Origin of the sequence: Micromonospora sp. L5 (assembly GCF_000177655.2) — a bacterium.
Lineage (GTDB): Bacteria > Actinomycetota > Actinomycetes > Mycobacteriales > Micromonosporaceae > Micromonospora > Micromonospora aurantiaca.
The window spans coordinates 6,726,070-6,783,740 of record NC_014815.1 but is presented as its reverse complement, the minus strand read 5'-3'; the positions used below and the strand labels follow the sequence as shown (position 1 = coordinate 6,783,740).

39 protein-coding genes, 3 rRNA genes and 1 pseudogene (1 of these 43 running past the window's edge) are annotated in these 57,671 nt (G+C 72.2%); 23 read left to right on the top strand and 20 right to left on the bottom strand.

Annotated features, from left to right (window positions below):
* Nucleotides 1–150: the 5' portion of a RidA family protein gene (locus ML5_RS30265; RefSeq protein ID WP_013477432.1), read on the bottom strand. The gene continues 261 nt to the left of window position 1, outside the view; 150 of the gene's 411 nt are visible here — the first part of the coding sequence; the start codon lies at nucleotides 148–150; its stop codon lies beyond the left edge, outside the window.
* Nucleotides 151–228: 78 nt separating this feature from the next.
* Between ML5_RS30265 and ML5_RS30260 the strand changes: the two genes are divergently transcribed.
* On the top strand, nucleotides 229–603 hold the full coding sequence (locus ML5_RS30260) for a helix-turn-helix domain-containing protein (protein ID WP_013477431.1): 375 nt from the start codon (nucleotides 229–231) through the stop codon (nucleotides 601–603).
* Nucleotides 604–644: 41 nt separating this feature from the next.
* Here ML5_RS30260 and ML5_RS30255 read toward each other — a convergent pair whose 3' ends face one another.
* The 5 genes from ML5_RS30255 to ML5_RS30235 form a co-directional block, all read right to left on the bottom strand.
* Nucleotides 645–1,280 carry an excalibur calcium-binding domain-containing protein gene (locus tag ML5_RS30255; protein ID WP_013477430.1) on the bottom strand — a complete coding sequence of 212 codons (636 nt, stop codon included), beginning with the start codon at nucleotides 1,278–1,280 and terminating at the stop codon, nucleotides 645–647.
* Nucleotides 1,281–1,528: 248 nt separating this feature from the next.
* Nucleotides 1,529–2,521, bottom strand: a complete 993-nt coding sequence (locus ML5_RS30250; protein WP_369752330.1) for a P1 family peptidase — start codon at nucleotides 2,519–2,521, stop codon at nucleotides 1,529–1,531.
* A 47-nt stretch (nucleotides 2,522–2,568) separates the two neighbouring features.
* Nucleotides 2,569–2,910: a DUF1330 domain-containing protein gene (locus ML5_RS30245; protein ID WP_013289101.1), complete on the bottom strand. Its 342-nt coding sequence runs from the start codon at nucleotides 2,908–2,910 to the stop codon at nucleotides 2,569–2,571.
* Between the two features lie 48 nt (nucleotides 2,911–2,958).
* Nucleotides 2,959–3,489 carry a hypothetical protein gene (locus tag ML5_RS30240; protein WP_013289100.1) on the bottom strand — a complete coding sequence of 177 codons (531 nt, stop codon included), beginning with the start codon at nucleotides 3,487–3,489 and terminating at the stop codon, nucleotides 2,959–2,961.
* Nucleotides 3,490–3,561: 72 nt separating this feature from the next.
* On the bottom strand, nucleotides 3,562–4,203 hold the full coding sequence (locus ML5_RS30235) for a class I SAM-dependent methyltransferase (protein WP_013477428.1): 642 nt from the start codon (nucleotides 4,201–4,203) through the stop codon (nucleotides 3,562–3,564).
* A 130-nt stretch (nucleotides 4,204–4,333) separates the two neighbouring features.
* Here ML5_RS30235 and ML5_RS30230 point away from each other — a divergent pair, with 130 nt between their 5' ends.
* On the top strand, nucleotides 4,334–7,807 hold the full coding sequence (locus ML5_RS30230) for an NACHT domain-containing NTPase (RefSeq protein WP_013289098.1): 3,474 nt from the start codon (nucleotides 4,334–4,336) through the stop codon (nucleotides 7,805–7,807).
* 41 nt (nucleotides 7,808–7,848) lie between these two features.
* On the top strand, nucleotides 7,849–8,769 hold the full coding sequence (locus tag ML5_RS30225; RefSeq protein WP_013477427.1) for an alpha/beta fold hydrolase: 921 nt from the start codon (nucleotides 7,849–7,851) through the stop codon (nucleotides 8,767–8,769).
* Here the strand turns inward: ML5_RS30225 and fxsT are convergent.
* The 7 genes from fxsT to ML5_RS30195 all read right to left on the bottom strand — a co-directional run bounded on the left by fxsT (nucleotide 8,747) and on the right by ML5_RS30195 (nucleotide 21,877).
* A complete protein-coding gene (fxsT, locus tag ML5_RS30220) occupies nucleotides 8,747–12,682 on the bottom strand; it encodes an FxSxx-COOH system tetratricopeptide repeat protein (RefSeq protein ID WP_013477426.1) in 3,936 nt (1,311 codons plus the stop codon). The genes ML5_RS30225 and fxsT overlap by 23 nt on opposite strands.
* Nucleotides 12,679–13,869 (bottom strand): TIR-like protein FxsC, encoded by a 1,191-nt coding sequence (locus tag ML5_RS30215; protein ID WP_013289095.1) that lies wholly within the window; start codon nucleotides 13,867–13,869, stop codon nucleotides 12,679–12,681. Before ML5_RS30215 ends, fxsT begins: the two co-directional genes overlap by 4 nt.
* Nucleotides 13,870–13,996: 127 nt before the next feature.
* The gene (locus ML5_RS30210) at nucleotides 13,997–14,809 is read right to left on the bottom strand and encodes an aminoglycoside N(3)-acetyltransferase (protein ID WP_236619333.1); all 813 of its coding nucleotides are present in this window, start codon (nucleotides 14,807–14,809) and stop codon (nucleotides 13,997–13,999) included.
* Nucleotides 14,797–17,103, bottom strand: a complete 2,307-nt coding sequence (locus ML5_RS30205; RefSeq protein WP_013477425.1) for an FxsB family cyclophane-forming radical SAM/SPASM peptide maturase — start codon at nucleotides 17,101–17,103, stop codon at nucleotides 14,797–14,799. Before ML5_RS30205 ends, ML5_RS30210 begins: the two co-directional genes overlap by 13 nt.
* A 6-nt stretch (nucleotides 17,104–17,109) precedes the next feature.
* Entirely contained in the window at nucleotides 17,110–17,283 is a 174-nt protein-coding gene (locus tag ML5_RS32500) for a hypothetical protein (RefSeq protein ID WP_013289092.1), read from the bottom strand.
* A gap of 276 nt (nucleotides 17,284–17,559) precedes the next feature.
* On the bottom strand, nucleotides 17,560–19,821 hold the full coding sequence (locus tag ML5_RS30200) for a hypothetical protein (RefSeq protein WP_013289091.1): 2,262 nt from the start codon (nucleotides 19,819–19,821) through the stop codon (nucleotides 17,560–17,562).
* Nucleotides 19,822–19,831: 10 nt separating this feature from the next.
* Nucleotides 19,832–21,877 carry a hypothetical protein gene (locus ML5_RS30195; protein WP_222947193.1) on the bottom strand — a complete coding sequence of 682 codons (2,046 nt, stop codon included), beginning with the start codon at nucleotides 21,875–21,877 and terminating at the stop codon, nucleotides 19,832–19,834.
* A gap of 311 nt (nucleotides 21,878–22,188) precedes the next feature.
* Here ML5_RS30195 and ML5_RS30190 point away from each other — a divergent pair, with 311 nt between their 5' ends.
* Together ML5_RS30190 and ML5_RS30185 are read left to right on the top strand one after the other, a co-directional pair.
* A complete protein-coding gene (locus tag ML5_RS30190) occupies nucleotides 22,189–23,730 on the top strand; it encodes a non-reducing end alpha-L-arabinofuranosidase family hydrolase (RefSeq protein ID WP_013477423.1) in 1,542 nt (513 codons plus the stop codon).
* A gap of 183 nt (nucleotides 23,731–23,913) precedes the next feature.
* Nucleotides 23,914–24,207 (top strand): DUF4287 domain-containing protein, encoded by a 294-nt coding sequence (locus ML5_RS30185; protein WP_013289088.1) that lies wholly within the window; start codon nucleotides 23,914–23,916, stop codon nucleotides 24,205–24,207.
* A gap of 145 nt (nucleotides 24,208–24,352) precedes the next feature.
* Here the strand turns inward: ML5_RS30185 and ML5_RS30180 are convergent, their stop codons facing one another.
* The 4 genes from ML5_RS30180 to ML5_RS30165 all read right to left on the bottom strand — a co-directional run bounded on the left by ML5_RS30180 (nucleotide 24,353) and on the right by ML5_RS30165 (nucleotide 28,707).
* Nucleotides 24,353–24,874 carry an alpha/beta hydrolase gene (locus ML5_RS30180; RefSeq protein ID WP_013477422.1) on the bottom strand — a complete coding sequence of 174 codons (522 nt, stop codon included), beginning with the start codon at nucleotides 24,872–24,874 and terminating at the stop codon, nucleotides 24,353–24,355.
* A gap of 70 nt (nucleotides 24,875–24,944) precedes the next feature.
* Nucleotides 24,945–26,663 carry an arginine--tRNA ligase gene (argS, locus tag ML5_RS30175; RefSeq protein ID WP_013477421.1) on the bottom strand — a complete coding sequence of 573 codons (1,719 nt, stop codon included), beginning with the start codon at nucleotides 26,661–26,663 and terminating at the stop codon, nucleotides 24,945–24,947.
* A 271-nt stretch (nucleotides 26,664–26,934) separates the two neighbouring features.
* The gene (trpS, locus tag ML5_RS30170; protein WP_013477420.1) at nucleotides 26,935–27,993 is read right to left on the bottom strand and encodes a tryptophan--tRNA ligase; all 1,059 of its coding nucleotides are present in this window, start codon (nucleotides 27,991–27,993) and stop codon (nucleotides 26,935–26,937) included.
* Nucleotides 27,994–28,263: 270 nt separating this feature from the next.
* Entirely contained in the window at nucleotides 28,264–28,707 is a 444-nt protein-coding gene (locus ML5_RS30165; RefSeq protein WP_013477419.1) for a PRC-barrel domain-containing protein, read from the bottom strand.
* Nucleotides 28,708–28,828: 121 nt separating this feature from the next.
* Between ML5_RS30165 and ML5_RS30160 the strand changes: the two genes are divergently transcribed.
* The 4 genes from ML5_RS30160 to rrf all read left to right on the top strand — a co-directional run bounded on the left by ML5_RS30160 (nucleotide 28,829) and on the right by rrf (nucleotide 35,006).
* Nucleotides 28,829–29,110: an SCO4848 family membrane protein gene (locus tag ML5_RS30160; RefSeq protein WP_013289083.1), complete on the top strand. Its 282-nt coding sequence runs from the start codon at nucleotides 28,829–28,831 to the stop codon at nucleotides 29,108–29,110.
* A gap of 704 nt (nucleotides 29,111–29,814) precedes the next feature.
* Nucleotides 29,815–31,329: ribosomal RNA gene (locus ML5_RS30155) — 16S ribosomal RNA — on the top strand.
* A 375-nt stretch (nucleotides 31,330–31,704) separates the two neighbouring features.
* A 23S ribosomal RNA gene (locus ML5_RS30150) occupies nucleotides 31,705–34,814 on the top strand.
* A 75-nt stretch (nucleotides 34,815–34,889) separates the two neighbouring features.
* Nucleotides 34,890–35,006 (top strand): 5S ribosomal RNA (gene rrf, locus ML5_RS30145).
* The 16S, 23S and 5S rRNA genes sit together here, the layout of an rRNA operon.
* A gap of 94 nt (nucleotides 35,007–35,100) precedes the next feature.
* On the opposite strand, the gene ML5_RS32640 is transcribed toward rrf, so the two are convergent.
* Nucleotides 35,101–36,804, bottom strand: a complete 1,704-nt coding sequence (locus ML5_RS32640; protein WP_049800129.1) for a hypothetical protein — start codon at nucleotides 36,802–36,804, stop codon at nucleotides 35,101–35,103.
* 3 nt (nucleotides 36,805–36,807) lie between these two features.
* Between ML5_RS32640 and ML5_RS33360 the strand changes: the two are divergent.
* Together ML5_RS33360 and ML5_RS30130 are read left to right on the top strand one after the other, a co-directional pair.
* A pseudogene (locus tag ML5_RS33360) lies at nucleotides 36,808–37,338 on the top strand (Replicase polyprotein 1ab); the annotation flags it as partial.
* Nucleotides 37,339–37,844: 506 nt separating this feature from the next.
* Nucleotides 37,845–38,915 (top strand): HAD-IIA family hydrolase, encoded by a 1,071-nt coding sequence (locus tag ML5_RS30130; RefSeq protein ID WP_013477417.1) that lies wholly within the window; start codon nucleotides 37,845–37,847, stop codon nucleotides 38,913–38,915.
* Nucleotides 38,916–38,928: 13 nt separating this feature from the next.
* On the opposite strand, the gene ML5_RS30125 is transcribed toward ML5_RS30130, so the two are convergent.
* Nucleotides 38,929–39,264 carry an SCP2 sterol-binding domain-containing protein gene (locus ML5_RS30125; protein WP_013477416.1) on the bottom strand — a complete coding sequence of 112 codons (336 nt, stop codon included), beginning with the start codon at nucleotides 39,262–39,264 and terminating at the stop codon, nucleotides 38,929–38,931.
* 111 nt (nucleotides 39,265–39,375) lie between these two features.
* Here ML5_RS30125 and ML5_RS30120 point away from each other — a divergent pair, with 111 nt between their 5' ends.
* From ML5_RS30120 to ML5_RS30100, 5 genes are all read left to right on the top strand, one after another.
* On the top strand, nucleotides 39,376–39,957 hold the full coding sequence (locus tag ML5_RS30120; RefSeq protein ID WP_013477415.1) for a phasin family protein: 582 nt from the start codon (nucleotides 39,376–39,378) through the stop codon (nucleotides 39,955–39,957).
* Entirely contained in the window at nucleotides 39,954–40,181 is a 228-nt protein-coding gene (locus ML5_RS30115; protein WP_013477414.1) for a hypothetical protein, read from the top strand. The genes ML5_RS30120 and ML5_RS30115 overlap by 4 nt, the downstream gene beginning before the upstream one ends.
* Before the next feature lie 21 nt (nucleotides 40,182–40,202).
* Nucleotides 40,203–41,051 (top strand): TlyA family RNA methyltransferase, encoded by an 849-nt coding sequence (locus ML5_RS30110; RefSeq protein WP_013477413.1) that lies wholly within the window; start codon nucleotides 40,203–40,205, stop codon nucleotides 41,049–41,051.
* On the top strand, nucleotides 41,048–41,932 hold the full coding sequence (locus ML5_RS30105) for an NAD kinase (protein ID WP_013285580.1): 885 nt from the start codon (nucleotides 41,048–41,050) through the stop codon (nucleotides 41,930–41,932). Before ML5_RS30110 ends, ML5_RS30105 begins: the two co-directional genes overlap by 4 nt.
* A gap of 468 nt (nucleotides 41,933–42,400) precedes the next feature.
* Nucleotides 42,401–46,129 (top strand): S8 family serine peptidase, encoded by a 3,729-nt coding sequence (locus ML5_RS30100; protein ID WP_013477412.1) that lies wholly within the window; start codon nucleotides 42,401–42,403, stop codon nucleotides 46,127–46,129.
* A gap of 46 nt (nucleotides 46,130–46,175) precedes the next feature.
* Here ML5_RS30100 and ML5_RS30095 read toward each other — a convergent pair whose 3' ends face one another.
* Nucleotides 46,176–47,150: a helix-turn-helix domain-containing protein gene (locus ML5_RS30095; RefSeq protein WP_013285582.1), complete on the bottom strand. Its 975-nt coding sequence runs from the start codon at nucleotides 47,148–47,150 to the stop codon at nucleotides 46,176–46,178.
* A 79-nt stretch (nucleotides 47,151–47,229) separates the two neighbouring features.
* On the opposite strand from ML5_RS30095, the gene recN reads away from it, so the two are divergent.
* The 7 genes from recN to ML5_RS30060 all read left to right on the top strand — a co-directional run bounded on the left by recN (nucleotide 47,230) and on the right by ML5_RS30060 (nucleotide 57,556).
* On the top strand, nucleotides 47,230–48,987 hold the full coding sequence (gene recN, locus ML5_RS30090; RefSeq protein WP_013285583.1) for a DNA repair protein RecN: 1,758 nt from the start codon (nucleotides 47,230–47,232) through the stop codon (nucleotides 48,985–48,987).
* A 118-nt stretch (nucleotides 48,988–49,105) separates the two neighbouring features.
* Nucleotides 49,106–50,284 (top strand): putative cytokinetic ring protein SteA, encoded by a 1,179-nt coding sequence (steA, locus tag ML5_RS30085; protein WP_013477411.1) that lies wholly within the window; start codon nucleotides 49,106–49,108, stop codon nucleotides 50,282–50,284.
* 27 nt (nucleotides 50,285–50,311) lie between these two features.
* Nucleotides 50,312–51,253 carry a copper transporter gene (locus tag ML5_RS30080; protein ID WP_013285585.1) on the top strand — a complete coding sequence of 314 codons (942 nt, stop codon included), beginning with the start codon at nucleotides 50,312–50,314 and terminating at the stop codon, nucleotides 51,251–51,253.
* A gap of 61 nt (nucleotides 51,254–51,314) precedes the next feature.
* Nucleotides 51,315–52,178 (top strand): hypothetical protein, encoded by an 864-nt coding sequence (locus ML5_RS30075; protein WP_013477410.1) that lies wholly within the window; start codon nucleotides 51,315–51,317, stop codon nucleotides 52,176–52,178.
* A gap of 1 nt (nucleotide 52,179) precedes the next feature.
* The gene (murJ, locus tag ML5_RS30070; RefSeq protein ID WP_013477409.1) at nucleotides 52,180–53,877 is read left to right on the top strand and encodes a murein biosynthesis integral membrane protein MurJ; all 1,698 of its coding nucleotides are present in this window, start codon (nucleotides 52,180–52,182) and stop codon (nucleotides 53,875–53,877) included.
* Nucleotides 53,874–55,007, top strand: a complete 1,134-nt coding sequence (locus ML5_RS30065; RefSeq protein WP_013477408.1) for a glycosyltransferase family 4 protein — start codon at nucleotides 53,874–53,876, stop codon at nucleotides 55,005–55,007. Before murJ ends, ML5_RS30065 begins: the two co-directional genes overlap by 4 nt.
* The gene (locus ML5_RS30060) at nucleotides 55,007–57,556 is read left to right on the top strand and encodes a hypothetical protein (RefSeq protein ID WP_013477407.1); all 2,550 of its coding nucleotides are present in this window, start codon (nucleotides 55,007–55,009) and stop codon (nucleotides 57,554–57,556) included. Before ML5_RS30065 ends, ML5_RS30060 begins: the two co-directional genes overlap by 1 nt.
* Nucleotides 57,557–57,671 lie beyond the last annotated feature (115 nt).

Genomic DNA, 57,671 nt, shown 5'->3' with positions numbered 1-57,671 from the left:
GGCCAGGTCTCCGGTGGCGACGGGTGAGCCGTCGTCCAGTCGTGCCACCTGGCCGCTGACGTGGATGTGGCGCGACCCGGTGGCGACTGCCACGTGGTGGTACGGCGTGTTCGGCTGAAGACCGGCAGGGCTGAGACGGGTGACTGACATGTGGGCTCCTCCACTGGGCAACTGAGGTTTACCATTGATACCTAGTTGACGGAGGACACTTCAAGGAGACCTGGTTTCATGAGCGATACCGCCACCCCCGGTGCCGAGCTGCGCATCGACGCACCGCACCGCGAGCTGCTCGATCAGGTGCTGGACAAGTGGTCGCTGAGCGTCCTGAACGAGCTGTGCGAGCGTCCGTGCCGCTTCAACGAGCTGCGCCGCGCGATCCCGGCGGTGACGCAGAAGTCGCTGACGGCGACCCTGCGACGACTGGAACGCAACGGCATCGTGGAACGGCACGTCGTGGCGACGCGCCCGGTCGCTGTCGAGTATCGGATCACCCCGCTGGGCAAGACGCTGCGTGCGCCGGTCGACGTGCTGCTCGAATGGGCCGACGCCCACATGGCGCAGATCGAGGACGCCCGACGGGCATTCGACGACGAGGTGGAGTGACCACCGGGGCGGCACCGCACGGTCCGCCCCGGCGTCGCGTGTCACTCGCAGACAGTGCCGTCGTTGTCCCGGTCGATGTACCAGTAGTACTCAGGATCCTTGCCCTGCCTGTACGGGCCGTACCCGTTTGCGTTCGCCTCCTTGCAGGTGCCGAAGCGCGGGTCGTTGCCGCCGCCGCCCGAACTGCCGCCGCCGGTGCTTCCGCCGCCGGAGTCGCCGTTGCCGCCACCCGGCTCACAGGCCTCGCCGTCGAGGTCACGATCCAGCCCGGTCCGGTACCCCGGCTGGCCGCGCAGCAGCGGCGCCTTGCCGGCTGCGCGTACGGCATCGCAGTTCTTGTAGTAGACGGCGGGCTTCGTGGTCTTGCGTGGGGTCGGCTTCGACGCGGGCTTCGCGGTGGTCGGCGCGGCCGTGGTGGGTGACGGCGACGGCTCGGGCGACACGGTGCTGACCTCGGGCGCGGGGGCCGTGGTGGTGGGTGCCGCCACGGTCGGCACCTCCTGGGCGACAGCCTTCTCCGGTGCCTTGTCCGGTTCGGTGGCGGGGCCGGCGGCGATGCCGATGCCGAGCAGCCCGCCGCAGCAGGTGAGGACCGCGACGCCGCTGACGAGGAGCAGCTTGATCGCCGCGGGCTGGCGGCTCCACCACGACGGCCGTGGCGGTGGCGCGAACGGCATGCCGGGCTGATGGGGCGGTGGAGGCGGCGGGCCCTGCCCGTGCCACGGGTTCGGGGGAGGGATTTCGGTCACAGCGGGCAGTGTGGAGCGATGTGTCCGCACGGGAGTGTCGCTGAGCCGACAGACCGGCCCTTACCGGCGCGATAAGCGACGAAGTGGTGGGCAGCTGCCGGAATACCGGCATCGATGCTGCGGATGATCGGACTCGGCCCCTCGCCGAACGGCCGACGGCGAGGGGGCGCAGTGGATCAGGCGTACGGCCGGGGCGTGAGCCGTCCCGCCGCCGCCAGCCGCTCGACGACGGCCCGGTGGGGAACCGCGTGACTCGTACGACCGCCCACACCGGTGGTGGTGACGGCGGTGAACAGCGAGTTGAGCAGCGCCTCCTCCACCGCGTCCAGCACGGCGGCGAAGACCGGATCGATCGCGCCGTCCGGGATCGGCGGCTGGTCCGACGTGGTGAACGCGATCGCGTAGTCGCCGCTCGTGGTGCTGAAGGACGCACCCACCCGGGCCATCGCGAACACCGCCCGGCGGGCGAGCCGCCGGAGCTGGCGCGCGTCCAGCGGTACGTCGGTCGCCACCACGATCATGCACGAGTTGCCGGGTGGTTCGGTCCGGTCGGCGGCCGGGACCAGCTCGTCGACCGGTAGCGGCACGCCGAGTGCGGTGAGGACGCCGCCGAAGTTGGACTGGACCAGCGCGCCGACCGTCCGCGTGCCGCCGTCGGTCCAGACCGTGCGGGACGAGGTGCCGATGCCCGCCTTGTAACCCAGGGCGGTGGTGCCCGCGCCGGCCCCGACACAGCCCTCGGCGGGAAGCCCGTCGGTCGCCCCCGCGACGGCCGCCAGGACGTGTTCCTCGGTGATCGGGCGGCGGCGGATGTCCGACAGGTGCCCGTCGTTCGTCTCACCGACCAGCGGGTTGAACGACAGCCCGTCCGGCCGGCGCTCCATCAGGTGCCCGAGCAGCGCGTCCGCCGCCCGGAACACCGACAGCGTGGCGGTCAGCACGACCGGGGACTCCAGTACGCCGAGCTCGTCCACCTGGGTCGAGCCGACGAGCTTTCCGTGGCCGTTGCCGGTGTACACCGCCGCGGGCAGCGTCCACCGTCCGGGGCCGAGCCCGCTCGGCACGATCGCTGTCACGCCGGTGTGCAGGTCGGCGCCGTCGTCGACGGTGGTGTGACCCACCAGGACGCCGGGGACATCGGTGATCGCGTTGTGCGGCCCGGTGGGCAGCGACCCGACGACGATCCCCAGGTCGCGGGCGCGCCGGCCAGGCCGGCTCAGGAGGCCGCCGCCCGGATCGCCTGCACGATGCCGGTCGGGGAGTAGTCGTCGGGGACGCCCTCGACCAGGATGATGTCGCCCTCGATGTGCCGCGAGCGCAGCGGCGCGATCTCCTGGTAGGCGGGCGAGTCCCACCACGCCCGCGCCTCGGCGATGCCCGGGAAGCCGAGCATCACGACGGCTCCGGGCCAGTTGCCCTCCTTCACCTCGTGCGGCGTGGCGTGCACGAGGAAGCGGCCGCCGTGCGGGGCGAGGGTGCCGGGGAGCCGCTCGATGTATTCGGCGATGTCCGGGTGAGGGGCGGCGTCCTGGAGGTGAGCGATGGCGTACGCGGGCATGGTGTCCTTCCGGCCGTCGAACTCCGAACGCCGATCCTGACACAGCGGTCAGCACGCTTTCTCGCCCATTTCGGTGAACTCGTCGAGCGGGACCGTTCGCAGCACCTCCCCGCTGTCGTCGAAGTCGGTGACCAGGACCGAACCCGGCCGCAGCTCGGCCAGTTCGGCGATCCGGAAGTCCACGCCCTCGGTGCGGAAGCTGTTGTCGTGGGTGGCGCCGGAGACCCGGAACGCCGCCTGCCCGTCGGCCACCGGCCCGGGCGGGAAACCCTCAAGGGGTACGAGGGCAGGCGCTGCGGCGTCGCGAGGCACGTCGTACTTCCGCCTCGGCCAGTACGGCCGCTCCGGTGTGGGCGCACCGGGCGAGGCGGACTCCGCCACGGAGGTGAGCACCACGAGGTCGGGCGGCCGGTCCGCGCACCAGGCGAGCGCCGCGTGCGGCCGGCCGTGGGCGTCCACTGTGAGGCCGGTGACGCCCTTCACCTCCGGCGTACAGGAGGTCAGTCCGGCCAGCACGATCAGGGCGGCGGCCGGTGCCGCGACGGCCCGGCGTGTCCTCGTACCCCTTCGTGCGGCCATGCTCCGACGGTGACAGTGCCGTGTCACCCCGCGATCCGCGTTCGGTTGCGGCCTGGTGACGATGGTGCGCGCTCAGGCCCCGGAAGCCACGGCCGCGACGGCGGCGTGCGGGCGGTGGGCGTCGTTCAGGCGCGTCAGACGCTCGACCTCCGCGAACCCCGCCTGCCGCAGCCGGGCGGAGAACTCGTCCACCGGCCAGCGGTACGCGGTGGCGACCTTGTGCTCGAAGGCACCCACCTCGTCACCGACGAAGATGCCGGCCACGAGCGGTCCACCCGGCACGATCGCGCGACGGAACTCCGCCAGCACGCCGTCGAGGTCCGGTGGCGGGAGGTGGATCAGTGAGTACCAGGCGAGGATGCCGGCGACGGAGTGGTCGGGGACGGCGAGGTCGTCCAGTGATCCGAGCCGGTATGCGCAGTCCGGATGCGTCGCCCGCGCGTGCGCGACGAACTCGGGAACCATGTCGATCCCGGTGGCGTCGACGCCCAGCGAACGGAGATGGTCGGTGATGTGACCGGGCCCGCATCCCAGGTCGAGCACCGGGCCGGTCCGGACGGTCAGGTGACGGCCGATGAGGGCGAGGTCGTCCGCGTGGACGTGGCCGGTGGTGCCGAACAGTTCGATGTAGAGCGGCGCGACCGCCCCGTACGCCTGCCGTACCCGTGTGTGGTCCACCCGTCGATCATAGAGGTCGGTACGCCTTGGCCGCATTTACCAGATGAATGAGATGAATGAATGGAAAAGTCGTCGCAAAGCCGCCGCCCGGTGAGGAATCGATAGCTTTCCGTCACTGAAGTTTCTATCCTTGAAGAATCCGATCGCCAGCAGCGGAAGGGGCGGCATGCCGCGCCGTTCGAGCCTCAGCTATCGAGATGCGTTACGACTGCTGGCCCCGGGCAGCGCGCGCATCACCGAGACCGACAAGGTCGTCAGCGCGGGGATCCTGGGCGCTGGGGCCCTCTCCCACGGTACGGCGCTCGCGCTGCTCGGCCCGAAGAACGCGCTCATGCAGCTCGTCCGGGACGCCACCGGAAACCAGGCCGGGCGCATCCGGGCAACCGGCGGAAAATCGTATTACGAGCTGCTGGAGGCCAGCCATACCGTGCTGGCCCTCTCCGCGTTCTTCGACGGTTTCCGCGACGAGGTCGGGCCGGGTTTCGACAGGCTGGAACTGACCGACGAGGAGAAGGTCGGCATGGTGCCGGCCGAGCGGCGGCACCACACGCTTCCGCAGGAGATCGACGGCGGCTACTTCCCGCTGCCCTCCTCCGTGCACGGCATGGACGACACCCGGCGGGACGTCGAGGCCGCGTACGTCAAGCTCTACGACGCCACCATCGCCTTCTGCGAGGGTCTCGCCGCCTGGCCGTCGGTGCGACGCGGGCTCGACCTCACGTCGATGCGCTCCCGCGTGGTGGGCCGGGCCATGTGGCACTACGAGGACCGCTTCGACCGGCTCGCCGCGGACCTCCCCGAGTTCGGGTTCCGGATGATCCGGCAGGCGATCGAGCACAACCTGATCGACAACCGGAAGCTCACCACCGAGGTCTCGGCCCGGCTGGACGCGCTGGCGCAGCTCTACCGCAACCTGGACGAGCTGTCCGGTCCGGTGGCCGCCGACCGGCCCGACCTGCTCCGCGAGTCGCTCGACCGGCTCACCGGGTCGCTGGCGGCGGTGTTCCGGCAGCCGCTGCTGCGGATCAAGGACGTCGACTTCCACCTGCGGCTGCCGAACGTGGACAGCGGGTTCATCAGCCCCGACTTCCGGGCCGCCGAGTACGGCAAGCACACGTCACCGGAGCGGGAGCACTGGTGGGAGGACCAGCCGCGCCGGGGTGACCTCGTCGGGTTCCTCTCCGAGTATCTGACCGACCCGGCGAGCCTGCACCGTCCGCTGCTGCTCCTCGGCCAGCCGGGCGCCGGCAAGACGCTGCTGACCCGGGTGATCGCGGCCCGGCTGCCGGCGAGCCGGTTCACCGCGATAGTGGTGCCGCTGCGCCGGATGTCCGGGGACACGTCGCCGACCGAGCAGATCGAGGCCGCGATCGAGCAGGTGATGGACGAGCGCATCCGCTGGGCGGACCTGCGCCGGGCCACCCAGCACACCACCGTCGTGGTGATCTTCGACGGGTTCGACGAACTCGTCCAGGTCACCGGCACGGCCCACTCCCAGTACATCGACCGGGTGGCCGAGTTCCAGGAGACCCAGTGGGACCTGGGCTACTCGGTCATCCCGATCATCACGTCGCGGATCCTGGTGATGGACCGCGCCAGCGTGCCGCAGGGCACAGTGCTGGTCCGGCTGGAGGACCTGACCGACGCCCAGGTGACGGCCTGGCTGACCGCCGTTAACGCGGCAAACGAGGACCGGCCCGGCTACCGCCGGCTGTCCGCCCGGGAGCTGCTGTCCCACGGCGAGCTGGCCCGTCAGCCGTTGCTGCTCACGCTGCTGGCGATCTACTACAACGAGCACTGGGCGGACCGCCGTCCCGGCGCCGCCATCTCCCGATCCGACCTGTTCACCGGCCTGCTCACCGCGTTCATCAGGCGGCAGGTGAGCGAGAAGGCGCCGACCGCCCTCGCGAACCACGAGCGGGAGGCCCGCGAACACCAGCTCCGGCGCGACCTGGCGATCACCGCGTTCGCCATGTTCAACCGCAACCGGGAACTGGTGAACCGGGCCGCGCTCCGTCTCGACCTGGACTGCTTCGGCTCCGGGCCCGGAGACGGCTCGCGCTTCGAACTCGGCGACGTGCTCGGCCCGGAACAACTGGTCACCGCCGCGTTCTTCGTGGTGTACGGCCCGGACGACGTGCAGGGCGAGGACGCCCGGCGCACGTACGAGTTCCTGCACACCACGATCGGCGACTTCCTGATCGCCGAGTACGTCATCGGGGCGCTGCGGAGCCTGGCCGTGCTGCGCCGGCACACCCGCAGCCCGGCCGGCTTCGGCTACCAGCTGGACACCGGCCAGTTCCGGGCGCTGCTCTCCCACCAGCCGCTGGTGAAGCGCGAGGCGGTGGTGGGCTTCGCCCGCGAGCTCGCCTCCCGCCACCCGGAGGAGCTGGACGGGATCGTGGAGACCATCGCCGGCCTGCTGGCCGAGGCCCGGCAGCGGACCAACCTGGCCGGCGTGGACGGCTACCGGCCCGCGCCGTACGACCCGGTGCGGCTGCTCGCCGCGTACACCGCCAACCTGGTCGCCCTCGCCGCGCTGGTGTCACCGGACGGCGTACGCCACACCGATCTGATGGACGAGGCGACCTGGGTGTCCACGGTCCGGCTGTGGCGGGCGGGGCTGGACGAGAAGGGCCAGCTCGCGATGATCAGCTGGCTCGGCCGGGACGCCGACGGCCGGATCATCGCCGAGCGGCGGCGCGAAGGCCGGGGCGAGACGGTGAACGTGGCGGCCGAGGAGGCGCGGCTGCTCGGCGACATCACCACCTACGGCCAGTTGCAGGCGGGCGCGCGGACGTGGCGCGGCCAGCAGCCGGACAGCTTCGAGGCCGGCCGGTTCCACGCCGACCTGGTGTCGCTGGCCACCCGCCGCTGGCCGGTGCCGTCCCTGCACCAGCTCATCCTGTACGACGAGCGCAGCTACCGGCGGCTGTGGGCGCGTGCCGTCGAGTCACCGGAGGCGGTGTCCAGCACGAGCGCCACTGTCCTGCTGGAATGCCTCGCCGAGGACGGCGCGCAGTTGCCCCGCGAGGTGGTGTGCGGGCTGACCCGGGTGGCGTTGAGCCGCCTGCCCGACTCGCCGACCGCGCCGCCCGAGCTGATCATCTCGTGCCCGTACCTGATCGACGAGTTCCCGGAACTGGTCGACTCGCTCGGTACGACCGACGACCACGCGGTGCTGCACGCGCTCATCCTGCGGCACGGGCTCCACCGGCTGCCGCAGCGGTACGTGCCCCGGGTCCGCCGGGTGCTCGCCGACATCGAGGACCGGCTCGCGGAGCTGCCGCTGGAGGACGGCGTGGTGTCGGCCGAGATGGCCGAGCAGTTCGCCGCCGCCCGGGTCGACAACCGCACCGCGCTGTGGCTGCTGATGGCGTTGAGCGAGTACGCCGAACTGGCCTGGCCGAAGATCCCGCCGAAGACGATGCACGCCCTGCTCGCGCACCGGCTGCCGGACGAGTTCCTCGACGAGGCGAGCCTGTGCCGGCTGCTCCTGGACTACCTGCGGGCCTACGACCGGGTGCCGGCCGAGGTCTCGCTGGCATCAGCCCTCGACACGCTGCGCGTCCTCGCAGCATCCGACCAGTCCGATCACACCGGGCGGACCGGCCAGATCCCGGCCGCCGGGGCGGTCTGACCACGCCACCCGTACCGCCACCACCCGTCCGGAGGCCCCGATTGGCACACTCGCCCAGGCACCGAGAGCACATCGTCCGGACGGGAAGGAGGAACCTGGCGGTCGACATCGCCGGGGCGGAACGCGGCTGGCCCGTGTTCCTGATGCACGGCACACCCGGCAGCCGCAACGGTCCACGACCACGGTCCATCGTGCTGCACCGGCTCGGCGTACGGCTGATCTCGTACGACCGGCCGGGTTACGGCGGCTCCAGCCGGCTGCCCGGCCGCCGCGTCGCGGACGCCGCGGCGGACGTCGCGGCCATCGCCGACGACCTGGGCCTGGACGGCTTCTCGGTGGTGGGGCGCTCCGGCGGCGGCCCGCACGCCCTGGCCTGCGCCGCGCTGCTGCCGGACCGGGTACGGCGGACCGCCGTCCTGGTCGGTCTCGCCCCGGCCGGCGCGGCAGGGCTGGACTGGTTCGGCGGCATGACCGACGCCAACGTCCGGGACTACGGCGCCGCCGAGCACGACGTGCCGGTGCTCGCCGAGCAGTTGCGGCTGCGGGCCGAGCGGACCATGGACGACCCGGGCTCGCTGCTGGCGCTGCTGGTCGAGCAGATGACCGAGGCCGACCGCCGGGTGGTGGCCGGCGTGCCGATCCGCCGGCAGCTCACCGACGCCTACGCCGAGGCGCTGCGCCAGGGGCCGCACGGCTGGATCGACGACGTGCTGGCGTTACGCGCCGACTGGGGGATCACGCTGGCGGACATCCGGATGCCGGTCCGGCTGTGGCACGGCGCCGACGACAACTTCGCCCCGGCCAGCCACACCCGCTGGCTGGCCGAGCAGATCCCCGGCGCGCAGTTGCACGTGCAGCCGCGCAGCGCGCACTTCGGCGCGGTGGAGGTGCTGCCGGAGATCCTCGCGTGGCTGGCCGACCCGGTGGAGCGGACCGCTGTCAGATCGGATGCGGGTCGATGATGCGCCGCTGCAGCCGGCTCTCCCGGACGGCCTCGACCGCCGGGTGGTTCTCGCCCAGCCGGTAGGTCAGCTCGCGGGTGACGGCCTCCAGTTCCGCCCGCCGGCCGCTCTCCACCCGCTCCTGCATCACCACCAGGTTCGCCCGGCAGCGCAACGTGTTCGTGTGGTCGCGGCCGAGGGTCCGGACCAGCCCGTCGTGGGCGCGCCGCAGCAGGCTCAGCGCCTCCAGGTCCGCCGCCTCCCGGCCTTCCGGCGGGTCGGGCTGTTCGGCGATGCAGATGCCCTGGTTCATCCAGCCGGAGAGCGGGTACGGGTGCCCGCTGCCCAGCACGCCGGCGAGCGCGTCGGCGGACCGGCCGGCGAGCTGCCGCGCCTCGGCGAAGTCTCCGGCGCGGCGGGCCACCATGGCGAGGTTGACCATGCAGACCAGGGTCAGCGGGTGCGCCGGGCCGAGGTTGCGCTGGTAGATGCGGTGCACCTCGGTGAGTTCCCGGCTGGCGCGCTGGAACAGGTCGACCGTGAGCAGGTTGATCGACAGGCTCAGCCGGCAGGTCAGCGTCTCCGGGTTGTCCGGCCCGAACCGCTCGTTCAGCAGCTCGTACGCGGCTTCGAGGAGCTTGCCCGCCTCGACCGCGTGCCCGGCCGCGCGCAGCGACACCGCCAGGTTCGTCTGCGTCCGCAGGGTGATGAGGTGTTCGGGCCCGGCCGTGTGCAGCAGGTCCCGGTGGACGCTGCGCAGGCGGGTGACCGACTGCTCGAAGTCGCCCGCGTCGCGCATGTCGATGCCGACGTACGCGGAGGAGGCGAGCGTGTCCGGGTGGTTCTCCCCGAGGATCGCGCGGCGCCCGGCCAGCACCATCTCGTCGTTCTTGCGGGCCTCCCGGAAGTCGCCCATCAGGCGCTGGGTGCTGGCGAGGTTGTTGAGCGCGGCGAGGGTACGCGGGTGCTCCTCGGTGAAGTTCCGCTTCCACGCGTTGAACGTGATCTCGTCCAGGCGCAGCGCCTCGTTGTACATGCCCATGCCGCGCAGGTCGCGGGCGAGCCCGCCGGCGGTCATCAGCGTGTGCGGGTGGTCCTCGCCGAGCAGGTCCCGCTGGGCGGCGAGCACCTCCTCGTCCAGCGCCCGCGACTCGGTGAACTGCCCGAGGAAGGCGAGGATGTTGGCGAGGTTGAACTGGAGGTGCAGCAACTGCCGGCGCAGGTCGTCGCGCGCCCGCGCGTCGTCCTCCTCCGCGAGCATCTGCTCCCAGGTCTGCGCGACCTCCTGCCCGAGCCGCCGGCCGGTCTCCAGGTCGCCGCGCAACTGGAGGTAGCGGACCCGGTCGATCATCAGCGCCCGCACCTCCACCTTGCGGCTCAGCGGCGCCTTCGACGCCTCCAGGTGCGGCCAGATGACCCGGAACCGGGGCCAGCCGTCGGGGTCGTCGACCTCGCCCTCGGGCCGGGCCGCGGCGAGCACGAGGTGGACCTGCTGGCGCGCCTCGTCGAGTTGCGCCTCCGTCATCCGGGACCGGACGGCGTGCTGGAGCAGGCGGTGCATGAGCACCAGGCCGCCCCGGCCCCGCTCGCCGCCGGACGGGTTCTCGGCCCGCAGGTCGACGCGGACCAGCGCGAGCCGGTTGGCCTGCTGCACCAGTTGCTGGCGGACCAGCCGCTCCTTCGCCTGCGGGTGGAACGGCACCAGCGCCTCGGCGAACTCGTCGCTGTAGACCAGGTCGGCGGAGATCTCGGGCGCGAACACCGAGCAGAGTTGCAGCACCCGGTAGGCGGCCGGGTTGCGGGTCCGCAGGTGGTTGAGCGACAGCTCCCAGGTGGCCTCCACGGAGACGTTGCTGTTCGGCTCCATCACCGCGCCCGGTCCGAACCTGGCGATCTCGTTGAGGTAGCTGTCGACCGAGTGGCCGGTGTCGGCGAGCCAGGCCGCGGCGGCGGTGACAGCGATCGGCAGGTCGCCGAGCAGGGCGGCGATCCGGTCGGCCTGGTCGACGCGCATGGTCGGCACCCGCTCGGTGAGGTGCTGGATGCTCTCCGCGCGCTTGAACACGTCGACCTGAACGGTGGTGGCCCGCTCGACCCACTGCAGGTTCCGGGACGTGATCAGGACGTGGCCCTTGCCGTCCGGCACGTACGGCAGGACGCCCTCGACCTCGTCCGCGTTGTCCATGATCAGCAGCCAGCGGAGGTCGGTGCGGCGCAGCGCCTGGAGCACCAGCCGGGCGTTCTCCCGGTTCGAGTCCGACGACGGTACGCCCAGGTAGGGCGCGAGGTCACCGATGGCCGACTCGATGAACGGCACCTGGTCGGCGTCGATCCACCACACCATGTCGTACGCGGCGCGGTAGCGGTGGGCGTACTCCAGCGCGAGCTGGCTCTTGCCGATGCCGCCCATGCCCTGCAACGCCACCGGCCCGGTGCCGGAGAGCACCACCTTCGGGCTGCTGCGCAGCAGCGTCCGCAGCTCGCGCAGGTCGGCCTCCCGGCCGGTGAAGCGCTTGTTGCGGCCCGGCACCTCGAACACCGTGTTGTCGCGGCCGGGGAACCGGGGACCGGTCGGCAGTTCCAGGTCGGCCGGCACGCCCTCGCGGCCGACCAGGCGCAGGATCCGCGCGGCGGCGGTACGCGCCTCCAGCCCGGCGACCGAGACGGTGTGCGCCGCGGGCACGTTCGCCAGGCGCCGCACGTCGGCCACGTAGACGACGAGCGGCGCCTGGTCGGGCGAGCGGTCCGGCGCGGCGAGCACCGCCTCCTCGGTGGCGTTCGCCTCGGAGACGATGATCAGCTCCCGGGCCGTCCGGGGCGTCTCGTCCTCGGCGAACCACGGGTCGGTCACCCGGACGTCGGCCGAGACCAGCAGGTGACCGATCCACTCCGCCCACACCCGGTCGTACGGGGCGTGCCGGAGCAGGATCTCGTTCTCCACCGAGTTGGAGGTACGGGTGAACCGGGCGTTGACCCGCTCGCGTACCGCGCTGCTCATCGGCGGCAGCGACTCCACCTCGCCCCGGGTGATCTCCCGGGCCAGCACCTCGTACGCGGACAGCAGCGACCCGTTGACGCCGGGCTGGTCGGCGAACGTGGCGAGCAGTTCCTCGTACGCGTAGAACGCCTGGTAGGGCACCTGCATCCGGGCCCAGTACCGGTCCCGGTCGGCCTCGCTCATCCCGCTCGGCAGACCGCTGAAGCGCTGCCGCGCCACGGCCCGCCCGGTGTCCGCCTTGACCTTCTCCGCCGGGTCGATCCGCATCGGCACGGGCAGCACCCGGATCCGCCGCGACCCGTAGCGGTGCTCGACCAGCCGCGCCACCTTGGCCGCGCCGGTGATGCCCTGCTCGCTGAGGGTGAAGCAGGTGACCAGCACGTCCGGCAGCTGGATGGTGCAGATGTCGGCCACGTCGGAGAAACCGGTGCGGCTGTCGATCAGCACGTAGTCGTAGTTGCGCTTCATGTCGGCGCGCAGCGCGTCGAAGAAGTAGCCGCCGCCCTGCCGCTCGTAGAACTCGTCCCAGTTCATCCCGGCGAGCGCGCCGGCGTAGTCGTTGTTCTGCTGGCCCGCGCCGAGGAAGTCCAGCGTCCCGTCACCGGGGAAGTTCGACCAGTTCAGCGAGAACGAGTACTTGTGCACGCGGGCGTACTGCTCGTGCCAGCGGTCGTCGCCCTTGTCCTGCTTGGTGGTGGTCGCCCACTCGTACTCCCGGATCAGGTCGATCACCCCGCCGGTGCTCTCCAGCGCGTCCCGGTCGATGAACGGCGCGAAGAAGCGCGACAGGCCGGGGGACTCCAGGTCCCAGTCGACTGCGAGCACCCGCTTGCCGTTGGCGGCGAGGATCCAGGCGACGTTCGCCAGCGCCATCGTCCGGCCGGTGCCGCCCTTGTAGGAGTAGAAGGTGACGACCTGTCCCTCGCGTCGGGTCATGTGTCCACTCCCTCGTCGGGCGGCGGGTTCTCCCAGAGCCGGGGTTTGCTGATCGGCCGTCCCGGCGGCGGGTAGGCCGGTCTCGCCTCCAGGTAGCGGCGGCGCATCCGGTCGACCAGGCCGTGGATCCCGGCCCGCCAGTCGTCGTAAGTGGTGATCGCCAGTGGGCGTGCCGCGGCCGGGAAGATCTCGATGGCCCGGTCGAGCAGCACCGCCGCGTGGGAGCGGCGACCGGGTGCCGAGTCCTCGATGATCACCACGACGCCCACCCAGCGGTGTAGCGAGGCGACGGCCGCGCGGACGGCCTCCGCACCGTCCGGCGTCTCGACCACCCGAGGATCGATCATGAGTACGCCCGGGCAGCCCCGGAACAGCCCGGCGTCCGGTACGAAGTCGCGGACGTCGATCGGCATCCGCAGCCGCTGCACCGCGTCGGTCACGTCGTCGACCACCGGCGGCCGGTCGCGGAACGGGCGCCACCGGCCGGCGTGCGTGTCGGACCGCCCGTTGAGCCGTCCCGGGTCGGCCGGTTCCTCGGGCGCGATCACCACCGCCCGGAACGGCACCTCGCTGGTCGGGGACGACGGCAGATCGGTCGGGCCGGTCGGCGGCTCGGCCGGTTGCAGCGGCGTCTGCTCGGCGGTGTCGACGATGTGCTGGGCGAGCCGGCCCAGCACCTCCTTGTAGGCGTGCTGGAACTTCTGGAGCCGGCAGAGCGCGCTCATGCCGTTCGCCGCGTACGCATCGACGTCGGCGGCCATCGCCACCGCCCGGGCCTGGTCCGGCGCGTGCACCGCGGCGGGCGACGGGATCCACAGGACCGGCAGGATGTTGTCGCCGTCGGCCGGCCGGCCGGCCCGGATCAGCCGTTGCCGGAACCACTCCCGTTCCCGGCGCGAGTCGTCCCGGTTGAGGTAGTCCGGCGAGTACAACGGCACGAACACCTCGGCCTCGGCCAGCGCGGTGCGTTTTCGTTCCGTCCGGTCCTCCGGCGGCCGCACCATGAAGTCGGCGAAGCCCTGCCGGCGTAACCGGTCGCCGGGCCGGCCGTCGATCGCCAGGTTGAGATCGTGGTAGAAGCGGCGGACCCAGTGGTCGCCCGGGGTGCGGTCGTTGTGTGTCGGCGGGGGGACGTAGCTGAGGAAGAAATATGGCGGGCCCGGCAGCGCGGGCCGCTCAGAGGTCACGACGACACGACCGTTCCACGGGAAGTGCGCCTGACCCCCAACCGGTAATGATCACGCGCTGCTCCCCAGTCGACACGATACGGCGTCTATCGATCAGGGTAGAGAGGTTGCGCTCGGGTTACCAGGCTCACCGTCCGATGTGGGCGTCCATCCAGGCGACCGCGACGCGTACCGCACCGGATATCGGCAGCAGCCGGGCCGGTGCGTCCCCTACCGTCCCGTGCCGGGTGAACGCCGCCCGGTCGAGTTCCGCGCCGATCGCGGGAAAAGGGCCCGCATCCAGGTGCGGAGCCTCGAATTCCAGCCGTTCCCGGCGGCCGTCGCGCAGCACGTAGCAGCGGTACGGACGACGCGGCGCCGGGCGGCGTGACCGGTACTCGGCGAGGTGCAGCGCGGTGCATGTCGCATAGCCGACACCGAGCAGCAGCGTCCGGGCGCCGGCCGCCTCCAGGGCGGCGAGCGGGGACCGCTCCCCGAGGTGGGAGTCCAGGTCGTGGACGCGCATCAGCTCCTCCGCCCGCGGCCCCCACGCGCTGAACGACGTCTGCGGGTGCCGGCTGCGGACCGCGCCGGGCAGCCGCCGTACGTGCTCGGCGAACGCGCCGACCCCGAACGACGGCGTGACGGCCGGGTCGAAGCCGGGCATCCGGTCCTCGTACGCCAGGCGTTCCTCGTCGGTCAGCCCGGCGGTCGCGGCGCGGTACGCGGCGCTGCTCACCGAGTTGTCAGGGGTCTGCGCCGGGACCACGACGGTGCCGGACGGACCGACGGCGGCCCGCAGCGCCGCAGCCAGGGTGCCCGACCCGCCGTCCACCGGCCCGAGCGCCCGCAGGGAGCAGTGCACGAGCACCACGTCACCGGGGCCGAGCCCGAGCGCGCGCAGGTCGGCGGCGAGCGTGCCGGCCCGGTACGCGGTCCGGGCGGCGGTCACGACGGCCACCCGGACATCGAACGCGCGACCTGCCGGACCAGCCGTGAGCCCGCCGGCGTGAGCGCGTCCGCCCGTTGCAGCGCGCCGATCGCCTCGGCCGTCCAGTCGCGGTACCGGCGGTAGACCGCCTGCGCGCCGTCGACCTGACGGTCGGCCCGGATCCGCCAGATGTCGGCCACCGCCGCGTGCGCGTAGATGCCGTGCAGGACGGCCTCGGCGGGCCGCGGGTCGGGCCGCCAGCCCACTGTGATGTCGATCGGCCGCGTGCCGTCGACCAGGTCGCAGATGTCCAGCAGCGCGTTCATCTTGCTGTGCTGGAACTCGTGCACGAGCAGCACCGCGAGCGATCCGGCGTCGGTCTCCGTGGCCGCGACACCGCCGAACGCCTGCCGCGCGGTCGACGCCTCGCTGACACCCGCGCCGCTGCGCCGCAGCGGCACCACGGCCCGCAGCCCGGCGCGCAACTCCTCGGCATGGCCCGGCACCTCGTCCCGGATCACCTGCCACGCCGCCGCGAACGTCTCGGCCCAGCGCGCGGCGCCCGCGTCGTCGAGCCGGTCACCGGCGGGCAGCCGGTGGCAGTCGCGGTGCGGGTCGCCGTCCTCCAGCAGGACGCTCACGTCCGGCGCGGCGAGTACGCGGGTCGGCCACCACCGGGGCGCGTCCCCGGGCGTTCCGGGACGGATCGCCACTGTCACGTCCCCGGCGGCCACCCGTAGCGAACCCGGGCCGGTCTCGACCCGTGCGGCGCCGTCTCCCACCTCGGGCAGCAGCACGGTGCCCACTGTCGGCAGGTGCAGGCGGCCGGACCGCACCGGCACGTCGAGGCGTACCGGGGTGCCGGCGTCGAGCGCGGCGGCGACGGCGAGCGCGCTCAGGTAGTCAGGCCCCTGCCGGGCGCCGGTGCCGCTGCCGGCGAGGCAGTCGACAGCCCACGCCCGCACGTACGGGTGGGCCGCGATCCGGGCGACGGACTCCGGCGCGCTGCGGTCGAGGGCGGTCAGCGCCTCCCAGCCGTCGGCTCCGGCCCCGCCGGCCGGCAGGCGGTCGGCCACTTCGGCGAGCAGCGCGCGGACGATGGCGATCTGTGCCTCCACGAGCCGGCCGATGGCGACCCGGTCGCCGGTCAGTGCCGCGAGGCGGTCGATGAAGTCGTCGGGCAGGCCGGCGTCGAGCCGGACGGGTGCTGGTGGGTTCTCGTTCACGTGCACGATCAGCTCTTTCAGATCGGCGCAGTAGACACTCGGATGATCGAAGTGCCCGGCGCCGTACCGGTGGGCGAAGAGTCCGCCGCCGCACTGGTCGACCACCGGGCACCGCCGGCACTCGTCGCTGAGCCCGGCCCGGCCGGAGCGGCGGCGGGCCAGAAGCGGGCTGGCCGCCACGTCGTCGGCCGCGTGCGAGAAGACGGTCATGCCGGTGGCCGGCGCGCCGTCGTACGCGGTCTTGAGCGAGTCCGCCTGCTCCCACTCGCCGTCCGTCTCGACGACCGCCAGGTCGACCGGGTCGAGACCGAGCCACTCGGTGCCGCTGGGTCCGCCCGCGGCGGTGGACAGCAGCGAGTCGAAGAGGCGGACGGAGACCGGTCGGCCGTCCGCCAGCCAGCGGTCGTAGACGGCGCGCAGCCAGCCCGCGTACGCGGTGCCGCCGCCGGCCGGCCGCCACGGCGGGTCGTCCCAGGTGGCGTGCGGGAGCAGGAAGTCGATCCGCGGTGGCTCCTGGGTGAGCAGCGATTCGTACACCGCGATCGGGTCGTTGCGCACGTCCACCGTGCACAGCAGGCCCGAGTAGATCCGCCGATACGCCGGGCGGCGCAGCAGGCCGATGGCGCGGAGCACCTGGTCGTAGCTGCCGGCGCCGGACCGGAAGCGCCGGTGCCTGTCGTTGGCGGCACGGTCGCCGTCGAGCGAGACGCCGACCGCGACATCGTGTTCGGCGAGCAGGTCGCAGAGCCGCTCGGAGAGCAGTACGCCGTTTGTCTGCATGCCGAGCCGGAGCCGGGTGACCGGGTCGATGACCCGCCGGAGGTCCGCGAGCACCTCGCCGAGCCGCTCGGCGCCGAGCAGCAGTGGTTCCCCGCCGTGCAGGATCACCGTGACGTCCGGCAGGTCGTGGGCCGCGGCGTGTTCGGCGATCCGCCCGGCCGCGGTCCGGAGCACCTCCGGCGTCATCCGTACCGGGCGGCGCCGCCAGCTCTGGTCGGCGTGTTCGTAGACGTAGCAGTGGTCGCACGCCAGGTCACACCTGGCGTGCACCTTGAGGACGAACTCGGTGAGCGCCGCGCGGGCGGGCCCCGGGGCCATCGCGGATCAGATGAACGACGAGAACTTCGCCGCCGGGATCCGGGTCTGATCGAGGTGAGCCGCCATCACCCGGCGCACGATGGGGGAGATGTCCGCGGCGGAGAGCCGGTCGAGCGGCTCCGCGCGGACCCTGCCCAGCGAGACCGGGGGCTCATCCTGGCGCAAGGGTGCGGTTGTCATGAGTCTTCCTTAGGTTCGTGCACACGCCAGGCGGGGAACAACAAGCAACGGCTCAAAATAAAGGCTCTGTGAGCCGGGCGCTATCGACCCACCGGTGGGAAGCAGTGCATTTTGGACGGTTGCGCGACCGGCGGCTGCTGTGCCGTCGAGGGAGCGACCTGGGGGATCAATATTATGCCCCTTTTTGCCCATCCGACATGATTCCAAAGTCCATACTTTTACAGAAATCGTCCACCTCGACGCGTGCTCGAGGTGGACGACCACTGTCTCCGGCGCTCAGACGGCCGGGCCGCTCCCGGACGGCGTGCCGAGGCGGATGTCGACGTCGGCCGGTTCGGTCATCTGGTCGTACGCCTTGGTCCGGAGCCGGTTGGTCTGCACCTCGCCGTCGAGCAGCGCGGCCCGCAGCGCCTCCGCGTCGCTGATCTCCTTGGCGGTCACCGCGTCGGCCGCTGTCGTGGCGCCCTGCACCACCTCCAGGTGGGTGCCGTCGGTGGGCATCAACTCGGTCCACTTCGCCAGGCAGTACACCCGCTCCGGCACGTCCTGGCACTCGGTGGTCAGCTCGGGCATCTCGTCGCCGGTGCCGAGGTGGCCGGTCCGGTACGTCGTCAGCTCGTCCACGAACGCCGCCAGCTCGTGCTCCACCTGGGGCGCCAGGCTGGTCGCCACCACCTTGCCGAAGATCCACCGCAGCGCGGTCAGCTCCATGCCGGCCCGCACCGGCAGGTAGAGCTTCGCCCAGCTCGCGTTGACGAAGTCGCCGGGGTCGCGCTCCGGGGCGCGGGCGTCGCCGCCGGACCACCAGCCGGGGTACGCCACGAACGACGCGCGCTCCCAGTCGAAGACGCGGTGCCAGAAGTCGATCTCCCACGCCTCGTCCCGCACGCTGGCCGGGAAGTGCGTCTCCACGATCTGCGAGACCATCTCGTTGACCGGCGAGAAGCCGGCCCGCAGCCGCGCCTCGAACTCGTCCCCGGCCGTCTCCGCCGCGGCAAGCGCCTCGTCGCGCCGGTCCTGCCACTCCTGGAGATCGGTCAGGTAGCCCGCGACGAGCGCGTTGTACGCCGCGTCGTCGGCGGTCTGGTCCACCACCGTCGGGGTACGCCGGAATCCGGCGGCGAGCTGCACGTCGGCACCCGGACCCGCCAGCCAGCTCCGGGCGCCGACGTGCACGCGTACGCGCAGCACGGGCCGGCCGTCCGCCTCGGTGACCACCGGCACGCCCACCACCCGGGCGGCGATCGCGTCCGGCGGACGGCGGGTGATCAGCGTGAGGTTCTGCCGGATCGTGTCGATGTCGCCGTCCCACTCCCAGCCGGCGTCGAACGCGACGTCGACGTCGTAGTCGGCGCTCATGTCGCCGGTGAATCCCCACTTGTCGAGCGTGACCACGGGGGAGTACACGACGCGCGTCTCCACCGCGGCGGGCGCGCCACGCGGCGGGCGCTCCGGCTTCACCGGCGCCGGGGGCAGCGCGGCGACCGCGTTGTCGCGGATCCGCTGCCGTCCGCCGATGATCTTCTGGGCGAAGGCGAACGCCGGATCCTTGATCGTGGGGGCCCAGCAGACCCGTGCCCCGTACCGCTCGTGGGCCAGCTCCAGCCGTTGCAGCACCTTGAAGTAGTGCAGCGTGATCGGCGTGGCCCGGTTCGGGTTGCGGACGGTGCGCTTCGAGGAGGACTCGGTACCGGTCTCGCTGACCAGCTTGAAATCGGTCCTGTGCTGGGTGCGGTAGCGCGCCGCGACCTTCGAGGTGGCGGTCCGGCTGTCCTTCACGGCGCGGCGGCTCGTCTCCTGGCTCGCCGCGGTGACGCTGCTGGCGAAGCCGATCGTGTGGCTGGCGTTGAAGGTGCCCCAGACGCCGGTCGGGCTGGTGTACTGGCCGGTGTGGCTCGCGTTGAGCCCCCAGGTGTCGGTGAGCGACTTCTGCCGCTCGAAGCCCTCCTGGAGTTCGGTGGTGAGCGCGCTGGTCAGCTCGACGTCGGTCTGCTGTTCCGACTCGTTCTGCTCCTCCAGGGTCAGCTCGCGCTTGGTGTAGGTGCGCTGCTCCAGCACCGCCTCCTCGCCGGGGGCGAGCGCCAGCGCGTAGACGTGCTCGCCGAGCGCGAAGCCCACCGGCCGGATCCGGGTGCGGTCGAGGAACGCGATGCCCACGTCGGACTGGAGCAGGCCGGCGAGGAACTCCGCCTGCTGGTCGCCGAGGAGCGTCTGGCGTCGCGCCGGCGGCTCCCGGTACGACATGCCCGAGTCGGCGCCGGGCAGCGCCTCGGTGGCGGCGTCCATCTCGTTGGCCTTCCACAGGTCGTAGAGGCCGAGTTCCTTGAGCAGGTGCGGCAGCCGGTCGCCGTCGAGCCCGCCGTAGCGGATCGCCTCGATCAGCGCCTGCTTGACGTAGAACGGCAGGATGGGCGTCTCGCCACCGCCGAAGGTGAGCCGGACCGGTACGAAGTAGTTGGAGTAGACGTACCGGTCGGAATGCGCGGTGCTGAAACCAAGCGTCGCCGGATCGGCGTCGGCGACGACGACTCTGCCCATCGGTGCTCCTCTACAGCGGCAGTTCGAACAGGGATTGCAGCCCTCGGTACGTCATCTCGTGCGAGGTGACGAAGAATCCGGGGAACAACTGGCTGAGGGCGGCCTGACGGAGGACCGTCTCGCGTACGGCGTGCGTGGTCAGCTCTTCGAGGCCGGCGACGACCTCCGCCGGGACGCCGCCCTTCGCGGCTCGCTGGTACGCCTCCGCGATCGCCTCCCAGCGACCGTCGAACGTCTCCCCGAGGTCGTCGGCGACGGTTCCCCAGGTCTTCTCGAAGCGCTCCAGCTTCGTCGAGGACGTCCAGTCGACGTTCGTGACGCGGGCCGCCTCGGGGTCGACGAGCAGCAGGTCGGAGCGGAGGTCACCGACCGTGGTGGACGCCTTCCACCGGAACCGTTCGGCGAGGTGGGTGGCGAGCGCCTTCTCCGTGCCGGTCGCGGCCGGGTTGCCGGTGAACCCGACGAGCCGTAGCAGCAGATCCCGGTCCGGGTGGCCGAGCAGCATCTGCGCGACCGTCTGGCGCAGCACCGCCTCGGAGCCGCGCAGCGCGGGCGCCAGCTCCGGGTGGGCCGCGCGGACCGCCTCGACCACTGTCGCCAGCGACTTCTCCGCGAACGGCTCCAGGCCTGGTGACCGGCCGACGAGCTGCGTGACCTCGGCCGCCATCCGCCGGTGCACCTGCTGGCCGAGCCGCCACGGTTGCGCCTGCCCGGCCTTGCGCAGCGCGCGGAACTCCTCGTACGCGACGGTCTGGAGCGCCCTGTTGAACGCGGTGGTCAGCCGCTGCTCCAGTTGCCGGGCGATGGCGGCGCGCACGGCGGCGGCCCGGATGTCCCGGGGTGTCTTCGGCGGTTTCAGCTCGCGCAGGTCCTCGACCCGCTTGATGATCTCGTCGAGCGCCTCGGTCAGCTCGGCGCGGGTCGCGGCGCGGCCGGCCGACGAAACCGTCTCCGACATGCTCGCCATCAGCACGGGCCGGCCGTCGAGGCTCACCAGCGCGCCGAGCCGGGTGCCCGCACCGGCGCCTGCGAACGCCTCGGCGTGCGCCGCCTGGTTGAACACGGTCAGTGTGAGTTCGGCGTCGACGAGCAGCGCCCGGCCCTGCCGGAACAGCGCGTCGAGCACCTTCGGGGGGAAGAGCGTCCGCAGCATCGCGAGGCCCACCTGAGGCGTGGCGACGATCGCCGCCCGGCCGATCGCCACCAGCAGCGCGGCCGTCTGCGCGGTCAGCAGGCGCGCCTCCCGGGCGCCCGCGAGCAGCAGCGGTACATACCGGACGGCGGCGCGCACCGCGACGCCGCCGAGCAGCCGGGCGAGATGCACCAGACCGGTGAGCACCTGGTAGAGATCGCCGGCGACGCGGCCGAGCAGGCGGCCGGCGGCGAACGGGTCGAGGTCGTCCAGGTGCCTGGCGAACTGGGCGGCCCAGCCGCGCCACAGCGCCAGCAACCGTTCCGGAACCGTCGTCGGGTCCAGCGCGGCGACGATGCCGGCCAGCGCCTGGCGTACGACTGTGGCCTGGTCGGCGAGGCGCTGCACACCGGCGCGCGGGTCGACTGTGAGCACGATGAGCGTGGTGAACTGCTCCTGCTGGAGACGGCCGATCAACTGCACGAGCTTGCCGAGGTCGACCACCACCGTCGCGACGGATTCCCCGACGCCGACCGCGAAGCCGTCCAGGAACAGCTTCGGGTTGATCCCGTTCCAGGCCGCGTAGTGCCGCATCGCGTCGAGCAGCGCCGGATCGAGGCCGAGCAGGTAGTGGCGGAACGCGCCGTCGGAGTCGACGTCGGAGGCGGCCAGGTCGAAGAACGCCTCGGCCAGCCGGAGCTTCGCGAGCATCGAGACCAGGTCCCAGACGTTGTCCGGGGTGATGCGGCCGGTCATCGCGGCCAGCACCCGCTCGCGGGTCATCGACCGCGTGGCGTGTGCGTCCATCCAGTACTTGACCGTCAGCGCGACGAACTCCACCCGTGGATCATGGGTGCGTGCGCCGAAGACCGCGGCCCGGTCCTCGGCGGACACCCGCGGCACGCTGAACCAGTCCCGGATCATGACGGATTCGTTCGCCGGCTGTCCCAACTCCCCCACCACCCCTCCAGCCGTGTGCACTGTCGGGCCGCGCTGAGGGCGGCGGTAGTGCTGGGTCGAGAAGCTGACATGGCCCCACGGCGTCACGCGCCCGTCGTCCATCGACTGTTACGACTTGACGAACGACGTGTTATCGCTCACAGTCGATGGCGCAGGGCGGCGCCTTCGGCGGCTCACCGGGCGGGCGCGGATGGCCACGTGGCAGGCCGGGTGTGGGATCAGTGCGCTTCGACGAATTGTTAGCGCTCACAACATGTCTGATCTGAAGGAGGAACATGTTCGCTTTCGGTAGGTCCCCATCGACTGTGTCGCCGCCACGACGGCGCGGATGGCTGCCGCGCGTCGTCGCGACGGGTGCGGCCGCGGTACTCGTCGGCGCCGGCGCCGTGGCGGTCGTGTCCGCGCCCGCCGCCGCCGCGAGCGTCGACACGAACGCCTGGTACGTCCTTGTGAACCGCAACAGCGGCAAGGCGCTCGACGTCTACAACCTGGCCACCAACGACGGCGCGCGGATCGTGCAGTGGTCGCGCAACAACGGCAACCAGCAGCAGTGGCAGTTCGTCGACTCCGGCGGCGGCTACTACCGGCTGAAGTCCCGGCTGTCCGGCAAGGTGCTCGACGTCTACAACTGGTCGACCGCCAACGGTGGCAGCATCGTGCAGTGGTCCGACCTCAACGGGACCAACCAGCAGTTCCGGCTGGCCGACTCCGACAGCGGCTACGTCCGGCTGATCAGCCGCCACAGCAACAAGGTGGTGGAGGTGCAGGGCGCCTCGACCGCCGACGGCGGAAACATCGTCCAGTACGACGACTGGAACGGCGCCAACCAGCAGTGGCAGCTCGTACGGGTGGACGGTGGCGGCGGCAACCCCACCACGCCGCCTCCGACGACCCCGCCGCCGGGTGGCACGTGCAACCTGCCGTCGTCGTACCGGTGGTCGTCGACGGGCGCGTTGGCGCAGCCGCGCTCGGGCTGGGTGTCGTTGAAGGACTTCACTGTGGTGCCGTACAACGGGCAGCATCTGGTGTACGCGACGACGCACGACACCGGCTCGTCGTGGGGGTCGATGAACTTCGGCCTGTTCTCGAACTGGTCGCAGATGGCCTCGGCCAGCCAGAACGCGATGTCGTCGGGCACTGTGGCGCCGACGTTGTTCTACTTCGCGCCGCGCAACATCTGGGTGCTGGCCTACCAGTGGGGACCGACCGCGTTCTCCTACCGCACCTCGAACGACCCGACGAACCCGAACGGGTGGTCGTCGGCGCAGCCGCTGTTCACCGGCAGCATCTCCGGTTCCGGCACCGGCCCGATCGACCAGACCCTGATCGCCGACGACCAGAACATGTACCTGTTCTTCGCCGGTGACAACGGCAAGATCTACCGCTCCAGCATGCCGATCGGGAACTTCCCCGGCAGCTTCGGCTCCAACTACACCACCATCATGTCGGACTCGACGAACAACCTGTTCGAAGCCGTACAGGTCTACAAACTGCAAGGCCAGACCCGCTACCTGATGATCGTCGAGGCGATCGGCTCCCAGGGCCGCTACTTCCGCTCCTTCACCGCCACCAGCCTCAACGGATCCTGGACCCCGCAGGCCGCCACCGAGTCCAACCCGTTCGCCGGCAAGGCCAACAGCGGCGCCACCTGGACCAACGACATCAGCCACGGCGAACTCATCCGCACCACCGCCGACCAGACCTTCACCGTCGACCCCTGCAACCTCCAACTGCTCTACCAAGGCCGCTCCCCCAACTCCGGCGGCGACTACGGCCTCCTGCCCTACCGACCCGGACTACTCACCCTCCAGCGCTGAGCGCGTACCCCGAGATCCGGAGAGCCCGGCCCCGCGACCACGCGGGCCGGGCTCTCCGGCCTCTCGCCCGACGACGATCGTTGCCCTGGAGGCAACGACGGTGGCCCGGTCAGTCGTTGATCGGCACCGTCCCGCCCGGGAGTGTGGAGGTCGTCACCACCTCCCGAGCGAAGGGTTGGGCAGATGTCCTTCCAGGCGTACCTCGACGCGATCGAGGACAAGACCGGCAAGACCCCGCGCGTCCTGGTCGACGAGGCCAAGGAGCGCGGCTACGACGCGGCCGACGTCAAGGCGGGCGTGATCGTGGCCTGGCTGAAGGACGAGTACGGCCTCGGCCGGGGACACGCGATGGCTCTGATCCACGTGATCAAGAATGGGCCGAGGATCAGCGCCAAGCACGTCGGCTCCACCGGCTCCCACCGCGACGACAGCGACACGCTGTGGCTGGACGGCAAGGCCGCCCGAGCCTCCGCGTAGCGGCTGTGGACAGCGACGCCTATCGTTCGCCCCATGGGAGCGATCAAGCCGTGGCACCTGTTCGTCCTGACGCTCTGCTGCCTGCTGCCGCTCATCGCGGCAGTGGTGGCGGTGGTGTGGACGCGGCGGAGTCGCCGCTGACCCGTCAGCGGCCGGCGGCGAACTCCTCCACCGCCGTGCAGACCCGCCCGAGCGCCTCGGCCGAGGTCGCCAGCGGCCCGGGCACCATCATCGAGTGGTCGGCGTCGGCGACCTCCACCACGTACGGGGTCAGCCGGCGCGCCACCGCACCGTCCCAGAACCGGTCGCCGGTGCCGCCGGCCAGCAGGAACGGCGCGGTGGCCCGGCCCAGCGGCTCCCGTACCGCGGGATCGGTCAACAGCGGCGTCAACCACACCGCCGGGATGCCCCGGTCGGCGGCGAGCGGCGCGGCGAAACTGCCGAGCGACTTGCCCACGAGCAGATCCACCCCGGCGTCGAGAACCGGATCCAGCTGCTCGGCGACCCACTCCGGCGCGCTGTCGAGCCGCAGCTCGCCCAGCGACCGCCAGGTCACCTCGTGCACCTCGAAACCGAGCCGGCGCAGCGCCTCCCCGATGTAGACGAAGAGCGGTCCCCGGGTGTCGTAGCCCTGTCCCGGTGCGAGTACCGCGCGCCGATCCGCCATGGTCGCCTCCCTTGCGTTCGATCGATGCGTCACGCTAGCCGCTGCATGGATTGCCGGTGACCCCTCGGCCTCACAGCCGTTCCGGGGTACGGATGCCGAGCAGGTCCAGGCCCTGCCGCAGCACCCGCCCGGTCAGGTCGCACAACACGAGCCGGCTCTCCCGCACCGGCCCCTCGGCCCGCAGCACCGGGCAGCGCTCGTAGAACGCGCTGAACGCGACCGCCAGCCGGTGCAGGTAGGCGGTCAGCCGGTGGAACTCCAACCCACCCGCCACCTCCTCGACCACCGCGGCGAAGCCGACCAGCTCCATGGCGAGCGCCCGCTCGGCCGGCTCGGCGAGCGAGACCTCCGCGTCCGGCCGCGCCGCCGCGCCGGCCCGCCGGAAGATCGACCGGACCCGGGAGTACGCGTACTGGAGGTACGGCGCGGTGTTCCCGTCCAGCGACAGCATCCGCTCCCAGTCCAGCACGTAGTCCTTGTGCCGGTCCCCGGACAGGTCGGCGTACTTGATCGCGCCGACGCCCACCGCGCGCCCCACCTCGGCGGCCTCCGACTCGCCCAGCTCCGGATTGCGCTCCCGGGCCAGCGCGGTGGCCCGCTGGACCGCCTCGGTGAGCAGCCCGGCCAGCTTCACCGACCCGCCGGCCCGGCTGCGCAGCATCCGCCCGTCCGGGCCGAGGATCGAGCCGAACCCGACGTGCTCGGCCCGCGCCGGTGCGGTGAGCCAGCCGGCCTGCGCGGCGACCGCGAACACCATCTCGAAGTGCCGCCGCTGCGGAAGCCCGACCACGTAGAGCAGCCGGGTCGCGCCGAGCGCGCCGGTCCGGTGCCGCAGCGCGGCCAGATCGGTGGCCGGGTAGCCGTACCCGCCGTCGGACTTGCGCACGATCAGCGGCAACGGCTCGCCGTCACGGCCCACCGAACCGGGCGGGAACACGCAGTCCGCGCCGTCGCTGCGCCGCAGCAGCCCGAGCCGGTCCAGCTCCTCGACAGTCGGCGCGAGCTGGTCGTGGTAGCTGCTCTCGCCCCGGAAGTCGTCGCCGGTCAGGGTCACGTCGAGCAGGTCGTACACGGTCAGGAAGTAGCCCTCCGACTGCGTCACCAGCAAACGCCACAGCCGCAGCGTCGCCGGGTCACCGCCCTGCAACGCCACCACCCGCTGCCGCGACCGCTCCCGGAACGCCTCGTCGTCGTCGAACTTTGCCCGCGCCGCCTTGTAGAACCCGTCCAGGTCACCCATTGACAGCTCCTGCGCCGCACCGGCCTCGCCCAGGTCGAGCAGGTGCTCGATCAGCATGCCGAACGGTGTGCCCCAGTCACCGAGGTGGTTGGCGCGCAGCACCCGGTGCCCGAGCCACTCCAGCGTCCGCGCCGCCGCGTCCCCGATCACAGTCGACCGCAGGTGCCCGACGTGCATCTCCTTCGCCACGTTCGGCCCCGAGTAGTCGACCACCACCGTCTCCGGCTCGGCCACCACTGGCACGCCGAGCCGCGGGTCGGCGGCCAGCGCGGACACCAGCCCGCCGAGCGCGTGCCCGGCCACCGTCAGGTTCAGGAAACCCGGGCCGGACACCTCGACCGCCGCGCAGACGTCGGCCAGCGCGGCGCGCTCCCGTACCTCCGCGGCGATCTCCCGCGGCGGCTGGCCGAGCCGCCGGGCCAGGCCCAACGCCGCGTCGGACTGGAAGTCCGCGTGCTGCGAGCGCCGCACGGCCGGGTCCACCGGCACGCCGGCCACCGCCGCGAACGCCGGCGCCAGCCGGTCGGTGAGCAACCTTTCAAGATCCATGAGTACGCCGATCTCGCTGTGGATCCGCCGCGCGGATCACCTGACGGGAACGCGACGGCGGAGCGAGGACGATCGATGACGACCGGCGGCTCGATCCGCCGGTCGCAGGAGGGGAAGGCTCAGCGCAGGCGGTCGCGGGACCGCCGGCGTCGCAGCGCGCCGAGCCGGACGTCGGAGGACGTCATCGGGTACGCGTGCGAGCTGGCCATGTCGGCAGCGTAACCGGCCGGTCCGGGGTCGGCGCAAGCGCGTACCCCGGACCGGCTCGTGGTCAGGCCGAGGTGGCGACGGCCTTGCGGTAGCGCTCGGCCCGGCGCCGCACCTGGGTGTACGCGCTGCTCAGGCCCATCGCCCGGCGGACCTCGACGAGCGTGCGGCGCACCTCGGCGCGGGTCCGCTCGGTGCCGGTGACGATCAGCTCGTCGACCAGGCCGGGCTGCGCCTCGAAGCGGGCCCGGCGCTCCCGGATCGGGTCCAGGAACCGGTTGAGCGCCGTCGCCAGCGCCTCCTTGACCTCCACGTCACCGACCCGGCCGGCCCGGTAGCGGGCCTTGAGGTCGGCCACCTGCGCCCGGTCCGGATTGAAGATGTCGTGGTACTCGAAGACCGGGTTCCCCTCGGGGGTGCCGGGCACGTCGGCGCGGACCCGGTTCGGGTCGGTGTACATCCCCATCACCTTGCGGCGCACCGTCGCCGCGTCGTCGGAGAGCGCGATCGCGTTCCCCTTGCTCTTGCTCATCTTCCCGGCGCCGTCCGTGCCGACGAGCGTGGGCGTCTCCGACATGAGCATGTCGGGCACCGGGAAGACCTCGCCGTAGAGGTGGTTGAACCGGCGGGCGATCTCCCGGGTCACCTCGACGTGCGCGGCGTTGTCCTTTCCGACCGGCACGACCTGGCCCTTGACGCAGAGGATGTCGGCGGCCTGGAGCACCGGGTAGCCGAGCAGGCCGTACGGCATCTCGTCCTTGCCGGCGTCCCGGGTCATCTCCTTCAACGACGGCACCCGTTCCAGCCGGGGCACAGTGATGAGGTTCTGGAACAGCGTGTTCAGGTCGCCGACCTCGGGGATCGCGGACTGGAGGTAGAACGTCGCCCGTTCCGGCTCCACCCCGGCGGCGAGGATGTCGGTGACCATCTCGCGGGCGTTGTGGGCGACCTGCTCGATGTCCGCGCGGCTGTTGCGGGTGGTGAGCATGTGCAGGTCGGCGATGATGAAGAAGCTCTCGTAGCGCTGGTGCAGCCGCACCCGGTTGGCGATGCTGCCCACGTAGTGGCCGAGGTGCAGCCGCCCGGTCGGGCGGTCACCGGTGAGCATGCGTGCAGAGGACATGGTCGTACGCCTTTCGTGCCGTTCGCTGGCGGGGAGACGCGACCCGGGTGTCACCCAGGTCGGTAAAGCGGGCTCGTCAGAACGAGCGCCGCCATCGCCCGCCGGCGCGGAAACGGAGTCCGCCGGCACGGAGTACGTCGAGGATCTGCTCCCGGCCGTCGACAGCGTGGCCCGGGAGACCGCTGCGGGTCTCCGGGAGGCAGCTGCGCGGCCGGACCATGACTGACACGGTAACCGCTCCCCGGCCTGCGCCGCTGCCTCCTGCCGCGCTTACTGCTGTCGATAGCTCTCCGTGTAGTAGCTGCCGACCCGATCCCGGTACTCGGGGTGCGCGAAGTGGTCCCTGTCGAACGCCGGCGACTCCTTCACCTGCTCCCGGGTGCGGTCAACGTGCACGACGCGGTCCAGGTGGTCGACCTGCGCCACCGTGCCGGCCGGCAGCAGCACCTTCTTGCCGAAGATCCACGGACCGGTGTCCACCACCAGGTACCGCGCGTCCGCATCCTCGTTCGCCTCGTCGATGGAGCCGATCCGCCCGTCCGTCGCCTCCACCCGGTAGCCGGTGAGGTCGATCGGCGTACCCGGGCCGGGGGCGTCCAGGCCGTCGTCCGCCTCGCCGGCGCGCTGTTCCGGCACGTCTCCGGGCCGGGTCTGGTCGTACCCTCCGGCCAGGGCGGACGGATCCCGCCAGGTCCACGGGTTGAACGGCTGCATCGGTGGCACCTCCGTCGAATCGGCTCGACAGAACAGTGCCCCGGCGGCGGGAACGGAAACGCCTGCTGCGCCCACCGCTGGCCTGACCTGGGCGGACGGCGCGCTGGCATACTGGCCGACCATGGTCCTGTCACGTGGTTGGTCGCTGTTCCTGGTCGCCGTCGGCGTCTGGACGTGGGCGATCTGGCCGAGGTTCGCGGTCGCCATCTGGAACGACGAGCGCGCCTGGTCGGCCGGCGTCGTCGGCGAGGGCAGCCCGACCGGCTTCCTGTGGGTGCACGCCCTGCTGATCGCCGCCTCCCTGGCCATCGGCACGACTGTGGGAGTCCTGGGCATCCGCGCCTACCGCGCCGCCCGCCGTCCGTCTCCCTCCTCGCCCTCCGCCCCGCCGTCGCCCCGGTGATCAAGGAGTTTGTGTCCGGTGGGGACGTCGTTCGTGACGCGAACTCCTTGATCGCGGGCGCTTGTGGACGGGTGTGACGCGCGCCGCTACCCCTCGATTTGACGTTCAAACCCGCAGACGCGTAACTTTCTCTCTGCCAGCGCGGAACGGGGCAAACGGGACGAAAGCCCGGGAGCACCGAACAGGGCTGGCACCGGGTCCGACCGAGGCTTTCGGCCTTGCGAGGACGCGGTCCGGGCGAGGCCCGCCGAAACGCAGCAGGGCGGATTTGGCGGAGCGGAACCGACCGGGTAAGGTTGTCGACCGGCAGGGCACCGGGCGAGCTTGCGGGAAACCGCAGCGGCCGGCCTGCCAAATCCGATGATCATCGCAGCAGGTGACTGCTGCGCGTGCTCAGCGGCGCCGACCCGTACGAAGCGTGACAGACCGGGACACACGGTTTGACACGGCAGAGACGGTGAGGTAACGTAGTAAAAGTGCCCGGCGCGAGAGCGGCGGGTGGTTGAACGAAATGCCCCGGCTGGGGGTTCCGCGGTTGTGGGGCCTGGTGGTTGGTGTGTGGTTGTTCTTTGAGAACTCAACAGGGTGCTTGTAAAGCCAGTGCCAATTGTTTTATACCCCGTACTGGTCAGGCCTTTTGGTTTGGCTGGTTGGGATTCCTTTGGCAACACTTTTGTTGCCAGGTTATGCTGTTCGACAAGTTTTTGTTGGAGAGTTTGATCCTGGCTCAGGACGAACGCTGGCGGCGTGCTTAACACATGCAAGTCGAGCGGAAAGGCCCTTCGGGGTACTCGAGCGGCGAACGGGTGAGTAACACGTGAGCAACCTGCCCCAGGCTTTGGGATAAGCCCGGGAAACCGGGGCTAATACCGAATATGACCTCTGACCGCATGGTTGGTGGTGGAAAGTTTTTCGGCTTGGGATGGGCTCGCGGCCTATCAGCTTGTTGGTGGGGTGATGGCCTACCAAGGCGACGACGGGTAGCCGGCCTGAGAGGGCGACCGGCCACACTGGGACTGAGACACGGCCCAGACTCCTACGGGAGGCAGCAGTGGGGAATATTGCACAATGGGCGGAAGCCTGATGCAGCGACGCCGCGTGAGGGATGACGGCCTTCGGGTTGTAAACCTCTTTCAGCAGGGACGAAGCGTAAGTGACGGTACCTGCAGAAGAAGCGCCGGCCAACTACGTGCCAGCAGCCGCGGTAAGACGTAGGGCGCGAGCGTTGTCCGGATTTATTGGGCGTAAAGAGCTCGTAGGCGGCTTGTCGCGTCGACCGTGAAAACTTGGGGCTCAACCCCAAGCCTGCGGTCGATACGGGCAGGCTAGAGTTCGGTAGGGGAGACTGGAATTCCTGGTGTAGCGGTGAAATGCGCAGATATCAGGAGGAACACCGGTGGCGAAGGCGGGTCTCTGGGCCGATACTGACGCTGAGGAGCGAAAGCGTGGGGAGCGAACAGGATTAGATACCCTGGTAGTCCACGCTGTAAACGTTGGGCGCTAGGTGTGGGGGGCCTCTCCGGTTCCCTGTGCCGCAGCTAACGCATTAAGCGCCCCGCCTGGGGAGTACGGCCGCAAGGCTAAAACTCAAAGGAATTGACGGGGGCCCGCACAAGCGGCGGAGCATGCGGATTAATTCGATGCAACGCGAAGAACCTTACCTGGGTTTGACATGGCCGCAAAACTGTCAGAGATGGCAGGTCCTTCGGGGGCGGTCACAGGTGGTGCATGGCTGTCGTCAGCTCGTGTCGTGAGATGTTGGGTTAAGTCCCGCAACGAGCGCAACCCTCGTTCGATGTTGCCAGCGCGTTATGGCGGGGACTCATCGAAGACTGCCGGGGTCAACTCGGAGGAAGGTGGGGATGACGTCAAGTCATCATGCCCCTTATGTCCAGGGCTTCACGCATGCTACAATGGCCGGTACAATGGGCTGCGATACCGTGAGGTGGAGCGAATCCCAAAAAGCCGGTCTCAGTTCGGATCGGGGTCTGCAACTCGACCCCGTGAAGTCGGAGTCGCTAGTAATCGCAGATCAGCAACGCTGCGGTGAATACGTTCCCGGGCCTTGTACACACCGCCCGTCACGTCACGAAAGTCGGCAACACCCGAAGCCGGTGGCCCAACCCTTGTGGAGGGAGCCGTCGAAGGTGGGGCTGGCGATTGGGACGAAGTCGTAACAAGGTAGCCGTACCGGAAGGTGCGGCTGGATCACCTCCTTTCTAAGGAGCACCATCCACCGAAAGGTGGCATGGAGCCCACACCGCCCGAACGTGGTGGTGGGGTGCTCAGATGGCGGAGACACTGGCAAGTTCGGCGCCGGCAACGGCCGTGGTTCCTCTAGTACAGCTGCTCTTCGGGGTGGTGGGAACGAGACTGTGGTGCGGCTGGTGAAGGATGTAAGCACCCTGTTGGGTCCTGAAAGAACAACCCGAGTGGTTGTCTTTCAGAGCCTTGAGACGGACCGAAGGGTCTGTCAGGCGCCAGGCATGGCCTGGTCTCGCAAACCGTGACCATGTGGTGGTTGCAGGTGTGGGGCTGTGGGTTGTGGGTTGGTTGTTTGTTGAGAATTGCACAGTGGACGCGAGCATCTTTGTGGTCAAGTTGTCAAGGGCGAACGGTGGATGCCTTGGCACCAGGAGCCGATGAAGGACGTGGGAGGCCGCGATAGGCCTGGGGGAGCTGTCAACCAAGCTGTGATCCCAGGGTGTCCGAATGGGGAAACCCGGCATCAGTCATGTGATGTCACCCGCACCTGAACACATAGGGTGTGTGGGGGGAACGCGGGGAAGTGAAACATCTCAGTACCCGTAGGAAGAGAAAACAAATAGTGATTCCGTGAGTAGTGGCGAGCGAAAGCGGATTGAGGCTAAACCGGCGGCGTGTGATACCTGTCAGGGGTTGCGTGGTCGGGGTTGTGGGACCCTGCTCAACAGACTGACATCTGTTGGAGAAGTTACAAAGCCAGTGGCTAGTCGAACAGTCTGGAATGGCTGACCGTAGACGGTGATAGTCCGGTAGGTGAAAGCTGCTGGTCTTCTGTGGGTGTTCCCGAGTAGCGGCGGACTCCTGAAATCTGCCGTGAATCTGCCAGGACCACCTGGTAAGCCTAAATACTTCCTGGTGACCGATAGCGGACGAGTACCGTGAGGGAATGGTGAAAAGTACCCCGGGAGGGGAGTGAAATAGTACCTGAAACCGTTCGCCTACAATCCGTCGGAGCCTTGCGGGGTGACGGCGTGCCTTTTGAAGAATGAGCCTGCGAGTTAGTGGCATGTGGCGAGGTTAACCCGTGTGGGGGAGCCGTAGCGAAAGCGAGTCTGAATAGGGCGTTTTTAGTCGCATGCTCTAGACCCGAAGCGGAGTGATCTAGCCATGGGCAGGCTGAAGCGCGGGTAAGACCGCGTGGAGGGCCGAACCCACCAACGTTGAAAAGTTGGGGGATGACCTGTGGTTAGGGGTGAAAGGCCAATCAAACTCCGTGATAGCTGGTTCTCCCCGAAATGCATTTAGGTGCAGCGTCGCGTGTTTCTTGCCGGAGGTAGAGCACTGGATGGTCTAGGGGGCCCACAAGCTTACCGAAATCAGCCAAACTCCGAATGCCGGTAAGTGAGAGCGCGGCAGTGAGACTGCGGGGGATAAGCTTCGTAGTCGAGAGGGAAACAGCCCAGATCACCAGCTAAGGCCCCTAAGCGTGTGCTAAGTGGAAAAGGATGTGGGGTCGCATAGACAACCAGGAGGTTGGCTTAGAAGCAGCCACCCTTTAAAGAGTGCGTAATAGCTCACTGGTCAAGTGGTTCCGCGCCGACAATGTAGCGGGGCTCAAGCACACCGCCGAAGCTGTGGCATTCACATTTTAACTTCGTGCCTCCTTGATGGGGTATGCAGGTGTGTGGATGGGTAGGGGAGCGTCGTGCCGGGGGTGAAGCAGCGGGGTGACCCAGTTGTGGACGCGGCACGAGTGAGAATGCAGGCATGAGTAGCGAAAGAAGGGTGAGAAACCCTTCCGCCGGATGACCAAGGGTTCCAGGGCCAGGCTAATCCGCCCTGGGTGAGTCGGGACCTAAGGCGAGGCCGAGAGGCGTAGTCGATGGACAACGGGTTGATATTCCCGTACCCGCGAAAGAGCGACCCTGACGAACCTCGTTGTGCTAACCACCCGAACTGCCGGCGGTCTTCGGACCAATGGTGGGGAGCGTGGGAACCTGGCGGGTAGTAGTCAAGCGATGGGGTGACGCAGGAAGGTAGCTGAGCCCGGCCGGTGGTTGTGCCGGGGTAAGCGTGTAGGCCGTGCCGTAGGCAAATCCGCGGCGCATGTAGGCTGAGACGTGATGCCGAGCCGATTCAGGTGAAGTCAGTGATCCTATGCTGCCGAGAAAAGCCTCTAGCGAGTTCTTAGCGGCCCGTACCCCAAACCGACACAGGTGGTCAGGTAGAGAATACCGAGGCGATCGGGCGAACTGTGGTTAAGGAACTCGGCAAATTGCCCCCGTAACTTAGGGAGAAGGGGGGCCGGAGACGTGAAGCCCCGCGCGGGTGGAGCGTTGTATGGCCGCAGAGAGCAGGGGGAAGCGACTGTTTACTAAAAACACAGGTCCATGCGAAGAAGTAATTCGATGTATATGGACTGACGCCTGCCCGGTGCTGGAACGTTAAGGGGACCTGTTAGCTCTCACGAGCGAAGCGGAGAACTTAAGCGCCAGTAAACGGCGGTGGTAACTATAACCATCCTAAGGTAGCGAAATTCCTTGTCGGGTAAGTTCCGACCTGCACGAATGGCGTAACGACTTCCCCACTGTCTCAACCACAGGCCCGGCGAAATTGCATTACGAGTAAAGATGCTCGTTACGCGCGGCAGGACGGAAAGACCCCGGGACCTTTACTATAGCTTGACATTGGTATCTGAATTAGCTTGTGTAGGATAGGTGGGAGCCGGTGAAGTCCATACGCCAGTATGGGTGGAGGCAATCTTGAAATACCACTCTGGTTGATTTGGGTATCTAACTTCGGACCGTTATCCGGTTCAGGGACAGTGTCTGGTGGGTAGTTTAACTGGGGCGGTTGCCTCCTAAAGGGTAACGGAGGCGCCCAAAGGTTCCCTCAGCCTGGTTGGCAATCAGGTGTTGAGTGCAAGTGCACAAGGGAGCTTGACTGTGAGACTGACAGGTCGAGCAGGGACGAAAGTCGGGACTAGTGATCCGGCACTGGCATGTGGAAGCGGTGTCGCTCAACGGATAAAAGGTACCCCGGGGATAACAGGCTGATCTTCCCCAAGAGTCCATATCGACGGGATGGTTTGGCACCTCGATGTCGGCTCGTCGCATCCTGGGGCTGTAGCAGGTCCCAAGGGTTGGGCTGTTCGCCCATTAAAGCGGTACGCGAGCTGGGTTTAGAACGTCGTGAGACAGTTCGGTCCCTATCCGCCGTGCGCGTAGGATACTTGAGAAGGGCTGTCCCTAGTACGAGAGGACCGGGACGGACGAACCTCTGGTGTGCCAGTTGTCCCGCCAGGGGCACGGCTGGTTAGCTACGTTCGGAAGGGATAACCGCTGAAAGCATCTAAGCGGGAAGCTCGCTTCAAGATGAGGTATCCCACCCACATTTGTGGGGTAAGGCCCCCAGCTAGACGACTGGGTTGATAGGCCGGAAATGTAAGCCCGGTAACGGGTTCAGTTGACCGGTACTAATAGGCCGAGGACTTGACTACTAAGCTGCTACGCGTCCACTGTGCAACTCTGAACAAACCACCACCCATCAGGGTTGGTTGACATGTTCATAGAGTTACGGCGGTCATGGCGGAGGGGAAACGCCCGGTCACATTCCGAACCCGGAAGCTAAGCCCTCCAGCGCCGATGGTACTGCACTCGGGAGGGTGTGGGAGAGTAGGACACCGCCGGACAATCTTCCAGTCGAGGGCCACCCCAGCAGGGGCGGCCCTCGACTGCGTTAGCGTTCTCGGCGGAAACGCCATCAGGAAGGATGTACCTGTGAGCTCAGGACCCCAGGGCGGGGACCGCCCCCGTCGTTACGAGGATCGCGCCGACCGCGGCCAGGGGCGTGGTGACGCCGGCCGCGACGGCCGTCGCGATGACCGTCCCTCGTACCGGGGCGGCCGCGACGACCGCCCGGGTGGCTTCCGTGGTGGCGACCGTGACAGTGGCGCCCGTGGCGGTGACCGTCGTGAAGGCGGTTTCCGCGGTGGCGATCGCCGCGAGGGCGGTTTCCGCGGCGGCGACCGTGACGGCGGTTTCCGCGGCGGTGAGCGTCGTGAGGGTGGCTTCCGTGGCGGTGACCGTCGTGAAGGCGGCTCCGGCGGCGGTGACCGGCGCGAGGGCGGCTTCCGTGGCGGCGACCGTGAGGGTGGCTTCCGGAGTGGAAGCCGTCCGGGCGGCGACCGTCGCGAAGGCGGCTTCCGGGGCGGCGACCGTGACGGCGGTTTCCGCGGTGGTGAGCGTCGAGAGGGTGGCTTCCGTGGCGGCGACCGCCGCGAAGCCGGCACCCGCGACGGCAGCTTCCGCAGTGGTGACCGCCGTGAGGGCGGCTTCGGCGGTGGCGACCGTCGTGAGGGCGGTGCCCGCGAGGGCGGTTTCCGGGGCGGCGACCGTCGTGAAGGCGGTTTCCGCGGTGGTGAACGGCGCGAGGGCGGTTTCCGTGGCGGTGACCGTGAGGGTGGCTTCCGCGGTGGTGACCGCCGTGAGGGTGGCTTCCGCGGTGGCGACCGTCGTGAGGGCGGTTTCCGTGGTGGGGACCGTCGTGAGGGCGGTGCCCGCGAGGGTGGCTTCCGTGGCGGTGACCGTGAGGGCGGTTTCCGCGGTAGCGACCGCCGTGAGGGCGGCTTCGCCGGTGGTGACCGCCGTGAGGGTGGCTTCCGGGGCGGTGACCGCCGCGAGGGTGGCTTCCGTGGTGGGGATCGTCGTGAAGGCGGCGCCCGTGAGGGTGGTTTCCGCGGTGGCGCCCGTGAGGGTGGCTTCCGTGGTGGGGATCGTCGTGAAGGCGGCGCCCGTGAGGGTGGTTTCCGTGGTGGGGATCGTCGTGAAGGCGGCGCCCGTGAGGGTGGTTTCCGTGGTGGGGATCGTCGTGAGGGCGGCGCCCGTGAGGGTGGTTTCCGTGGTGGGGATCGTCGTGAGGGCGGCGCCCGTGAGGGTGGTTTCCGTGGCGGTGACCGTCGTGAGGGCGGTTTCCGCGGTGGCGACCGCGAGGGTGGTTTCCGTGGTGGGGATCGTCGTGAAGGCGGCGCCCGCGAGGGCGGCTTCCGTGGCGGCGACCGTCGCGAGGGCGGCTACCAGGGCGGCGACAACCGCCGGGAGAGCTACGCCGGCGGCGAGCGCCGCGACGGCGGCTTCCGCGGCGGCGACCGTGACCGTGGCTTCCGGCGCGACGACCGTCGCGATGACCGGCGGCCGGGCGGCTACCGGGGTGAGCGGGACGGTGAGCGCCGTGGCTACGGCGACCGGCCGGGCGGCGACGACCGCCGGACCGGCAACTACGGCCCGCAGCGGGAGCGCCAGGACGAGCGTGGCGAGGGGCGTACCGGTGAGGCGCCGGAGCTGCCGGACGACGTCGTCGCGAGCGACCTCGACTCGGCCGTCCGGGCGGAGCTTCTCTCCCTGGCCAAGCCGGTGGCGGAGACTGTCGCCCGGCACCTGGTCGCGACCGGTCTGCTGATCGACGAGGACCCGGTGCTGGCGCTGGCGCACGCCATGGCGGCCCGCAGGCTCGCGTCGCGGATCGCCGCCGTGCGGGAGGCCGTCGGGCTGGCCGCGTACCACGCGGGTGAGTGGCAGACCGCCATCGCCGAGCTGCGGACGTACCACCGGATGAGCGGCCTGCAGAGCCACCTGGCGGTGCTGGCGGACTGCGAGCGGGCGCTGGGCCGGCCCGAGCGGGCCATCGACCTGTTCCGCGGCGCGGACCGGGACAAGCTCGACCAGGCCGTCGCGATCGAGCTGCTGATCGTGGCCGCCGGGGCGCGCGGCGACCTCGGGCAGAAGGACGCCGCGGTGGCGATGCTCCAGGTGCGCGAGCTGACCGGCGACTCGACCGACCCGTGGGCGGCGCGGCTGCGCTACGCGTACGCGGACGCCCTGCTGGCGGTGGACCGGCGCGAGGAGGCGCGGGAGTGGTTCTCCCGGGCCGCCGACGTCGACTCCGAGGGGGAGACCGACGCCGCCGAGCGGCTGCTGGAGCTGGACGGCGTGGTCATCGAGGGCGACGACGAGCCGGAGGACGACACCGACGCGTCCGAGGCGTCGGCCGAGGACGTCCGCGACGACGACGACCTCGACGACGACGAGGACGAGGACGAGGACGACGAGGACGAGGACGACGACGACGAGGACGACGACGAGGACGACGACGAGGACGACGACGACGACGACGACGACGACGATGACGATGACGATGACGACGACGACCGGGATGACGACGCGCCGCTGAGCGGCGGCGACGACACCTCGGGCGTCGGCGGCGACGACACCTCGGGCGTCGACGGGGACGCGGCACGGGCCGACTACCGGGACCGGGACGCCGGCGATCTGGCCGACGACGAGCTGACCGACACCGAGGCCGGCTCGCTCGCCGCCGACACGCCGACCACCACCGCCACGACCGAGGATCCGGCCACCGCACCGGCCGCCGACGCCCAGGCGCCGGCCGCCGACGTCACCCCGGACGGCAAGGCCGACCGGCCCGCGCCCGGTGACGCCGCGGACGGCGAGGGCGAGGCGGCGGACCGCCGATGACCGGGTACGCCGGTGACACCGCCTCCGGCGCGGATCGGGGCGAACCCGACCGCGCCGGGGCGGTCGGTCGGCTGGTCGACGCGTACTCGCTCGTCGTCTTCGACCTGGACGGCGTCATCTACCTGATCGACCGGCCCATTCCCGGCGCGGTCGAGGCGGTCGGCCGGCTGCATGCCGAGGGGCGCGCGGTCGCGTACGCGACCAACAACGCCTCCCGCCGCTCCAGCGAGGTGGCCGACCTGCTCACCGGCATGGGCGTCGCGGCCCGGCCGGCGGAGGTGCTCACCTCCGCGGCGGCCACCGCCGAACTGCTCCGCGACCGGCTGCCCGAGGGCGCACCCGTGCTCGTGGTCGGCGCGGAGGCGCTGCGCGCCGAGCTGCGTGCGGTGGGCCTGCGGCCGGTGTCCACTGCCGACGAGGAGCCCGCCGCGGTGGCCCAGGGCTACGGCCCGCAGGTCGGCTGGTCCGACCTGGCCGAGGCGTCCCTGGCGGTACGGGCGGGCGCGCCCTGGTACGCCACCAACACCGACCGCACGCTGCCCAGCCCGCGTGGCCCGCTGCCGGGCAACGGCTCGCTCGTCGCGGTGCTGCGGACCGCGCTCGGCCGCGACCCGGACGTGGTGGTGGGCAAGCCGGAGCCGGCGCTGTTCACCACCGCCGCGCGGCGGGCCGGGACCGGGCGCACGCTCGTGGTGGGTGACCGGCTGGACACCGACATCGAGGGTGCCCGCCGGGCCGGGCTGGACAGCCTGCTGGTGCTCACCGGCGTCAGCGACGCCGCCGAGCTGCTGGCCGCACCCGAGGAGCGCCGCCCCGCGTACGTCTCGTTCGACCTGGCGGGCCTGTTCGACCCGGCCGCAGTGGTGGCGGTGCCGGGCCGGGCCGCAGACGACGGCTGGTCGGTGACGGAGGCCGGCGCGGACCTCGTGCTCGACGGCGCGGGACCGCCGCTGGAGGCCCTCGCGGCGCTCTGCGCGCTGGCCTGGTCGACCGGGGCCGGGCCGCGCGTCCGGGCGCAGTCCACGGCGGCGGAGGAGGCCCTCGCCGCGTTCGGTCTGGACGACTGAGGCGCCGGGCCGCTCAGAGCAGCTTGCGGAGCTTCATCAGGTCGAACGGGTTCGCCTTGATCGACACCCGCCGGGAGGCCACCGCCGACATGACGTCGAGCCGGCCGTGCACCAGCGCGACGAGGTCGTCGCTGCCGGTGCTCAGCGCGATCTTGGCCTTCGGGTCGTCGCCGTCGGACAGGTCGACCAGCCGGCCACCCTCCAGCCGCCCGTGGAACGCGGCGCCGAGGTCGGTGATCCGGCAGGCCAGGGTGCGGTCGAGGTCGATGCGTCCCTGTGCCTCGGCGTTGCGGTCCAGCCGCGCGGCCAGGTCGTGCAACGCCTGCCGGCACTCGTCCACGCTGGCCACATCGTCTCCTCACCACGAACCACGCCGTTCCCGGCACCGTACCGCAATGGGGTGTCCGGGGTGCCCGGTAGCGTGGCACCTGCACACCTCGCCCCGCGGAAGGACTCAGGCATGCAGGACGCGTGGCGCGCCTACCTCGAGCTGGCCATGGGCCTGACGGAGGCGCCCCGGAAGAAGGCACAGGACGCGGTCATGCGCGTCGTCGGCCAGGGCGGCGCGACCGCCGCCCAGCTCCAGACGCTCGCCGAGGAACTGGTCGCGACCGGCCTGGCGAACCGGGAGTCGCTGACCAAGCTGGTCCGCTTCGAGGTGGACCGGGCGCTGGGCGCAGTCGGGCTGGCCACCGCCGACGAGGTCGCCGAGCTGACCCGCCGGGTGCACGACCTGGAGCGGCAGCTGCGCGAGGCGCGCGGCCACCTCGGGCCGGGCGACACGCCGCCCGCCGCCGCACCGTCCGGGACAGGCGCGGCGCCGAGGACCGGTTCGCCCGCCGCCGAGTCCTCCCCGGCGACGACCCCGGCCAAGGCCCCCGCGACGACGCCGACGAAGGCGGTGGCGAAGAAGACGGTGGCCAAGAAGGCGATCGCGAAGAAGCCGCCGGCCACCGTGGCCCGTACCCCCGCCGACGGCTCGTCCGCCGCGCCCGCCCGGCCGGCGAAGAAGGCCACCGGGCGCCGGGCGGCCGGCTCGTGACCGCGCCCCGGCCCGGCCCGCCGCAGGGTCCGCGGCCCGGACCGCCCCCGGGGGTACGCCCCGCGCCGGCCGAGGAGATCGGCGAGGCGCGGCACCCGGCGGTGGACGCGGCCGTACTCGGCATGGCCAACGCCGAGGCGCTCGCCCCGGCCGACCAGATCGCCCAGTACGAGGCGGCGTACGAGACGCTGCGCGAGACCCTCGCCACCATCGACCAGGCCTGAGCAGAGGCGGAGACACACCTGATGGCTCGTCGTACCCGGCTGGACGCCGAACTGGTCCGGCGCGGGCTGGCCCGCTCGCGGGAACAGGCCGCCGCGCTCGTGGAGGCCGGTCGCGTCCAGCTGCGCGGAGTGCAGGCGCGCAAGCCCGCGGCGATGGTCGACCCGGCCGACCCGCTGCTGGTCACCGGCGAGGACCCGGCACAGGAGTACGTCTCCCGGGGCGGCCACAAGCTGGCCGGCGCGCTCGCCGCGTTCGCCCCCGGCGGGCTGACCGTCACCGGCCGGCGCTGCCTGGACGCGGGCGCGTCGACAGGCGGTTTCACCGACGTGCTGCTGCGCGGCGGCGCCGCCGAGGTGGTCGCCGTGGACGTCGGCTACGGGCAGCTCGCCTGGTCGCTGCGGACCGACGAGCGGGTGCGGGTGTTCGAGCGCACGAACGTGCGTACCCTCACGCCGGAGGCGATTGGCGGCCCGGTCGACCTGACGGTGGCCGACCTGTCGTTCATCTCGCTGCGGCTGGTGCTGCCGGCGCTTGCGGCGTGCACCGGGCCCGGCGGTGACCTGGCGCTGATGGTGAAGCCGCAGTTCGAGGTCGGCAAGGAGCGCGTCGGCGCCGGCGGTGTGGTCCGCGATCCGGCGCTGCGCGCCGAGGCGGTGCTGGACGTGGCCGCTGCCGCCGCCGGGCTGGGCCTCGGCCTGGCCGGTGTCGCGGCCAGCCCGCTGCCCGGGCCGAGCGGCAACGTCGAGTTCTTCGTATGGTTGCGCGGGGACGCGCCCGCCGCGGATCCGGAGCGGGTCCGCGCGGTGGTGGCCGCCGGCCCGCAGGGCGCCGCCGCGACGGCGGCCACGACCGAGGAGGTGTCCGGATGAGCCGTACCGCGCTGCTGGTCACGCACACCGGCCGTCGACGCAGCACCGAGCACGCCCGCGCGGTGGCAGCCGACCTGATCGCCGCCGGGTTCGAGGTGCGTGTGGTGGCCGAGGAGGCCGACGACCTGGACCTGCCGGGCGTGGTGCCGGTGACCGGGCCGGAGGCCGCCGAGGGCGCCGAGATCGTGTTCGCGCTCGGCGGGGACGGCACGTTCCTGCGCGCCGCCGAGCTGGCCCGCCCGGCCAAGGTGCCGCTGCTCGGGATCAACCTGGGCAAGGTCGGCTTCCTCGCCGAGGCGGAGATCGACGACCTGGACACCGCCGTGCGTGACGTGGTCGACCGCAACTACACGGTGGACGAACGGCTCACCCTGGACGTCACGGCCGAGTTCGAGGGCGGGCCGACCATCGAGTCGTGGGCGCTCAACGAGATCAGCGTGGAGAAGGGCGAACGCGCCCAGATGCTGGAGCTGCTCGTCGACGTGGACGGCCGGCCGCTGTCCCGGTACGGCTGCGACGGCGTGATCTGCGCGACCCCCACCGGCTCGACCGCGTACGCGTTCTCCGGCGGCGGGCCGGTGGTCTGGCCCGAGGTGGAGGCGCTGCTGCTGGTGCCGATCAGCGCGCACGCGTTGTTCAGCCGCCCGCTGGTGACCGCGCCCACGTCGACGTTCGTCATCACCGTCGACCCGTTCACCACACTGGCCGTGCTCTGCTGCGACGGGCGGCGCGTCTACGACCTGCCGCCGGGCGCCCGGGTGACGGTGCGCCGGGGCACGCTGCCGGTGCGCATCGTGCGGCTGCGGGCCCGCCCGTTCACCGACCGGCTGGTGGCCAAGTTCGACCTTCCCGTCCAGGGCTGGCGGGGCAACCGTCGCTGACCAGCGGCTCAGCGGAAATCTCCGTTCGGCCCACCGGTCCCGGCGCTCGCGCGCGTTACGGTGGGCGTACGGGCCGCGAAGAGGTGAGTCCGGGCGCGGCGGTGAGGCCCGCCGCTTCCCGGATGCGGCCCACCTGTCGCGGGCTCGGCCAGGGGGTGGTCGGGGCCGCGACGGTCGGGACGCCGGAGCGTCGTAGCCGGCCGCGGCGGGCGGACCGGCACGCCGTGTCCGGTCGGGTGTCGACCCCGGCCGGGCCGACAGGTCGCAGGGCCGCCGCCGGAGGAAGCGGCGGCACGCGAGCTGGGCGACACGGTCTCCGGCGTCCCGGCCTCCACTCCGTCGTGCTCGTGTCCACCTGGCGACATGTCGCCGGTGCGGCGGCCCGTACCCGGTGACCAGGTGGCGGACGCCGTCGCAGACTCCGATCGCCGGTCTCACGAGGCCGGCCTCGGAGTAGAGGAGCGTCACATGCACCGGTTCCCCCGCTGGCTCGCCGCCGGCGCGGCCGGGGCGTTGGTGGTCGGGCTCGCCGTACCGGCGTCCGCCGTACCGCCCGCCCGGCCCGCCGGCCCGCCCCCGGGCACATCCGCCCCGGGCGCGCCGCCCGCCCGCGTCACGCTGATCACCGGCGACCAGGTCGAGCTGGTCCAGGCCGCGCAGGGCCGGATCGCCGCCACTGTCCACCCCGGGCCGGGCCGGGACCGGATCGTCTTCCAGACCACGCAGGCCGACGGCGGGCTGCGGGTGCTCCCCGCCGACGTCGTGCCGTACGTGTCGGCGGGCGTGCTCGACCCGGACCTGTTCGAGGTGCAGGAACTGGCCGAGCAGGGCTACGGCGACGCGGGCCTCACGGCGCTGCCGCTGATCGTGCGCTACCGGGAACCGGCCGCCGGGCGGGTGCGCCCCCTCGCCGTCGCCGCCGAGTCCCGTCCGCTGTCCAGCATCAACGGCGCCGCGCTGCGTGTCGACAAGGACGACCTGGGCGCGCTGTGGACGTCGCTGCGGGAGACGCCGCAGGCCCGCACCGCGGGTGCCGGACCGGTCCGGCTCGGCGCGGGCGTGGAGCGCGTGTGGCTGGACGGGCGGGCCCGGGTGGCGCTGGAGCACAGCGTCCCGCAGATCGGTGCGCCCGCCGCGTGGGCGGCCGGGCGCGACGGCGCCGGCGTGCGGGTCGCGGTGCTCGACACCGGCGTGGACGCCGACCACCCCGACCTGGCCGGCCGCGTCGCCGAGGCGCGCGACTTCACCGGCGGCGGCAGCGCCCGGGACGGCCACGGCCACGGCACCCACGTGGCGGCCACCGTCGCCGGCAGCGGCGCGGCCTCCGCAGGGCTGCGCAAGGGCGTCGCGCCCGGCGCGCGGCTGCTGGTCGGCAAGGTGCTCGACGACTCCGGCTCCGGCTACGACTCCGGCATCATCGCCGGCATGGAGTGGGCCGCGCGCTCCGGCGCCAAGGTGGTCAGCATGAGCCTCGGCGGCGCGCCCACCGACGGCACCGACCCGATGAGCCAGGCCGTGAACGACCTCACCGCCGAAACCGGCGCGCTGTTCGTGATCGCCGCCGGCAACGACGGTGAGCCGCGCAGCGTCGGCTCGCCCGGCGCGGCCACCGCCGCGCTCACCGTCGGCGCCGTCGACCGCGACGACGTGCTCGCCGACTTCTCCAGCCGCGGCCCGCGCCTGGGCGACAACGGCCTGAAGCCGGAGATCACCGCACCGGGCGTCGGCATCGTCGCCGCCCGCGCCGCCGGCACCACCATGGGTACGCCTGTGGACGACGCCTACACCCGCGCCTCGGGCACCTCGATGGCCACGCCGCACGTCGCGGGCGCGGCCGCCGTACTCGCCCAGGAGCACCCCGGGTGGAGCGCCGCGCAACTGAAGGACGCGCTGGTCAGCACCACCCGCCCGAGCACCGGCGCGACGGTGTTCGAGCAGGGCGCCGGGCGGGTCGACGTGGCCCGGGCGCTGCGCCAGCGGGTGTACGGCACGGCCACCGCCGACTTCGGCCGGCTGACCACCGGCGGGCCGGCCGCGACCCGGACGGTGCGCTACGTCAACGGCACCGAAGCCGCGCAGACGCTGCGTCTGGCGCTGGAGCTGCGCAACCTGGACAGCGGCGCGGCCGAGACCGACGGCCTGACACTCGACGCCGGCACGGTGACGGTGCCGGCCGGCGGCGGTGTGGACGTGCCGCTGCGCGCCGACCCGGCCCGGCTGGACCGGGGCCCGCACGGCGGCTGGCTGGTCGCCACCGGCACGGACGGCGTGACGGTGCGGACCGCGGTCGGGCTAACGCTCAGCGGCCCGCAGCACACGGTGACGCTGCGCGCGCTGGACCTGGCCGGGCGGCCCGGATCGTCGCCGGTGGTGACGCTGTTCGGCGAGCACCCGGAGTCGGACGCGATGGGCTGGCTCGGCGTCGGCGACGAGTGGCGGATCCAGGTGGAGGAGGGGCCGTACCTGCTGCACGCGCTGATCGAGCACGGCGCGCCGCTGGACGAGCAGCTCACCCTGGTCACCGACCCGGAGCTGACAGTGGACCGGGACCTCACGGTGGTGCTCGACCCGCGGCGCGGCACGCCGGTACGGATCGAGACGCCGAAACCGTCCGAGCAGCGGGCCGTCCTGAGCTTCTACCAGCACCGGGTGTTCGGCAACGGCCGGCAGGTCGACCACGGCGTGATGACGTTCAGCACCGTGCAGCAGCTCAACGTCACCCCGACCCGGCAGGTGCGCCACGGCGAGTTCGAGTTCTCCTCGCGCTGGCAGCTCGTCGCACCGATGGTCGACATCGACGTCAGCGGCGTGTCCGGCGCGCTGGACGTCAACCTGATGGGTCAGTCACCGGCCCCGGCCGGGCGGCAGCGGCTACGCCTGGTCGCCGCCGGCACCGGCGCACCCGGTGAGCTGGCCGGCGTGCGGGGCGCGGCGGCGCTGCTCACCGCGTCCGCCGACCGGTCCGAGGAGGAGCAGGTGGCCGCTGCGGCGGCGGCCGGCGCGAGGGCGGTGCTGATCGTCCGGCCGGCGGACCAGAGCGCGTGGACGGTGTGGCGTCCGACCGGGGAGCGGCTGCCGGCACCGGCGCTCGCGGTGGCGTACGACGACGGGCAGCGGATGCTCGCGGCGGCGCGTACCGGCCGGGCCCGGATGGACCTGACGCTCACCGTTGACAGCCCGTACCTCTACGACGTGTTCCAGGTGTCGAAGGGCCGGGTGCCGGAGCGGATCCTCCACCGGGTCACCGCCGCGAACACGGCCGAGGTGACCGCGCGCTACGGCGACACCGGCGGCCTGGACTGGGCCACCGAGCAGCGGTTCGGGTGGCGGCCCTGGCAGGAGTTCTCCTGGAACGACGACCAGCGGATGGTGCGTACCGGGACGACCCGGCGGGAGTACGTCAGCTCCGGTGACTCGTGGTGGCAGCACCGGGTGCTGCACCGAATGATGTTCTCCACCATGGGGACGCTGACCGGCGGCCTGTCCGACCGGCCCCGGCGCTACGCGGCCACCGACCGGACCACCGAGTCGTGGCACACGCCGCTGGTGCGTCCCGCCGTGCCGGCCGGTGCGGCCGCGCCGAGCCGGACCGCTGACACGCTCGACCTGAGGGTGGCCGAGTTCGTCGACGCCGACGGTCACGCCGGCGTGGACAACCGGTCGGAGGAGCAGGACACGGTGACCCGCCGGGTCAGCCGGGACGGGCAGCCGATCGCCGACCTGTCCGCCGGCTGGGCGCCGGTGCCTGCCACCGCCGGTCCGGCCCGCTACCGCCTCGACGTGACAACGGCACGGTCGTCGGCGGAATGGCGGTGGGCGACCCGTACCGAGACGGCGTGGGAGTTCACCTCGGCCCGCCCGTCCGGTGACGCGGCCCGGCCGCTGCCGCTGCTCCAGGTCGACTACCGGGTGCCGGCCGACCTGCGCGGCGAGGTGCCCGGCAGGCGGAAGCACACCGTCGGGCTGACGCTGCGCCACCTGGCCGGCCTGCCCGCGCCGGCCGGCACGACGGTACGCGCCGAGGTGTCGTTCGACGGCGGACGCACCTGGCGTACGGCGCCGGTACGCGGCTCCGGCACCCGGTTCACCGCCGAGGTGCCGGCCGGGCGCGGCACGGTGTCGCTGCGCGTCTCGGCGCGGGACCGGTCCGGCAGCACCGTGACGCAGACCGTGATCGACGCGTACGGGCTGCGATGAGACGCCGGGGCGGGGCGGTCCTGGGGCCGTCCCGCCCCGGCCCCGGTCAGATCCAGCCGCGCCGGGCGGCCTGGAACGCCAGCCCGGGCCGGGTGTCCACACCGGCGGCGGCCATCAGGTCGGCCAGCCGCCGCTGCACGGTACGCCGGCTCACCCCGAGCTGTGACGCGATCGACTTGTCCGGCACCCCGGCGACGAACAGCGACAGCAGCCGCGCCTCGTCGCCGTCGGGCTGGTAGCCGGTGGCGGCCCGGTCGGCGGGCGTGCCGAGCGGCGTCGCCATCAGCCAGTGGCTCTCGAAGAGCGCCAGCAGGGCGTCCAGCAACTGGCTGCGGCCGATCACCGCGGCCGTCGGCTCCCCGCCGTCGCGGTCGGGCACCAGCGGGCACACCGCGGTACGACCGTCCACCACGGCCAGTCGCACCGGCAGCCGGTCCAGCACCCGGGCCTGCTCCCCGGCGCGTACGCCCCGCTCCACGTCCGCGAGCGCGCCCGGCTCCAGCAGCATGGCCCGTTCGTAGATGGCCCGGTAGCGCACGCCGCGGGCGAGCGCGTCGAACTCCTCGACGTTCTCCGGTCCGGGCATCGCCAGCGGGTTCGCCCGGCAGAACCAGAGCACCTCCTCGCGCGCGCCGTTCTGCAGCTCGCGCAGCCGTTCCCGCAGCCCCCGCGCGCCGGTGACCACCTCGACCAGGTGCGCGGCGTCGTGGCGGCGCATCCCGGCCCGGTAGTCCTCGGCGAGCCGGCTGACAGCGGCGCGGGCCTCCTCCAGCGCGGACTGGCGGCGCAGCAGCGCCTCGCCCAACGGCACGTCCGGCGCGAGCGGCCGCAGCGGCGCGTCCGGTTCCGGCCCGGTCGGCAGCACGAGACCCTTGTCCCGCAAGGCGTCCAGCCGGGCGGCGACCTCCGCGCGGGGCCGTCCCAGCCGCTGTGCGAGCTCACCGGCCCGGGCCGTGTTCGCCCGTACCAGGCTGCGGTAGAGCTCCTCCTCGTCCGGGGTCAGGCCGATCTCCTCCAGCACGGGGCTGAACTGTACGGGTGCCTGCGGCTCGCCCTGCCGGCTGGTCAACTGTCACACGGCGGGGCTACTGTCGGGTGCTGTGCTGGAAGAGCTGCGCATCACCGGACTGGGCGTCATCGAGGACACCACGCTGCCGCTGGCCGCGGGGATGAACGTCATCACCGGCGAGACCGGCGCCGGCAAGACCATGGTGGTGACCGGCCTCGGCCTGCTCTTCGGCGGCCGCGCCGACGCCGGCCGGGTGCGCGCCCAGCCGGGCCGCGCGGCGGTGGAGGGCCGGCTGCGCCTGAGCGGCCGGGTGGCCGAGGCGGTGCACGCCCGCATCCTCGACGCCGGCGGCGAGCCCGACGAGGACGGCTCGCTGCTGCTCAGCCGCACCGTGACCATCGAGGGCCGCTCCCGGGCGCACCTGGGCGGGCGCGCCATGCCGGTGTCCACGCTCGGCGAGGTCGGCGAGCAGGTGCTCGCAGTGCACGGCCAGTCCGACCAGCTGCGGCTGCTGCGCCCGGCCGAGCAGCGCGCCTCGCTCGACCGGTTCGCCGGGCCCGAGCACGAGAAGCTGCTCGACGCGCTGCGCGAGACGTACGCCCGGTGGCGCACCGTCGTCGACGACCTGGCCGACCGGCGGCGCAACGCCCGCGAGCGCAACCAGGAGGCCGACCTGCTGCGGCTGGGCCTGGACGAGATCACCCGGGTCGACCCGCAGCCGGGGGAGGACGACGAGCTGAAGGCCGAGGCGCAGCGGCTGGAGCACGCCGAGGGGTTGCGTACCGCCGCGCAGGTGGCGCAGCAGTGCGTGGCCGGCGGCGTCGAGGCGACCGACGAGACGCCGGACGCGACGGTGCTGCTCGGCACCGCGCGGCGCACGCTGGAGGCGCAGGCCGGCACCGACCCGGCGCTGGGTGAGCTGGCGGCCCGGCTGGAGGAGGCGGCCACGCTCGTCACCGACGTGGCCGCGGAGCTGTCGGCCTACCTGGCCGCGCTGGACGCCGACCCGGCCCGCCTGCAGACCGTCTACGAGCGGCGGGCCGCGCTGCGCGCGCTCACCCGCAAGTACGCCGACGACGTCGACGGCGTGGTGGCGTGGGCCGAGCGGGCCCGCACGCGGCTGTCCGATCTGGACACCTCCGACGAGCTGCTGGACGAGCTGGACCGCGAGGCGACCCGGCTCGCCGGTGAGGTGGCCGACCTGGCCGGCCGGGTGTCGGCGTCCCGGCGGGAGGCGGCGGTCCGCTTCGCCGAGGAGGTGACAGTCGAGCTGGCCGGGCTGGCGATGCCGCACGCCCGCATCGAGGTGGCGGTGCTGCCGCGACCGGCGGGCCGGTCCGAGCCGAGCCTGCCGGTCAACGGCGTCGAGACCGGCGTCGGCGCGGACGGCGCCGACGAGGTGGAGCTGCGGCTGCTGGCGCACCCGGGCGCGCCGGCGCTGCCGTTGCAGAAGGGCGCGTCCGGCGGTGAGCTGTCCCGGGTGATGCTCGCCATCGAGGTGGTCTTCGCCGGCTCCGGCGGCCCGCCCACGCTGGTGTTCGACGAGGTCGACGCCGGTGTCGGCGGCCAGGCCGCGGTGGAGATCGGCCGTCGGCTGGCCCGGCTGGCCCGCAGTCACCAGGTGCTCGTGGTCACGCACCTGCCGCAGGTCGCCGCGTTCGCCGACCGGCATCTGGTGGTGGCCAAGGACACCGGGGGAGCGGTCACCACGAGCGGGGTGCGCGTGGTGGAGGACACCGAGCGCGCCCGGGAACTGGCCCGGATGCTCGCCGGTTTGCCGGACTCGGATCTGGGTATCGCCCATGCCGAGGAGCTCCTGGCCGTGGCGGCCAAGGAAAGGCGTCCGTGATACCCCGATTGTGAGCGCAAGCACACCGGCGCGGGTTCCGGTGTGCTTCCCTGGGTAGGCGGCCCTGCTCAGGCATGTCGCGACAGCAAAACCTGCCTCACATGCCAGGATGGTCACGATGCGTCTACCCACACTGCGCCGGAGCCGGAACCCGGAGCCGGGCTCCATCGTCGGCACCGCGCGCCTCGACCGCCGGACGAAACGGCTGGTCGGGCGGCTGCGACCCGGCGACATCGCGGTCATCGACCACGTCGACCTGGACCGGGTGGCGGCCGACTCGCTCGTCGCGGTGGGTGTGGCGGCGGTCCTCAACGCCAAGCCGTCGGTCTCCGGCCGCTATCCCAACCTCGGCCCGGAGGTGCTGGTCTCGGCCGGCATCCCGCTGCTGGACGACCTCGGCGAGAGCGTCTTCGAGCAGGTCCGCGAGGGCGACCGGGTCCGCATCGAGGGCAACACCGTCTTCGTCGGCGACGATCCGGTCGCGCACGGCTCGTTGCAGGACGCCGAAACAGTGGCCAAGTCGATGGCCGACGCCCGGGAGGGCCTGTCGGTGCAGTTGGAGGCGTTCGCCGCCAACACGATGGACTACCTGCGCCAGGAACGCGACCTGCTGCTCGACGGCGTCGGCGTGCCGGAGATCCAGACCCAGATCCAGGGCCGGCACTGCCTGATCGTGGTGCGCGGCTACGACTACAAGGCCGACCTGGACGTGCTGCGCCCGTACATCCGGGAGTTCAAGCCGGTGCTCATCGGCGTGGACGGCGGCGCCGACGCGCTGGTCGAGGCGGGCTACACCCCAGACATGATCATCGGGGACATGGACTCGGTCACCGACGACGTGCTGCGCTGCGGCGCCGAGGTGATCGTGCACGCCTACCCGGACGGGCGGGCGCCGGGCCTGGCCCGGGTCAACGGGCTCGGCGTACCGGCGATCACCTTCCCGGCGGCGGCCACCAGCGAGGACCTGGCCATGCTGCTGGCCGACGAGAAGGGCGCGTCGCTGCTGGTGGCGGTCGGCACGCACGCCACCCTGGTGGAGTTCCTCGACAAGGGGCGCGGCGGCATGGCGTCGACGTTCCTGACCCGGCTGAAGGTCGGTGGCAAGCTGGTCGACGCCAAGGGCGTCAGCCGGCTCTACCGGCAGAGCATCTCCGGGTCGTCGCTGCTGCTGCTGGTCCTGTCGGCGGTGGCCGCGATGGCCTCCGCGGTGGCGGTCTCCACCGTCGGGAAGGCGTATCTGGGCGTGGTCTCCGAATGGTGGGACAATTTCGTGTTCCAGCTCGGCCAGCTCTTCTAGCTCCCCGACGATCAAGAGGCTGCAAGCGTGATCAACTTTCGCTACCACGTGGTGTCCCTGACCGCGGTGTTCCTGGCGCTGGCGATCGGCCTGGTGGTCGGCACAGCCGCCCTCAACGGGCCGGTCGCCGACTCGCTCCGGGAGAACGTCAACGGCCTGCGCAAGGACAACTCGCTGATGCGCCAGTCGGTCAACAGCATGCAGAAGCAGCTGGAGACCGAGGAGGACTTCGCCGCCGAGATGGCCCAGCTCGTCCTGCCCGGCAAGCTGACCGGCCGCCGGGTGCTGGTGCTCACCCTGCCCAGCGGCCGGGACCAGGCCGAGGGCGTGGTGAAGATGCTCCAGACCGCCGGCGCCGACGTCACCGGCCGCATCGACGTGCAGGACAAGTTCGTCAACCCGGACAGCAACAACAACCTGCTGGAGCTGGCGGTCACCGCCGCCCGCCCGAACAGCGCCCCCACCGGCAACCTGCCCGGTAACGGGCACGGCGTGGAGACCTCCAGCGCGCTGCTGGCCAACGTGCTGGTGGACCGCCCGGCCGGGAGCCCGCCGGTCAGCGACGCCGACCGGCGCGCCGTGCTGGAGCAGTACGCCACCGCCGGCTACCTCACCCCGGCGGACCGGATCTCCACCGCCGCCGAGGCGGTGGTGATGGTCACCGGCCAGCCGTACGTGGACAAGGACTCGGCGAAGAAGGACGAGTCGGTGGTGAAGATCGCCGAGCAGTTCGACCGGGCCGGCGCGCTCGTGGTCGCCGGCATGGGCTCGACCGGCGGGAACCTGGTCTCCGTGGTCCGCGGCGACCCGGTGCTGTCGCAGACCATCTCCACCGTCGACAACGCCAACACCGTGCAGGGCCAGCTGGTCACCAGCCTCGCCCTGGCGCAGCAGCTCACCGAGAAGAAGACCGGCCAGTACGGCGTGGGCGACAACGCCGCCGCCCGGGTGCCTACACTGCCCCGGTGACCGCTCCGGGCCGCCCGGTCCGTGCCCGCGTCGCGTTCGAAGTCCGGATCGAGGAGGTCCCGTGAGACTGGGTCGGCTGCTGGCCGTGGGCGCGGGAGCGCTGGCCGCCCGCTACGTGCTGCGTCAGACGCGTACGTCGCCGGGCGGGCCGGCGTTGGAGCGCACCAACTACCGGGGCCGCACGGTGACCCTGGCCGCCGGTCCGGCTTTGGCCGTCGGCGCGGCCACCGGGGCCGCGCTGGGCGCCGGTAGCGCCCCGGCCGGCGCCGCCGCGCTCGTCGCCGGGCTCGGCGCGGGCGCTGTCGGCCTCTACGACGACGTGGTCGGCGCCCGCCCCGAACAGAAGGCCGCGAAGGGGTTCGCCGGGCATCTCGCCGCGCTGCGCGAGGGTCAGGTCACCGCCGGGATGGTCAAGGTCGCCGGGGTGGGCGTGGCCGGGCTGGGCGCCGCCGCGCTGCTCGCCGCCGACCGGCGGGTCGCCGCGCACCCGCGCCGCCAGCAGGCCGGTGCGTTCGGCCGCGGGCTCGACGTGCTGCTCGGCGCCGGCGTGGTGGCCGGCACCGCCAACCTGGTCAACCTGCTCGACCTGCGGCCCGGCCGGGCGTTGAAGTCCGGCATGCTGCTCGGCGCGCCGCTGACCGCCGGCCCGTACGGCGGCCTCGCCGCGGGCGCCGTGGGCGCGTCGGCCGCGCTGGTCGGCGACGACCTCGGCGAGCGCGTCATGGTGGGCGACAGCGGCGCCAACGCGCTCGGCGCGCTGCTCGGCGTGAGCCTCGCCGCGCGTACCGGGCCGCTGGGCCGGGCCGGCGTGCTGGCCGTGCTCGCCGCGCTCACCGCGGCCAGCGAGAAGGTCAGCTTCACCCAGGTCATCGCGCGGACCCCGGGACTGCGGCACCTCGACGAGCTGGGCCGGCTCCCGGACTGACGTGACGAAACCGGCTCCTCTCGCCGCCGCCGGCCGGGTCGCCGGGGCGGCCGCCCTCATCGCCGTCCTCACCGTCCTCAGCCGGCTCGCCGGCTTCGGCCGTACCGCCGTGTTCACCTGGATGCTGGGCCCCACCGATCTCGGCAGCGCCTACCTGGTGGCCAACTACGTCCCGAACTTCATCTTCGAGATCGTCGCCGGTGGGGCGCTCGCCAGTCTCGTCGTACCGCTGCTGGCCGGCGCCGTCGAGGCGGGTGACCGGCGCGCGGTGGCCGCCACCACCGGCGCGCTGCTGACCTGGACGCTGAGCCTGCTGGTCCCGCTGGCGGTGCTGCTGGCGCTGTTCGCCGACCCGCTGCCGGGCCTGATCGGGAACGGTCTCAGCGAGGCCCAGCAGGCATCCGGGGCGCGGATGCTGCGGGTCTTCGCGCCGCAGCTGCCGCTGTACGGCGTGGGGATCGTGCTGACCGGTGTGCTCCAGGCGCACCGCCGCTTCGCCTGGCCGGTGATCGCGCCGCTGCTGTCGAGCGTCACGGTCATCGCCGTCTACCTGGGCTTCACCGCGCAGCAGGGGCGGCTGGCCACGATCGGGGAGGCCGGACGCGGCGGCGAGCTGCTGCTGTCCGCCGGCACCACGCTCGGCGTGGTGGTGCTCTCGCTGTCGCTGCTGATCCCGGTGCGCCGCCTGCGGCTGCGGATCCGACCGGGCTACCGCTTCCCTGCCGACGCCCGCGCCCGGGTCGGCGGTCTGGTGGTTGCTGGGGCGGTCACCGTGGCCGCCCAGCAGATCGCCCTGGTCGTCGCGCTCAACCAGGTCACCTACGGCCGGACCGCCGACGTCAGCGTCTACAACCTCGCCCAGACCGTCTACTTCCTGCCCTGGGCGGTGCTGGCCGTGCCGCTCGCGGTGGCCGCGTACCCGACGCTCGTCGCGGCCCGGGCCACCGGCGACGAGCGCGCCTACCGGGAGACCCTGGCCTCGGCGGTACGCGGGGTCGTGCTGCTCAGCCTGCTCGGCGCCGCCGCGCTCGTCGGCACCGCGATCCCGGTCGGGCACTTCTTCTTCTCCGATGCGCTCGACGCGCGTACCGCGGCGGCCGGGATCGCCGGTTTCGCGCCCGGCCTGGTCGGCTACGGCCTGTTCGCGGTGCTCACCCGCGCGCTGTACGCGCGGGGAGAGACCCGCGCGGCCACAGTGGCCACAGCGCTCGGCTGGCTCAGCGTGCCCGCGCTCGCCGTGGTGTCCGCGCAGGTGGCGCCGCTGGCCGACCGGGTGCTCGCGGTGACGCTGGCGACCTCGGCCGGCATGCTGCTGCTCGGCGTGCTGCTGATCGCCGCGGTCCGGCGGGCCGCCGGTGGCGAGGCGCTGGCCGGTGTCGGCCGGGCCGGCGCCGCCGGGCTGCTCGCGGCCGTCGTCGCCGGTGCCGGCGGAGCGGCCGTCTCGGCGGGACTCGCCGGGCTCGGTGACGGCACCCCGACGACACCGTGGGCCCTCGCGCAGGGCATGCTGTCCGGGGTCGTGGTCGGTGTCCTGTTCCTCGCCGTCGCCTGGCTGACCGACGCCCGCGACCTGCGGCCGCTGCTCGCGACCGTGACCCGCCGGCTGCGCCGGCGACGCCCGGCCGGCGGGGACGACGGCCCGCCGGCGCAGCAGCACCCCGGCGAGCGGGGTGACGGAAGGGAGACCGTTTCCTCATGACGGACGCCTCGCCGGCACCGCGCTGGCCCGGGTCGGTGGCCCTGGTGCTCGCCTCCAGCACCGGCGGGGTCGGGCAGCACGTGCGCTCGATCACCCGTGGGCTGACCGAGGCCGGCGCGTCCGTGCTGGTCTGCGGCCCGGCCGCCACCGAGGAACAGTTCGACTTCACCGGCGCCGGGGCCCGGTTCACGCCGGTGGAGATCCCGGCCAGCCCCACGCCGGGCGACGCGCGCGCGGTCACCGCGCTGCGCCGGGCGCTCGCTGACACACCCGTCGACGTGGTGCACGCGCACGGGCTGCGCGCCGGCCTGGTGGCCGCGCTCGCCCGTCCCGCCGCGCCGCTGGTCGTCACCTGGCACAACGCGGTCCTCGCCGGTGGCCTGCGCGGCGCGGTGTCCCGGCTGGTCGAGCGGGTCGTCGCCCGGTCCGTGCGGGTCGCGCTGGGCGCCTCCGCCGACCTTGTCGACCGCGCCGCTTCCCTCGGCGCCGCCGACGCCCGCCTGGCCCCGGTCGCGGCGCCGGCGCTGCCCGCGCCGCGGCGCCGCCGCACGGCGGTACGCGCCGAGTTCGCCGTCGCCGCCGACCAGCAGCTGATTCTCTCGGTGGGCCGGCTGCACCCGCAGAAGCGGTACGACGTGCTGATCGACGCCGCCGCCCGCTGGCGGACCCGTACTCCCGCCCCGCTCGTGGTGATCGCCGGCAGCGGTCCGGCGTACCTGCCGCTGGCCGCCCGGATCTCGGCCGCCCGCGCGCCGGTGACGCTGCTCGGGCACCGCACCGACGTGGCGGACCTGCTGGGCGCCGCCGACCTGGCGGTGGTGACGAGCGACTGGGAGGCTCGCCAGCTGTTCGCGCAGGAGGCGCTGCGGGCGGGCGTACCGCTCGTCGCGACCGCCGTCGGCGGGCTGCCGGACCTGGTCGGCGACGCGGCGGTGCTGGTGCCGCCGGGCGACGTGGACGCCGTCGACGCGGCCGTGCGCGACCTGCTCGACGACCCCGTACGCCGGGCCGATCTGGGCCGTCGCGGCCTGGCGCGGGCCGCGACCTGGCCCACCGAGGCGGACACCGTGGCCGCGCTCGCCGGCCTCTACGCCGAGCTGACACCCCAGCTCTCCACCGGGAACCGCTGATGCTGCGCAGACTGACCCCGGTGCTGCTGACGCTGGTCGTGGTGGCGCTGGGCATCACCGCGCTCTCCGCCCGCCCGGACGAGGGTGCGACCCGGCCCGGCGCCGACTTCGTGGTGCTCGTCGGCGCGGCGGGCCTACGGTGGGACGACGTCGACCCGGAGAACACGCCGACGCTGTGGCGGATGGCCGAGCAGGGTGCGATCGGGTCGCTCTCGGTACGCTCCGCGCACCGCCCCACCTGCCCGGTCGACGGCTGGCTCACGCTCGGCGCGGGGAACTTCGCCGCCTGGCCCGGCGCCCGCCCGGGCGGTGGCTGCCCGGCCACCGGTGTGACAGTCGAGCGGCCCGACGGCATCGGCGCGAACCTGCCCGACCAGCCCAGCGCGGTGGCGCACAACCAGGAGCAGCTCTCCTGGGGCGCCACACCCGGCGCGCTGGCCGAGTCGGTGCGCTGCTCGGTGGCCGTCGGTCCGGGTGCCGCCGTGGCCGCCGCCCGCCCGTTCGGCCGGGTCGACAGGTACGCGCCCACGCTCCCGGAGAAGCCGGCGGAACTGCTCGGCTCCTGCGTGCTGAGCATCGTCGACGTCGGCACCGTCGACGACGACGACCCGGAGGTACGGGCCGCCCAGGCGCGGCAGGCCGACGCCCGGCTGGCCCGGGTGCTCGCCGCCCGGCCGCCGCGCTCGCTGGTGCTCGTCGCGGGCGTGTCCGACACCGACTCCCCGGCGCGGCTGCACGTCGCGATCGCCGACGGACCCGGCTGGGAGGGCGGCTGGCTGACCTCGCCCAGCACCGCCCGGTCCGGCTACCTGCAACTGATCGACCTGGCCCCGACCGTGCTCGCCGTGCTCGACAAGCCGATGCCGGAACGGGCGTTCCTCGGCCGGCCCGCGGTGACTGTCGACGACCGGCCGGACGACCTGCGGGCCGCGATCGAGGCGCCGGCCGACGCGGACCGGGAGGCAGCCGCCCAGCGCCGCGTCGCCGGCTGGTTCTTCACGCTGCTCGCCGCCGCCCAGCTCGCCCTCGCGGTGGCGGTGCTGCCGCTGCTGCGCCGCGCCCGCCGGCTCGCCGGACCGCACGGGCCGGAACCGGTGTCCCCGCGGATCGTGGCGGTGGTGGAGCTGCTGCTGATCGCCGCCGCGCTGGCAGTGCCCGCAGCGTTGCTCGCCGACGCCGTGCCCTGGTGGCGCGGCGACCACGCGGGCCTCTGGTACGCCTCGGTGACCGCGCTGCTCATCGTCGGCGGCACCGCCGCGGTCCGGTTCAGTCCCGGACACGAGCGCACGCTCGGTCCGCTCGGGGCGGTCGCCGGGCTGGCCACGCTCGTCGTCGGAGTGGACGTGCTCACCGGCTCCCGGTTGCAGCTCAACGGCGTGGTCGGCTACTCGGCGCTGGAGGGTGGCCGGTACGCCGGGCTCGGCACCGTCGGGCTGGGCGTGTTCATCGCCGGGGCGCTGCTGTGCGGCGGCTGGCTCGCCCAGCGGTTCCGCAAGGGCTGGCGGCCGATGGTGATGGTGACGGTCGGCGGGCTCGCCGTGGTGATAGTGGGCAGCCCGTACCTGGGGGCCGACTCGATCGGCGCGATCGCGCTCACCGCCGGGGTCAGCGTCGCGGCCGCGATCTGCAGCGGCGGCTGGCTGACAGTGAGCCGGCTGGCCTGGGCGACCATGGCCGCGCTGACGGTCACCGTCGGCTTCGCCCTGGTCGACCTCGGCCGTCCCGCGGACGAGCGGGGCAGCCTGGGCCGGTTCCTGGCCGCTGTGGGCGACGGCACCGGCGGGCTCACCGTGCACCGGTCCAGCAGCTCCAACATCCAGACACTGGTGAACAGCCCACTGACCGTGCTGGCCCTGGCCGGGGCCGCGCTGGTCTGGCTCGCGCTGCTCCAGCCCTGGGGCGGGCTGATGCGGCTGTTCGGCATCTACCCGGCGATCCGGGCGGCGATGGCCGGCACCGGCGTGGCCGTCGGGCTGGGCGGCCTCCTCGGCGGGTCGGCGCTGGACGTGGCCGGCGCGGCGGCGGCCCTCGTGGTGCCCATGGCGGCCCTGGCGGCGCTGCGGGTGCTCGACCACTCCACCGACCGTACGGTGCCCGACAGCGGGCGTGGCGGCGGCGAGACGGGCGCGGTCCCACCGGGCGGCCCGGACGACTCCTCCAGGGGCGGCGCGGCCGGCGGCCCGGCCGGCGACGGTGCGGGTGGCGACGGTGCGGCCGGCGACGGTGCGGGTGGCGACGGTGCGGCCGGCGACGGTGCGGGTGGCGACGGTGCGGGTGGTGGTCGGTCGGCGGGCGACGGCTCGGCCGGTGACGGTGCGGACGGTGACGGTGCGGCCGGCGACCCGGGGGAGGCCGGGGAGCCGGCCGGACCGGACGGGCAGGACTCCGCAGGCACGGAGGCGCCGGACGGGCCGCGCCCCGCTGGGACGGACGGAACGCGGTCCGCTGGCACGGAGGCGCCGGACGGGCCGCGCGCCGCTGGCACGGCCCGCGGGGCGCCGGTGCCCGCACAGCCGACCCCGGCGTCCTCGGACATCCCTGCCCGCTGACCCCGCCCGCGCGGCCCGCCAGGTCTGCCACCCGCCAGGTCGGGGAGGTGGCGGGGTCGAGGCCCGGTGGAAGGCACCACATCGGCGAGCTGGTGTCGATCAAGGGGCCGGACCC

Excerpts from the sequence above, each read along its gene's own strand:
- ML5_RS30230 (WP_013289098.1), top strand. The coding sequence starts at position 4,334 with ATGCCGCGCCGTTCGAGCCTCAGCTATCGAGATGCGTTACGACTGCTG.
- fxsT (WP_013477426.1), bottom strand. The coding sequence starts at position 12,682 with ATGACCCGACGCGAGGGACAGGTCGTCACCTTCTACTCCTACAAGGGC.
- ML5_RS30130 (WP_013477417.1), top strand. The coding sequence starts at position 37,845 with ATGACCGGGTACGCCGGTGACACCGCCTCCGGCGCGGATCGGGGCGAA.
- ML5_RS30260 (WP_013477431.1), top strand. The coding sequence starts at position 229 with ATGAGCGATACCGCCACCCCCGGTGCCGAGCTGCGCATCGACGCACCG.
- ML5_RS30160 (WP_013289083.1), top strand. The coding sequence starts at position 28,829 with ATGGTCCTGTCACGTGGTTGGTCGCTGTTCCTGGTCGCCGTCGGCGTC.
- ML5_RS30110 (WP_013477413.1), top strand. The coding sequence starts at position 40,203 with ATGGCTCGTCGTACCCGGCTGGACGCCGAACTGGTCCGGCGCGGGCTG.
- ML5_RS30120 (WP_013477415.1), top strand. The coding sequence starts at position 39,376 with ATGCAGGACGCGTGGCGCGCCTACCTCGAGCTGGCCATGGGCCTGACG.
- steA (WP_013477411.1), top strand. The coding sequence starts at position 49,106 with ATGCGTCTACCCACACTGCGCCGGAGCCGGAACCCGGAGCCGGGCTCC.
- trpS (WP_013477420.1), bottom strand. The coding sequence starts at position 27,993 with ATGTCCTCTGCACGCATGCTCACCGGTGACCGCCCGACCGGGCGGCTG.
- ML5_RS30240 (WP_013289100.1), bottom strand. The coding sequence starts at position 3,489 with ATGGCCGCACGAAGGGGTACGAGGACACGCCGGGCCGTCGCGGCACCG.
- argS (WP_013477421.1), bottom strand. The coding sequence starts at position 26,663 with ATGGATCTTGAAAGGTTGCTCACCGACCGGCTGGCGCCGGCGTTCGCG.
- ML5_RS30195 (WP_222947193.1), bottom strand. The coding sequence starts at position 21,877 with ATGATCCGGGACTGGTTCAGCGTGCCGCGGGTGTCCGCCGAGGACCGG.
- ML5_RS30105 (WP_013285580.1), top strand. The coding sequence starts at position 41,048 with ATGAGCCGTACCGCGCTGCTGGTCACGCACACCGGCCGTCGACGCAGC.
- ML5_RS30235 (WP_013477428.1), bottom strand. The coding sequence starts at position 4,203 with ATGCGGCCAAGGCGTACCGACCTCTATGATCGACGGGTGGACCACACA.
- ML5_RS30200 (WP_013289091.1), bottom strand. The coding sequence starts at position 19,821 with ATGGGCAGAGTCGTCGTCGCCGACGCCGATCCGGCGACGCTTGGTTTC.
- ML5_RS30190 (WP_013477423.1), top strand. The coding sequence starts at position 22,189 with ATGTTCGCTTTCGGTAGGTCCCCATCGACTGTGTCGCCGCCACGACGG.
- ML5_RS30245 (WP_013289101.1), bottom strand. The coding sequence starts at position 2,910 with ATGCCCGCGTACGCCATCGCTCACCTCCAGGACGCCGCCCCTCACCCG.
- ML5_RS30100 (WP_013477412.1), top strand. The coding sequence starts at position 42,401 with ATGCACCGGTTCCCCCGCTGGCTCGCCGCCGGCGCGGCCGGGGCGTTG.
- ML5_RS30180 (WP_013477422.1), bottom strand. The coding sequence starts at position 24,874 with ATGGCGGATCGGCGCGCGGTACTCGCACCGGGACAGGGCTACGACACC.
- ML5_RS30205 (WP_013477425.1), bottom strand. The coding sequence starts at position 17,103 with ATGGCCCCGGGGCCCGCCCGCGCGGCGCTCACCGAGTTCGTCCTCAAG.
- ML5_RS30065 (WP_013477408.1), top strand. The coding sequence starts at position 53,874 with ATGACGGACGCCTCGCCGGCACCGCGCTGGCCCGGGTCGGTGGCCCTG.
- ML5_RS30060 (WP_013477407.1), top strand. The coding sequence starts at position 55,007 with ATGCTGCGCAGACTGACCCCGGTGCTGCTGACGCTGGTCGTGGTGGCG.
- ML5_RS30185 (WP_013289088.1), top strand. The coding sequence starts at position 23,914 with ATGTCCTTCCAGGCGTACCTCGACGCGATCGAGGACAAGACCGGCAAG.
- ML5_RS30255 (WP_013477430.1), bottom strand. The coding sequence starts at position 1,280 with ATGCCGTTCGCGCCACCGCCACGGCCGTCGTGGTGGAGCCGCCAGCCC.
- ML5_RS32500 (WP_013289092.1), bottom strand. The coding sequence starts at position 17,283 with ATGACAACCGCACCCTTGCGCCAGGATGAGCCCCCGGTCTCGCTGGGC.
- ML5_RS30165 (WP_013477419.1), bottom strand. The coding sequence starts at position 28,707 with ATGCAGCCGTTCAACCCGTGGACCTGGCGGGATCCGTCCGCCCTGGCC.